This window comes from Streptomyces sp. NBC_00178 (assembly GCF_036206005.1).
Classification (GTDB): Bacteria; Actinomycetota; Actinomycetes; order Streptomycetales; family Streptomycetaceae; genus Streptomyces.
Genome location: NZ_CP108143.1, coordinates 5,873,252 through 5,930,121 on the forward strand (window position 1 = coordinate 5,873,252; position 56,870 = coordinate 5,930,121).

The window sequence follows — 56,870 nt, forward strand, 5'->3', positions numbered from 1 at the left end:
CCACGACTCGGCGTTCCTCAAGGCGTGCCGTCGCGAGCCGGTGCCCCACACGCCGGTCTGGTTCATGCGTCAGGCGGGGCGGTCGCTGCCCGAGTACCTGAAGGTCCGCGAGGGCATCGCGATGCTCGACTCCTGCATGATGCCGGAGCTCGTCACCGAGATCACCCTCCAGCCCGTGCGCCGCCACAAGGTCGACGCCGCGATCTACTTCAGCGACATCGTCGTGCCGCTCAAGGCCATCGGCATCGACCTCGACATCAAGCCCGGCGTCGGCCCGGTGATCGCCGAGCCGATCCGCACCCGCGCCGACCTGGCCCGGCTGCGCGACCTCACCCCCGAGGACGTCCCGTACGTCACCGAGGCCATCGGCATGCTCACCGCCGAACTCGGCGCGACGCCGCTCATCGGCTTCGCCGGTGCGCCGTTCACGCTGGCCAGCTACCTCGTGGAGGGCGGCCCGTCCCGCAACCACGAGCGCACCAAGGCGATGATGTACGGCGAGCCCGAGCTCTGGGCGGAGCTGCTCGACCGCCTCGCGGAGATCACCGGCGCGTTCCTGAAGGTGCAGATCGAGGCCGGCGCCTCCGCGGTCCAGCTCTTCGACTCCTGGGTCGGCGCCCTCGCTCCGGCCGACTACCGCGGCTCGGTCATGCCGGCCTCGGCGAAGGTCTTCGACGCCGTCGCGTCGTACGGTGTCCCGCGCATCCACTTCGGTGTGGGCACCGGCGAACTGCTCGGCCTGATGGGCGAGGCCGGTGCGGACGTCGTGGGCGTCGACTGGCGCGTCCCGATGGACGAGGGCGCCCGCCGGGTCGGCCCCGGCAAGGCGCTCCAGGGCAACCTCGACCCCGCCGTGCTGTTCGCCCCGACCGAGGCGGTGGAGGCGAAGACCCGCGACGTGCTCGCCGCCGCCGCGGGTCTGGAGGGCCACATCTTCAACCTCGGCCACGGCGTCATGCCGACGACCGACCCCGACGCGCTGACCCGGCTCGTGGAGTACGTCCACGAGCGGACGGCGCGCTGAGACCCGGCCCCTCAGCCCTCGTCCCGCAGGGCCGCCCGCACCGCCGCGACGGTCTTGCGGGCGGCCACCAGGACCGGGTCCCAGACCGGTGAGAACGGCGGGGCGTAGCCGAGGTCGAGCGCGGTCATGCCCTCCACGGTCATGCCCGCGGTCAGGGCGACCGCGGCGACGTCCACCCGCTTCGCCGACCCCTCACGGCCCACGATCTGCACGCCCAGCAGCCTTCCCGTGCGGTACTCGGCGATCATCTTCACCGTCATGGGCTGCGCTCCGGGGTAGTAGCCCGCGCGGCCCGTCGACTCGATCGTCGCCGTGACGTAGCGCAGGCCGACGGCGCGCGCGTCCTTCTCACGCAGCCCGGTCCTCGCGATCTCCAGGTCGCAGACCTTGCTCACCGCCGTACCGACGACACCGGGGAAGGTGCCGTAGCCGCCGCCCACGTTGGCGCCGATGATCTGGCCGTGCTTGTTGGCGTGGGTGCCGAGCGCGATGTGGCGGGTGCGGTGCGCGACGAGGTCGAGCACCTCGACGCAGTCCCCGCCCGCCCAGATGTCGTCGTGCCCCACGACCCGCATCGAGAGGTCCGTCAGAAGTCCGCCGTGCGGGCCCAGCGGCAGACCGGCCGCAGCCGCCAGAGTGGTCTCCGGCTCCACGCCGATGCCGAGCACGACGACGTCCGCCGGATACGTCGCCGCGTCCGTGGTCACCGCGGTCACCCGGCCGTCCTCGCCGGTCAGGACCCCGGTGACCGAGGCGTTGTCGACCGTGGTGATGCCCAGACCGTCCATGGCCTCGTGGACGAGCCGCCCCATGTCCGGATCGAGGGTGGCCATGGGCTGGGCGCCGCGGTTGAGCACCGTCACCTCGAAGCCGCGCTTGAGCATCGCCTCGGCCATCTCGACGCCGATGTACCCGGCGCCGACGACGACGGCCCGGCGCTCCCCGGCGCGGTCCAGCGAGTCCAGGAGCGCCTGGCCGTCGCCCAGGGTCTGCACCCCGTGGACGCCCGGCGCGTCGATGCCCGGCAGGTCCGGGCGGACCGGCCGGGCACCCGTCGCGATCACGAGCTTGTCGTAGTCCGTCCAGTACGACTCACCCCGGGCGAGGTCCCGGGCGCGGACCCTCCGGCCCGCCACGTCGATCTCCGTCACCTCGGTGCGGGTACGCAGATCGATGGAACGGTCCCGGTGCTCCTCGGGGCTGCGGGCGATGAGTTCGTCGCGGGAGCCGACGTCACCGCTCACCCAGTACGGGATGCCGCAGGCCGAGTACGAGGTGAACTCCCCGCGCTCGAAGGCGACGATGCTCAGCTCGTCCGGCCCCTTGAGCCTGCGGGCCTGCGACGCGGCGGACATGCCCGCCGCGTCGCCCCCGACGACCACCAGTCGTTCCGCCGCCATTGCAGGGTCCCTTCGCCGCCGTGTGCAGGTCCGGGGCCCACGCTACGGCGCTTACGGGGCGGAGGGGTCCTGCGGGGCCGTCGTGGGCTCCTGAGGTGTCGTGCGGCGCCGCGGCAGCCGTCCCCGCACGAGCCGCCACAGCACCAGCAGGACCACCGCCGCGGCGAGGAAGGGAGCCGCGGCGCCGATCGCCACCGCGATCCACCGCAGCATCGTCACGAACGCGTCCCAGCCGCCCGCCAGCGCGTCCAGGAACCCGGTGTCCTCGTCCTCAGGGTCCGTGGCGTCGTCGTAGGGCTCGTCGAGCTCCAGCGTGACGGTTGCCAGCGACGTGCGGTCCTTGAGCGACGCCTGCTGGGCGAGGAGCGACTCGAGGTCGGCCTGGCGGCTGCTCAGTTCGCCCTCCAGCGCCACGACGTCCGTGAGCTTCTCCGCCTTGTCCATCAGATCGCGGACCCGCGCGACGCTCGCCCGCTGCGTGGCGATCCTGCTGTCGACGTCGACGACCTGACCGGTGACGTCCTTCGCGTTCGACGTGCGTGACCGCAGCTTCCCGGAGCCCGCCAGCCGGCTCAGCACCTCGTCGTACCGGTCCTGCGGCACCCGCAGGACCAGGTGCGAGGTGTCGTACATGTCGTCGATCCGTTCCGTGGTCTCCTCCGCGACGAGGCCACCGGCCCCCTCTGCCACGGCCCGGGCCGCCGCGACCGCCTTCGGTACGCTCTTCACCTCGATGGAGAGCGTGGCCGTGCGGATGACGTGCTGGGCCACCGCGCGTCCCGGCTTCGGCGCGGAGGGTGTGCCGGCGGCGGGCTTCCCCCCGGCGTCCGCGCCGGCGCCCTCCGCCCGTGGTGCGGCCGCCCCCTGGTCGGACGCGGCCTTCAGCGACTCCCCGCCGCCGGACGAGGAACACCCGGCGGTGGCCAGGACGACGGCGAGCAGTCCGGCGGCGGCCAGCGCGTGCGGGCGGCGCCGCGCGGCGCGGATGGTGCTGACGGGTGGATGACTGTCCGTGTGACGGTCGATGTGCATGACGTGTCCCCCCAGGGCCGTTGCAGTTGGTGCCGGTTCGACGTGACGTCCCAGGTCCGGGTTTCCTTCCGGTGGTTTCGAAGCGGTCACGTTCGGGACTCGGAAGAGGTTTGAGAGAGTGGACCCATGCAGCGTTCTCTTCAGCGCGACACCACGCGTACGGGCCACGCCGTCGTCATCGGCGGCGGCATCGCCGGACTCGCCGCCGCCCACCGGCTGCTGGACTCCGGTCTCCGGGTCACCCTGCTGGAGGCGACCGCACGGGTCGGCGGCAAGCTGATGACCGGGGAGATCGCGGACACCCGGGTCGACCTCGGGGCGGAGTCGATGCTCGCCCGCCGCCCGGAGGCGGTCGGACTCGCCGTCGCGGCCGGACTCGGTGACCGCCTCCAGCCCCCCGCCACCGCCACCGCGTCGGTCTGGACCCGGGGGGCGCTGCGCCCGATGCCCAAGGGGCACGTCATGGGCGTCCCCGGTGACCCCGCCGCGCTCGGTGAACTGCTCTCGCCCGAAGGGATCGCCAGGATCGCCGAGGAGCGCGAGCTCACGCCGACGGCCGTCGGGGACGACGTCGCGGTCGGCTCGTACGTGGCCGACCGGCTCGGCCGGGAGGTCGTGGACCGGCTCGTCGAGCCGCTGCTGGGAGGGGTCTACGCGGGCGACGCCTACCGGATCTCGATGCGCGCGGCCGTGCCGCAGCTCTTCGAGGCCGTGAAGGAGGGCGGGCCGCTCCTCGACGGCGTGCGGCGCATCCAGGATCGCGCCGCCGCCCGGCAGCAGACCGGCCCCGTCTTCCAGGGCATCGCGGGAGGCGTCGGCACCCTGCCGGGCGCCGTCGCGGACGCCGTGCGGGCGGGGGGCGCGGAGATCCTCATGGACACCCCGGTGCTCGGCCTGACCCGGACCGCGGACGGGTGGGACGTGCGCACGGACAGCGGGGTGATCGCCGCCGACGCCGTCGTCCTGGCCACCCCCGCCTGGTCCGCCTCCACCCTGCTCGCCGCCGAGTGCCCGGCCGCCTCCGTCGAGCTGGCCGCGGTCGAGTACGCCTCGATGGCCCTGGTCACCCTGGCATACCGGCGCTCCGACGTCGCCGGGACCGAGGCGCTGCACGGGCGCTCGGGATTCCTCGTGCCGCCGGTCGACGGGCGCACGATCAAGGCCGCGACCTTCTCCAGCCAGAAGTGGCAGTGGGTCGCGGACTCCGCGCCCGGCCTCTTCGTGCTGCGCACGTCGGTGGGCCGTTACGGCGAGGAGGAGCACCTGCACCGTGAGGACTCCGAACTCGTCGGCCTGTCCCTGAACGATCTCGCCACGGCGACGGGGTTGTCGGCACGGCCCGTCGACACCCGGGTCACACGGTGGATCGGGGGACTGCCCCAGTACCCGGTGGGCCACCTGACCCGGGTCGCCCGCATCCGCGACGAGGTCGCGAAACTCCCCGGACTGCGGGTGTGCGGAGCGGCGTACGACGGCGTCGGCATCCCGGCCTGCGTCGCCGGTGGGCAGCGCGCGGCGGACGAGATCGCGGCGGACTTCACGGGAGGGAGCGCCGGGACCCCCACCCGGGTTCAGGGCACGCGGAGCGAGGCGGGACAATAGCCGTATGAGTGCGCCAGAGAAGCTTCCGAACGCGGGTAAGAAGGCCAAGGACCTCAACGAGGTCATCCGCTACACCCTGTGGTCCGTCTTCAGGCTGAAGGACGTCCTTCCCGTCGACCGCGCCGGTTACGCCGACGAGGTCCAGGAACTGTTCGACCAGCTCGCGGCCAAGGACATCACGGTCCGGGGCACCTACGACGTGTCCGGTCTGCGGGCCGACGCCGACCTGATGATCTGGTGGCACGCCGAGACCTCGGACGAACTCCAGGAGGCCTACAACCTCTTCCGGCGCACGAAGCTCGGCCGCTCCCTGGAGCCGGTCTGGTCGAACATGGCGCTGCACCGCCCCGCCGAGTTCAACAAGTCGCACGTGCCCGCCTTCCTGGCGGACGAGACCCCGCGCGACTACATCAGCGTGTACCCCTTCGTGCGCAGCTACGACTGGTACCTGCTGCCCGACGAGGACCGCCGCCGGATGCTCGCGGACCACGGCAAGATGGCCCGTGGCTACCCGGACGTGCGCGCCAACACGGTCGCCTCGTTCTCCCTGGGCGACTACGAGTGGGTCCTCGCCTTCGAGGCGGACGAGCTGTACCGCATCGTCGACCTCATGCGTCACCTGCGGGCCTCGGAGGCGCGGCTGCACGTCCGCGAGGAGGTCCCGTTCTACACGGGGCGCAGGAAGTCCGTCGCAGAATTGGTGACCGGGCTCGCATAGCCAGCGTTTCCGGCCACCCCGACCCGGAAGATCAGTTGGCGGGCAACGGCGCGTGTGACGCCGCCCGTCGTTCCAGCGACACCGGGTCCGGTACCGGGTACACACCGGCCGAAGGCCGGCGAACCGTCGTGGCCCGCGGGGGAGTGAGCCATACCTCCCCGCAGGCCACCGCTTCTCGCCGGGTCCGGCCGGTGTGTCCCGGACCGCATACGTGAATACGGCATGACGCAGGGCCGTCCCCGGCCGGGGACGGCCCTGCGTCATGCCGTATTCACGTACCGGGCCCGCGTGCCCGTCAGCTCAGCAGGGCCGCCCGCAACTGCGGGTCCTCGACCGCGCCCACACCCCGCACGGCCACCGCGGCGAGCAGATCGCGGTCCACGCCGTGCGCCGGCGCCGGCAGCGAGTCCAGCCACTGCTGGCCCGTCGGGGAGGCCCAAGGGCTGTACGGGTGGTTCTCCACCCGTGCGATGGCCAGGCACCCCAGGGTCAGCACGAGCGGCAGCGCGAACCACGCCGCCACCGGGCCCGCGTGGGACTCCTCCTGACCGGGAATCAGCAGGGCGGCGGCGGCCAGCGCCACCACGAGCACGGCTGCGCCGCGGACGGCCCGCACCGCGGATTCGAGGTCGGTCCGGGTGCCGTGCGGGACGGCGAGCCCCGCCACGACGAGCCGGTCGGCGAGGGCGCGTACGGCGTCGGCCGCCGCGGCGGCCGCCCTGATCGGCGCTATGCGGGACTGCCCGTCCGGCCCGATCGCACGGATCACGGTGCGCTCGACCTCGTCCCGCCCCTCCGGGTCGACGACCGTCGCCCAGCCGGTGTGGGCGAGCAGCAGCCGCCGCCGCAGGTGCATGGAGACCAGGGCCAGTTCGGCGACCCTGCGAGGTCCGCCCGCCAGGAACGCCGTCTCGTACAGGTTGAGTTCGGGGTGCACGCCCTCCCGCGTGGCGGGCGACGGCGGCTGGGCCGTGCTCGCGGTGATGAGGCACAGCCGGATGCAGGAGACGCCGGCGGCGCCCCATGCGACGAGAAGAAGTACGACCCAGAGCATGGCCGAGTTCTACGCGAAATCTACAGGGAAGCGCCATAGGTTGTTCACGATTTGGACGAAAAACGGGCACAGGTGGTCATCGGTGGCTGAAACCTGACGGAGGCATATCCGCGCGGCCCGGCCCGCGGCGGCGACACGGGCCGCCGCCCGGACCCCCGCCCGGCGTGCGTCAGGTCCCCGCGCGCGTCAGGAGCCGCCTCCGCCGCAGCTGGACCCGCCACCGCCACAGCTCGACCCGCTGCTGCAACTGGACCCGCCCCCGCAACTGGACCCGCCGCCCCCGCAGCTCGACCCCGAACTGCACGTGGAGCCCGTCCCCGAGTCCCCGCCTCCACCGGAGGAGCCCCCGCATCCGCCCCCGGGACCCGCACTCGCACACCACACCACGGGCACGAACGCCGTCGCGGCGGCGGGCGACGCGGAGGCCGACGACAGCGACGAGGTGCGCCCGGAAGAGCGTTGCCGGGCGGCGGCCGTCAACTGCCCCTGGAGCTCCGGGTCGGGGAGTGCGCCCAGGCCCCTCGTGGCCACCAGATGGGCCGGATCCGTCACATGGGCGTTGGCCGTCCGGTAGCTGTCGGCGGCCCGGCGCCCCGCCTTCGTGAGCCGCGACTTGGCCGCCGCCGCGGTGGACAGGCCGACCACGGCACCCGTCAGCAGCGCGGGCAGCACCTTCATGACGAAGGGGAAGGGGATGTCCCCGAACCCGTCGTGCAGGGCGTACTGCGCGACGGTCAGGGCGATGCCGAGCGGGAAGCCCACGACGCATCCGATGCCCAGGGCGAGCGCCCAGCCCCGGCGGGTCCGGCTCTCGCCCGGAGGGATGAGCAGGCCCCGCGCCGCCAGCCCGTCACCGATCTCCTGCACCGCGGGGTGCCGCATCACGGCCTCGCGCAGGGAGTGCAGGGCGCCGCTGGGCGCGGCGGCCAGCTCCTGGAGCACGGCGCGCTCCACCGGGTCACGGGCCTCGTTCCGCCGGAGCGTGACGATGCCCGGGCCGCCGACGGCCAGCCGCCCGTCGGCGTGCATGCGGGTGAGCGCCGTGTCCACCACCCTGGCGGGGCCACCGCTGAGGAACGCCACCTCGGACAGGTCGTGGACGTATGCGGCGCCGTCGCCGCCGCGCATGCCGGCGCGGCGTGTCGTCGCGATCAGGAGCACCGAGGCGACGGCGACGGTGAGGGTCAGCAGGAGAGCGAGCGTGTTCACGGCGGTCACCTTCCGAGAAGAGCGGTACGGGCGGCGTGGACCAGCCGGGCCGCGCGGCGGGGCGGGCGGGGGGCGGCGCGCCCCTCCCACCAGCGCGTCAGCCGCCGGCGGGCGGCCTCGTCCGCCGGGTGGCCCGCGACGAGCAGCTGTTCGGCGAACCCGAGGGCGTCCCGGCGGTAGCCGGCCGACATCGGCCGGTTGCGGGCGTACGCGAGGAACGCCCGCCGGTAGCCGTCACCGAGGATCTCCGGCAGTTCCGGGGCGACCTTCGCGACGACGTCGGCCCGCTTCGCGGCCAGGGCCCTGCTCTGCACCGCGAGGCGCCCGTGGTCGAAGCCGTCCGGCACCGGTGTGCCGGCCACCAGGGACGAGAGCAGCGCGGTCTGCGCCACGGCGGTACGGTCCCGGGCCCCGGCCGCCGGTGCGGCCGGCCCGGCCACCCGGGCGGGCCGCCGCCGGACGCGGCGGGGCTCCGAAGCCGCCGCGGCCAGCGTCTCCCGGATCGCCGCCAGTTCGGCCGCCAGCTCCGGGCCCGGCGGGAAGTCGTCGTCGCGCTCCAGCAGTACACCCGGCGGGTCGACGCGGGAGCGGAGTTCGCCCAGCACGTCCAGGACCGGCCGCGTCACGGGATGGGCGTGGGTGTCGTGCCAGACGCCGTCCTTCTCGACGCCGCCCGCCACATGGACGTACGCGATGGCCTCCACCGGCAGTTCGTCGAGAGCCCGCGCCGGGTCCTCGCCGCGGTTGACGTGGTTGGTGTGCAGGTTGGCGACGTCGATCAGGAGCCGGACGCCGGTGCGCTCGACCAGCTCCGCGAGGAACTGCCCCTCGGTCAGCTGCTCGCCGGGCCAGGAGACCAGTGCGGCGATGTTCTCCAGGGCCAGCGGGACGGGCAGGGAGTCCTGCGCGATCCGCACGTTCTCGCACAGCACCTCCAGCGCGTCCCAGGTCCGGGCCACGGGCAGCAGGTGACCCGCCTCCAGCACCGGTGACGCGGTCACCGTCCCCCCGGCCCGCACGAACGCGATGTGCTCGGTCACCAGCGGCGTCCCCAGCAGCTCGGCCTTCGCGGCCAGCGCGGCGAGCCGGCCGGGGTCCGGGCGGTCGGCACCGCCCAGACCCAGCGACACCCCGTGCGGGACGACCGTCACTCCGCGCTCGCGCAGGCGCACGAGCGAGGGCGGGAGATGGTCCGCGCAGATGTTCTCCGCGACCGCCTCGACCCAGTCGATCCCCGGCAGCGCCTCGACCGTCTCCGCGATCTCGGGCCGCCAGCCGATCCCCGTTCCCAGCTCCATGGTGTTCCCTCCCCGTTCCGTGCAGGGGTGATGGCCCCGCGGGGAGCCCGCGAACCCGAAAGGAGGGACGTTCAGAGGTGGATTTGAGGTTTCCGGACGCAGCCCCCCGCCACGCCCGACGGGGGCCGGATCACGGCTGCGGCAGCGGCGCCATGGTGGGCGGCACCGGGCGCGAGGTGAACGACTGGTCGCCGCTCGGGGTCACGGGGACCGGGACCTGCGGCACGCCACCGCCCGTGGACAGGGGCGGCCCCGACGGGCTGGACGTCGCGCCCGCGGCGGCGTCACGCGCCAGGCCGTCGAAGTCGACGAAACCGGTGCGCTCCAGCATGGTGATGTGGTCGAGCACCGTCTGGTTGGCGTCCGAGGCCAGCTGCCGGATCAGCGAGTTGCGTGTCGTGTGCCTGACCTGGGCGATCAGGGCGAACACCTTGCCGTGCGCGGCCCGCAGGAGATTCGCGAACTTCTGCTCGTACTCCTGTCCGCTCGCCGCCGTGAGCTCGTCGAGCCAGCCCTGCTGCTGCTCCGACGGCTGGTTCGGCAGCTCCACGCCGAGCTTGGAGGCCACGTCGCGGGCCCGCCGGTCCAGGTCCGTGTGCCCCACCACCAGATGGTCCCCGGCCTGCTTCACGCCCTCGCTCGGGGCCCGCTCGATGGCCTGCTGCCCCGCCGGCAGCTCCCACAGCCCGGCGAGGCGCACCTTGACCAGGAAGTCCCGGTCGGTGGCGGAGAGCGGACCCCACTGGGTGGCGACGCTGGACGCGTTCAGATTGGCCTCGCCCGTGCCCGAACGGTCCGCGTAGGACCAGACGGGAAAGGCGAGCGCGCCGAGCGTGGCGACCAGCGCGGCGATGATGAGGGCCGTTCCGTTGATGCGTCGCAACAAGATGTTCTCCCGGGCCGGTACGTGACAGCGTCGAATCAACCGCCAACTGAAGCGTCGATCAACCTACTTGGCGGTAATGCCGTTGCGGCAGTACGGGGAGATACGTAGTCGGGCGCACGGATGTTCAACAGGACCGCGAAAGATCCGGTACGGGCCGGCCCGGCCCGCAGGTCAGCGGCGCAGCGCCGGGTGATCCGCGACGACCGTGCAGGAGCCGGGAGCGATCTCGGTGAACCCGGCGTCGCGCACCACCGGCAGTCCGCTCTCCGTGAGCGCACGCCAGCGGGCGGCGTCCGGCGTCGCGACCGAGAGCGGGAACCCCGCCTCGCGCCACGCCTTCCGCTCCGTGCCGGACAGCTCCCACCAGGCGAGCTGGGCTCCGTGTCCGGCCTGCGCCATCGCCTTGCCCGCGGACATGCCGACCTCGGGGTTCATCCACAGCACGGGACCCGCGGGATCGGGTGCGGCCGGGGGCTCCGGGTCGTCCAGATCGGTGCCCGACACCTGCAGCTTGGCGAGCTCCTTGGGCCAGCCGTCCAGCGGCACCGGCGGGAAGACCCGCACCTCGGCGTGCTCGCCGGTGACCGTGATCCCCGGAAGCGCGGACGCCTTGCGCCACTCCGCTCCACGAGCCCGCCGGACCACCTTGCGGATCCGGGCGTCCTGCCAGTCACGCATGGCGCGCGCCCACTCGCCCTCACCGTCGTCGCCGGCCCCGCCCTCCGCGAGCGACCGGGCGTCGGAGAGGATCGTGAGCACGGCGCGGGCCGCGGTCACCAGGGCGTCGTTGCGCGCCGGGGGATCCGTCTTCTCGATGTGCACCACCAGCGGCAGGACGAACTGCGGGGCCTCGTCGCGGGACGTCGGCTCCGTGCGGAACGGGCTGTCGGCGGGGGCGGAGGGCTCCGCGGGAAGGGGTTCGAAAACGCTGTCGCTGCTCACGCCACCAGTCTGCCAGGCGCGATACGGCGTCTCGGTTCTTGGCGGAACACCAGGCTCCGGGTGAGGATGCACGGCATGAAGAGCGACCTCTTTTCCAGCGAGCACATGGCGCAGCAGGCGACCGTCCCGGGCATGACGCTGCAGAACGCCAAATCGATCAAGTACGCCGTCAACGGTGAGATGCACGCGCGTCAGGGGTCGATGATCGCCTTCCGGGGCAGCCTCCAGTTCGAGCGCAAGGGCCAGGGGATAGGCGGCATGCTCAAGCGCGCCGTCACCGGGGAGGGCCTGCCGCTCATGGCGGTCTCCGGCCAGGGCGAGGCGTGGTTCGCCCACGAGGCGGCGAACTGCTTCATCGTGGACATGGAGCAGGGCGACGTCCTGACGGTCAACGGCCGCAACGTCCTCTGTTTCGACGCCACCCTCGCCTACGAGATCAAGACCGTGAAGGGCGCCGGAATGACCGGTGGCGGCCTCTTCAACAGCGTGTTCAGCGGCTACGGCAAGCTCGGCCTGATCTGCGACGGCACCCCCATCGTGATTCCCGTCACCCCGCAGCAGCCCGTCTACGTCGACACGGACGCCGTGGTGGGCTGGAGCGCCCGGCTCTCCACCTCGCTGCACCGCTCGCAGAGCTTCGGCTCGATGGTGCGCGGCGGCTCCGGCGAGGCGGTCCAGCTGATGCTCCAGGGCGAGGGCTTCGTGATCGTCCGCCCCAGCGAGCTCAAGCCGGAGAAGGCTTCGGCCCACTGATCCCGCCCGACGGTCCGCCGCTCCCCGCGCCCCGGCTGCCAGGCCCCCGTGCCGCGCGACTGAGTACCCTGGTGGGTATGGACGATGCGTACTGCGAGACGCCCGTACAAACCCCCGCGCCCCCGGACGCGGGCCCGCCGTACGCCGAATGCGTGCTGTGCCGGAAGCCGACCGAGTACCCGGAGTCGACGAAGGGCAGCACCCTCTGCCCGGTCTGCGCCTGGCAGGAGGCCGGACGCTCCGCCTGCTCCGGGTGAACCGGGCGGGCGGGTGCCGTGCGGGGCGGCCTCAGCCGCGCATCAGCTCCGAGACCTTCACGAAGCGGTAGCCGCGCTCGCGCAGCTCCGGCACGATCCGCCGCACGGCGGCATCGGTGACGGGGGCCGCGCTGCGGGTGCAGTGCATGACCACCAGCGATCCCGGCTTCACCCCGGCCAGCACCTGCTCGGCCACGGCGTCCGCGTCCGTCGCGAAGGCGTCCCCGCTCACCACGTCCCACTGCACGGCGGTCACCCCGGTGGGGGCCAGGGCCTTCAGCGAGGCGTCGTCGTAGCAGCCGCCGGGGAAGCGGAAGTACGGCACGACGTTGCGCGCGCCCGTCTTCCGGATGGCGGTGAAAGCCCTCTCCACGTCGCGTCGCATGTCCTTCGCCGCCACGGCCGGCAGCCCGTAGCAGGGGGAGGAGAAGGCGTAGTGGCTGTAGGAGTGGTTGGCGATCTCGAACAGTGGATCGCCGCCGATCGCGCGGGCCTGCGACGGGTACTCCTGAGCCCACCTCCCCGTCATGAAGACCGTCGACGGCACCGCGAGCCTGCGCAGCGACGCGATGAGCCCGGGATTGTCGAAGTGTTCGCCCGCCGCCGCACGTGGTCCCTGGTCCGCCGTCATGTCGGCGTCGAAGGTGAGGGCCACGACCTTGCCGGACCCGCGGCCGGCCCCGGGGGGCGACCCGTCCCCCCTGCGCTCGAAGACGGGGGTGAGGCCGCCGGGACCCGGGGCGAGCACGGGAGGCCCGCTGCTCCTGGCGGCCTTCGGAGCCCGCGACGGCGTGGCGGACGCCTCCGCGGACTCCTCGCCGGAATCCTGACCGGACTTCCTGCCGGATTCCCGCACCGGGGACGGAGCGGCGGCCGCAGAAGCGGCCGTCGTCCCGGTGCGGGTGTCCTCAGGGCCTCCGCACCCGGCGAGCGCCGCACTCAGTACGGCACAAGCGGTCAGTGCGCGAACAGATCTGATCATCCAAGGAAGCTAACTGTTGGATAATCAGATTATTCGGAGGCGCTCCGGCCTGGCCCGGACGGCCCACGCCCGGACCCCGCGGGCGGCAGCGGGTGATCAGCGCCAGGGTCCCGTCACGGCGAACGTCGTCCCCGGCGTGTAGCAGTTCACGAACATCGTCCGGCCGTCCGGCGAGAACGTCACCCCGGCGAACTCCCCCCACTCCGGCTCCTCGGGCGTCCCGATGTTCTGGCGCCCGCGCGCCATCGCGTAGACCTCGCCGCGCCGCGTCACCCCGAGTACATGCTGGGCGCCGCCGCCGTCCTCGCACACCATCAGGCCGCCCCCCGCCGCGAGGCAGATGTTGTCCGGCGACTCGCCCGGCAGCTGCACGTCGGTGTCCGGGCCGAAGACGATGACGAGCGTGAGCCGGCGCCGCTTCGGTTCGTAGCGCCACACCTGGCCGAAGTGGTCGGCCGCCGAGCCCTCCGCGCTGTGCGCGAAGCTGGAGACGAAGTACACCGACGACCCGCCCCAGTAGCAGCCCTCCAGCTTCTGGGCGTGGGTGATGCCCTTGGGGCCGAAGTCCTGGAGCCGGATCGGCGTGACGGCGGCCTGCGGATCCGGCACGGGGACCCATTCGATCCGGTCGAAGGTCGCGCCGGTCTCCTGGACCGCGGAGAGGTCGGGCACCCCGGGCACCCGCATGGCCTCCAGCGTGCCGCCCGCGCGCAGCGAGCCGGTCCCGCCGAGCGGCTTGTCCGGCAGGAAGCGGTAGAAGAGACCGAACGGCCTCTCGAACGCGTCCTCGGTCTCGTAGACGATGCCGTTGCCCGGGTCGACGGCGATCGCCTCGTGCTGGAAGCGGCCCATCGCGGTCAGGGGGACGGCCCCGGTGCGACGGGGATCGGCTCCGTCCACCTCGAAGATGAAGCCGTGGTCCTTCGTGTACCCGTTGGTGCCTGCCTTGTCCTCGGTCTCCTCGCAGGTCAGCCAGGTGTTCCAGGGGGTGGGGCCGCCGGCGCAGTTGACGGCCGTACCCGCGATGGCGACGCGCTCGCCGCGTACGGCGCCGTCCGCGTCGAGCTCGATGGACGTACAGCCGCCCTTGCCCATCGGGTCGTAGGTGAGGCCGTCGACCGTGGGGACACCGATCCTGCCGGTGACCCGGTTCTCGTGGTTGCGCACGAGATGGACCCGGCCGTGGCGGCCGGCGAAGGCCGCCATCCCGTCGTGGTTGCTGGGGACCAGGCCCTCGCCGGAGCGGAGCGGATCGCCCTCACGGGAGAGGACGCGGTAGCGGAAACCTTTCGGCAGGTCCAGCAGCCCGTGCGGGTCCGGCAGGAGGGGGCCGTAACCACTGTGGCCCCGGGCTTCGGCGGTGCCGGCGAAGAGTTCGGTGAAGGCCCCGGTGAAGGCCACGGAGGCCGCGGTCGCGGCGCTGCCGGCCAGGATCTGTCGTCGTGTCGCGAGTCGTCGAGGTGCGGATGACATGAGGCAACTCCCTGTTGGCGGACAGGTGAAGTGACCCGCATGTGTGTACCACGCGTCGGGGCGCGCGGGAACCACGCGTGCCACTGAGGCCCCCTGTGTCCCAGGGGCGTAAGTGGCCCCTGGGACGGGAGTGACGTCAGGCCAGCGACGCGGTGAGCGTGATCGTGGTGCCCGTGAGCGCCTGGCTGACCGGGCAGTTCGCCTTGGCGTCCTCGGCGGCCTTCACGAAGCCCGCCTCGTCGATGCCGGGGACCTCCCCCTCCACGGTGAGGTGGATGCCGGTGATACCGGTGCCCGGCTGCAGCGTGACCTCCGCCTGCGTGTTCAGCCGGGTCGGCGGCGTGCCCGCCGTCGTCAGACCGTTGGACAGGGCCATCGAGAAGCAGCTGGAGTGCGCGGCGGCGATGAGCTCCTCCGGGCTGGTCTTGCCGTTCGCCTTCTCCGCGCGGGAGGGCCACGAGACGGCGAACTCCCCGACGCCGGAGGAGTCGAGGGTGACGACACCCTTGCCCTCGAGCAGGTTGCCTTCCCAGACCGTGTGCGCCTGACGCGTGGTAGCCATGCTGGATCCCTTCGAACGGTGTACGCGGTTACGCGGGTGCGGACACGGCCTGAGGCGGCGTCACACCCGTCGTCCCCGAACCTACTGCGCCACAAGACCCTTTGCGTCACGCGCCAGCGCCGTCAGCCGCGAGATGGCGCGGAAGTACTTCTTCCGGTACCCGCCGTTCAGCATCTCGTCGCTGAACAGCCGGTCGAAGGGCAGACCGGAGGCGAGCACCGGGACCTCGCGGTCGTACAGCCGGTCGGCGAGCACCACCAGGCGCAGCGCGGTGGACTGGTCGGGCACCGGGCCCACGTCGGTGAGGCAGACCGCCGCGATCCCGTCCGTCAGCGCGCCGTAACGGCTCGGGTGCACCCGGGCCAGGTGGTCGAGCAGGGCCGGGAAGTCGTCCAGCGAGGCACCCGCGGTGGCGTACGCGGCCCTGGTCACCTGGTCGTCGGAGTACGGCGGCGGGGCCTCGGGCAGCCCGCGGTGGCGGTAGTCCTCGCCGTCGATCCGCAGGGGCCGGAAGTGCGCGGACAGCCCCTGGATCTCGCGGAGGAAGTCGGCCGCGGCGAAGCGGCCCTCGCCCAGCTTGCCCGGGAGTGTGTTCGAGGTGGCGGCCAGGGCGACGCCCTGCTCGACGAGCCTGCTGAGCAGGGAGGACACCAGGACGGTGTCGCCCGGGTCGTCCAATTCGAATTCGTCGATGCAGAGCAGCCGGTGCCCGCCCAGCGTCTGCACGGTCTGCTGGAAGCCGAGCGCGCCGACCAGGTTCGTCAGCTCGACGAAGGTGCCGAACGCCTTGAGCGAGGGATCGGCAGGAGTGGCGTGCCACAGCGAGGCGAGCAGGTGCGTCTTGCCGACGCCGTACCCGCCGTCGAGATAGACGCCGCGGGGCCCGTCGGATGCCGCCTGCTTCCTCCCGAACCACTTGCGCTTGCCCGACCCCGTCGCGTGCGCACCGCCCAGCCCGGCCGCGAAGGAGCTGAGCACGCCGACCGCCTCGGTCTGGCTCGGCCGGCCCGGGTCCGGCACGTAGGTATCGAAGCGCACCGAGTCGAAGCGCGGCGGCGGCACCATCTCCGCGACCAGCCGGTCGGCGGGGACGCGCGGCTCGAGGGCGCACAGGGACTGCGGGGCCGTTTCGGCTATGGGGCTCTGCCCCGGCACGGCTGTGGAGGACGACACAACTCTCCACCTTAAGGCCTCTCCCGGAAGGCCCCCGGCGCCATGCCAGACTGCCGGACATGCGACGCCTGCTCCCTGTGACGGACCCCACCACCCCAGCCCCCGCCGCCGACCGCGAGTGGACGCTCGAAGAACTGGCCGGCGCCTACGCCTATCCGGAGGGCGACGGCCCCTGGCTCCGGGCCAACATGGTCTCCACCCTCGACGGGGCCGCCCAGCACGACGGCCGGTCCCAGGGCATCTCGTGCGCCGCCGACATGCGGATCTTCGGGACGCTGCGGGGGCTCGCCGACGCCGTGGTCGTCGGGGCGGAGACGGTGCGCCTGGAGGGTTACCGGCCCGCCCGCGCCCGCGAGGCGTTCGCCGCCCGGCGGGCCGCGGCGGGCCAGGGCCCGGCCCCGGCCGTCGCCGTCGTCAGTGCGGGCCTCGACCTGGACTTCTCCCTCCCGCTGTTCGTCTCGCCCCTGGTCCCGACCCTCGTGATCACCGGGACGGCCGCGCCCGGGGACCGGGTCCGCGCGGCGAGGGAGGCGGGGGCCGAGGTCCTGTTCGCCGGGGACGGCGCCGCCGTGGAGCCCGCCCGCGCGGTGGCCGAACTGGCGGCCCGTGGTCACACCCGGCTCCTCACCGAGGGCGGGCCGCGGCTGCTCGGGCAGTTCGTGGCGGCCGGTGTACTGGACGAGCTCTGCCTGACCCTGTCGCCGCTGCTCACGGCCGGAGCCGCGCAGCGCATCGCCGGCGGACCGGCGGTCGTCGTGCCGGAACGTTTCTCCCTCGTCTCGCTGCTGGAGGAATCAGGGTTCCTCTTCACCCGGTACGGGAAGATCGGACATTGAGCGGAATATCCCGTTCCGGTTAACTCCAGGTGGGCACACTAAGTCCTGCTACCCCGTGCAATTGCGGGGAAGGATGGTTTCAGCAGAAGCGGCCGCCCCGGCGGCCGACCGGATGAAGCGGAAGGGCGCCTGCCGTGTTCACGAGCGTTTTGATGATCGAGAAGCCCCTCACTCCCGAGGACGTGGAGTTCGTCACCACCCTCCACGGCGAGGAGCGGATCTCGTTCGTCGTCCTGATGCAGCCGCGCAGCGACCAGGCCGACGTACTGCTGAGGGCGATCGACGACGTCGCGATCGGCGAGCTGCGCGAGGCCGTACGGGAGGGCGAGCAGCCGGAGGGCAAGGAGGCCCGCGAGCCCGCGGAGATGGCACTGGAGTACTCGCTCAGGGAACTGCGCGAGGCCGGTTCGGAAGCCGTCGGCCAGGTGGTCGAGGACCACCCCCTGGACAAGCTGAAGACCGTCGTCGACGACTCCGGCGCCGACGAGGTCATCGTCCTGACGGCACCTCACTACGTCGAGGAGTTCTTCCACCGGGACTGGGCGTCCCGGGCCCGTCACAAGGTCGGCGTACCGGTGCTCAAGCTCTTCGCGCACAGCGAATAGGCTGGGGGCGGACCCCTACCCAGTCAGTCACACCTCGGGAGACTCACGCATGGCACCCGGTATTCCTGCCGCCCTGGAACGGCCGCACTTCATCGGCATCGGCGGAGCCGGAATGTCGGGCATCGCGAAGATCCTCGCCCAGCGCGGAGCGAAGGTGGCGGGCAGCGACGCCAAGGACTCCCCGACCGCCGAGGCGCTGCGCACACTGGGTGCGACGGTCCACATCGGCCACGCGGCCGGTCACCTGGCCGACGACGCGACCTCGGTGGTCGTCTCCAGCGCCATCCGCGCCGACAACCCCGAGCTGGTCCGCGCCGCCGAGCTGGGCATCCCCGTCGTGCACCGCTCCGACGCGCTCGCCTCCCTGATGGACGGGCTGCGCGCCATCGCGGTCGCCGGCACGCACGGCAAGACGACCACCACGTCCATGCTCGCCGTCGCCCTGTCCGAGCTGGCGCTGGACCCGTCGTACGCCATCGGCGGCGACCTGGAGGGCCCCGGCACCAACGCCACGCACGGCGGCGGCGACATCTTCGTCGCCGAGGCCGACGAGAGCGACCGCAGCTTCCAGAAGTACGACCCCCAGGTCGCGATCGTCCTCAACGTCGAGCTGGACCACCACGCGAACTACGCGTCGATGGACGAGATCCACGAGTCGTTCGAGACCTTCGTCGGCAAGGTCGTCCCCGGCGGCACCCTCGTCGTCGCGGCCGACCAGGCCGGGGCCGTCGAGCTGACCGAGCGGGTCCGCGGCAGGTCCTCCCTGGACGTGGTCACCTACGGCGAGTCCGAGACGGCCGACGTACGGGTCCACAAGATCACCCCGCGCGGCCTGACCAGCGAGGTCACGGTCGTGCTCAACGGCAAGTACCTCACCTTCACCGTCTCCGTGCCGGGCCGCCACTACGCCCTCAACGCGGTCGCCGCACTCGCCGCGGGCGTCGCGCTCGGCATTCCCGCGCACAACCTGGCCTCCGCCATCGGCAAGTACACCGGGGTCAAGCGCCGCCTCCAGCTCAAGGGCGAGGCCGCCGGAGTCCAGGTCATCGACTCCTACGCGCACCACCCCACCGAGATGACCGCGGACCTGGAGGCCATGCGCGGCGCCGCCTCCGACGCCCGCCTCCTCGTGGTCTTCCAGCCCCACCTCTTCTCCCGTACCAAGGAACTCGGCACCGAGATGGGCCAGGCCCTCGCGCTCGCCGACGCCTCCCTGGTCCTCGACATCTACCCGGCCAGGGAGGACCCGCTCCCGGGCGTCACGAGCGAGTTGATCATCGCCGCCGCCGAGGCCGCGGGAGCCGAGGTCACGGCCGTCCACGACAAGGCCGCGGTCCCCGCCGCGGTCGCGGGAATGGCGAAGCCGGGCGACGTGGTTCTCACCATGGGAGCGGGCGACGTCACGGACCTCGGCCCGCAGATCCTGGACCACCTGTCGAGCTGAGGAGCCACCGTGCCGTACGACGTCGAGAAGCCTGACGAGCAGTGGCGGGAAGAGCTGACCCCCGCCGAGTACGCGGTGCTGCGCAAGGCCGGCACCGAGCCCGCCTTCGTGGGTGAGTACACCGACACCAAGACGGCAGGTCTCTACTCCTGCCGTGCCTGCGGTGCGGAGCTGTTCCGCTCCGACACCAAATTCGAGTCGCACTGCGGCTGGCCGTCCTTCTACGACCCGAAGGACACCGACGCCGTCGAGCTGCTCCGCGACGACAGTCTCGGCATGGCACGCACCGAGGTGCGCTGTGCCCGCTGTGGTTCACACCTCGGGCACGTGTTCGAGGGTGAGGGCTACCCGACGCCGACGGACCAGCGGTACTGCATCAACTCCATCTCGCTGACGCTCGCGCCCGACGAGGCCTGAGAGACGCGGGAGGCCCCGGTGGCGTATGCCGGCCGGGGCCACAGCACCTCGCCGCCCGCCAGGAGACATGCTCCTGGCGGGCGGCGGTACGTCCGGTCACGGAGGCGTGCGGCCCGCGTGACCTCCGGTCGGCCGGCGGTGACGGCTCACACCTTGGTGAGCTCCGCCGCCTGCCGCTGCACCGGGATCTCCTGCTGCAGCCGCTCGCCCTCGATGTCGAGGTCCGGCAGGATCCGGTCCACCGGACGGGGCAGCCACCAGGCGGCACGGCCCAGCAGGTGCATGACCGCCGGCACGAGGGTCATGCGGACCACGAAGGCGTCGACGAGCACGCCGACGGCCAGGGCGAAGCCGATCGACTTGATGATCGGGTCGTGCATCAGCACGAAGCCGCCGAAGACGGCCGTCATGATGATCGCCGCCGCCGACACCACCCGCGCGTTGTGGCCGACGCCGCTGACGACCGACTCGCGGGCGTCGCTGCCGTGGACGAAGTCCTCCCGCATCCGCGAGACGAGGAAGACCTCGTAGTCCATGGCCAGCCCGAACAGGATGCCGATCAGAAGGATCGGCAGGAAGCTGACCAGTGGGCCGGGGGTGTCGAGTCCGACCAGGTCGGCCAGATGCCCCTGCTGGAAGATGGCGACGGTGATGCCGAACGTGGCGCCGATGGTCAGCAGGAAGCCCAGCGCGGCCTTGACGGGCACCAGGATCGAGCGGAAGACCAGCATGAGCAGCAGCACCGACAGCCCGACCACGAGCAGCAGGTAGACCGGCAGGGCGTGGGCGAGCTTCTCGGAGACGTCGATGCCGACGGCCGTGGCCCCCGTCAGCGCCACCGACGCCCCGCGCACGCTCTCCACCCGGTCGCGGATCGCGTTGACCGTGTCCTCCGTCGCGGCGTCGGTCGGACCCGTTTCGGGGATCACGGCCAGCAGCGCGGTGGTGCCGCGCTCGTTCGTCTGCGGCGGGGCGACGGCGAGCACCCCGTCGGTCTCCGCGATCAGTCCGGCCGTCTCCTTGGCCGCGGCGGCGGTCGCCCCGGGGGTGTCACCGGAGACGACGGCGATCAGCCGTCCGTTGAAGCCCTCCCCGAATCCCCGGGTGGTCAGGTCGTACGCCTCGCGGTTGGGGGAGCCCTCGGCCTCGGTGCTCGCGTCGGGCAGCGCGAGGCGCATGTCCTGCACGGGCAGGGCGAGCGCGCCCAGGCCGATCACGCCGACGAGCAGCAGGGGGACGCGCAGCCGCGCCACGACACGGCCCCAGCGGAAGCCGAAGCCGCTGCCCGCACCGGGACCGCCGTGCGCCTCGGCGGAGGCGACGGAGGAGGTCCTGTCCAGGTTCCGCTGCTTGCGGGGCAGTACCCGTACTCCCGCGAAGCCGAGGACGGCCGGGAGGAGGGTGAGGGACACCAGCACCGCGAGCGCGACCGTGGCCGCCGCCGCGAGACCCATCACGGTGAGGAAGGGCACCCCGGCCACGGAGAGCCCCGCGAGTGCGATGACGACGGTGGCTCCCGCGAAGACCACGGCGGAACCTGCCGTACCGGCCGCCCGGCCCGCCGCCTCCTCGCCGTCCATGCCGTCCGCGACGTACGTGCGGTAGCGGGAGGTGATGAAGAGGGCGTAGTCGATGCCCACGGCCAGGCCCAGCATGAGCGCCAGGATCGGCGCGGTGCTGGTCAGCTCCACGGTGCTGCTGAGCGCGAAGAGCCCCGCCATGCCGGCCGCCACCCCGACCAGCGCGTTCAGGAGCGTCATGCCGGCTGCCACCAGGGAACCGAAGGTCAGGATCAGGACCAGGGCGGCGACCCCGACTCCGATGACCTCGGTCGAGCCGACCTCGGGTACGCCCCGCATGATCTCGCCGCCGTGTTCCACGCGCAGATCCGCGACGGACGCGCCCGCCTTCGAGAACGCCTCGCGCTGGGCGTCGGTGATGCCGTCGACCCCGGTGGCGAACTGCACCTGGACCAGTGCGTAGCGGCCGTCCCGCGAGACGGCCTTGGACACGAAGGGGTCGACGGCGGCGACGACACCGGGCACCTTCGCGGCCGCGCCGGTCACCGGAGCGACGGCCTCCGGCGTCAGCTTCCCGCCCTCCGGTGCGGCGATGACTATGGTCCCGGTGGCGCCGCCCGCCTGCGGGAACTCCCGGGTCAGGGCGTCCAGGGCCTTCTGGGACTCCGTGCCCGGAATCGAGAACTTGCTGGTCGTGGGCCCGCTGAAGGCCGCGGCTCCTCCTCCGAGGAGCGCGAGGAGCAGGAGCCACAGCGCGAGGACGCGCCCTCGGCGGCGGAAGGAGAGCCGGCCGAGCCGGTAGAGCAGGATAGCCATGCGATGGAGGCGTCTTTCTCTTCGAACGGGACGACTTCTGTCAGCTGACGGGATGACCGAGGGTTCTCAGCGCTCCCTGTTCCAGGGCGGCGCGCATCGCGTCCGGGGCCACGTCCACGTCGGCGGCGACCGTCACCGCCACACCGCCGATCACCATCTGGGCCGACACGCGCGCCGCCGGCTCACGCGAGCGACCGGCCAGCGCGTCCGCGAGCTGGTCGACTGCCTCGGGGATGACGGCCAGGACCGGGTGGCCGAGCATGTCGGGCAGCTCGGCGAAGATGATCTTCACCTCCTGGCGGAAGCGCATCGCCAGGCCCACGTAGACGGCCACCGCCGCACGCACGGCCCGGTCGCCCTCCAGCGCCGCCAGGTCGTCCCTCATGGCGGTGAGGCTCTCCGCCGGAGGAGTCAGCACCTCCGTGAGGATCGCGTCCTTGCCCGCGAAGTGGTAGAGCAGGGACGCCTTGGAGCAGCCCGCCTCGACGGCGATGTCGTGGAGCGAGGTCCCTTTGAAACCGCGCTCGGCGAACAGGCGCACCGCAGAGTCGAGAATCTGACGGCGCATGGGGGAGGGCGGACGTGGCATGGGGACACGCTAGCTGACCGATCGGTCAGAACTGGCCGATCGGTCAGGTTCCCGCCGTGAGCCGCGCCACTATCGGGTGATCGCGGTGGCGGGAGGACCTCGGCTGCCGGCTCACGCTCCGGGCGGGGGACGACGAAGGCCCCCCAGCGGAACCGGGGGGCCTACGTGTGGTGGGTCGGGCGCGCGGACGGCTCTGCGGCTGCCGAGGGGCGGAGCCGGTGCCGGCGGCCCTACTCCTCGCCGGAGCCGGAGCCGGAGCCGGACTCCGCGGCCGCCTCGGCCCGCAGCAGCGGGTGCGCGACCCCCGGGAACACCCGGGCCTGTACGACCTCCTCGGCCGCCCCGCCCCGCACCACGGTCTCCGCGACCCCCCACGGGCGGCCCGTGAGGTGGACGGTCAGCGTGTACGAGGACGAGCAGCCCATGCACTCGTACCGGTCCGCCCAGACCTCGACCTCGGTCAGGCTGCCCGGATAGCGCCGCACGTGCCGATGCCGGGCATGGCAGCGGTCACAGGTCTCGCCCGGCTCGCACGTGCCCCCGCAGGGACAGGGCACGTCCAGCGAGTCCGCGGGCTGCCAGCGCTGGACGAGCACCGCGTCACGCGTGGCGCTCGTGTCCTTCATCGCCTTGAGGTTCCGCGCGGCGACGTTGTACGACTCGCCGGTCGCGGCCATCCGGTCCCGGATCACGTCCTTGCGTCCGCGGTTCGTCGTCATCCTGCTGCTCCTCCTGGGGTGTCACGCAGCCCGCCAGGAGGCACACGAGATCAGAGCCTCCAACGGTACCCGCCCCAGGGGGACCGGCCTACCCGCACCGGAATCACTGAGGTCCGCGGCCCGGTCAGCGGCACTTCAGTTCCTTCTCCGCGAAGGCGACGAACTGCTTCAGGAGGACGGGGAGGACACGGCGGGCCCGCTTCTCCTGCTCGCGATCGCCCTGCGAACGGAACGTACTGAGGTGCAGATCGATGTACCTCCCTGGAGAGGACGAGGCGACGGAGGGTTCACAGACGATGTACGAGGCGGCCCCGTCGTACCAGAGAATGCCTTTCTCGCCGATGGCAAGTGGTTCGGGATCGGCCTTCTCCCACGGGCTCCAGTCGATATCTTTTTCGTAGTCAAGGCGAGTCGCTGAAGCCTGGAATTTTGTCGTGCCATCGATGTCCAAGGTGCACGAGGCGAGGTCCGCACTCTCCGGGAGGGCGAAGGGGTGCATGGCTGCGGCGCCAAACGTGGCCTTCTGTCCGGACGGCAGGAGAGGTGACACCTCTTTCGCGGCGAAAGCACCCCAACAGATTCGTGCAGGGAGTTCGGGGACCGCTTCGGCCTTTTCGGAGCACCCGGCCAGAGAAGCGATCAGTATCGCCGGCATCGAGGCTGCCATCGTGGTCTGCGTGAGTCGCCGCATGCCTACTTCCCTTTGGGGTGAGAACTGTCGACCAGGTCGCGTCCGGTCGAATGTGCACTGGCGGTTTCGGTGGAGGCTGAGCCCTTGTAGTCGTTGTATTGATCGGGTGAGAGGCCAGCCGCTTTGGCGCCTGTTTCGACGGCCGACACGGCGGCATTCTTCGCCGCGAGTTCCGCGTCAGCGTAACCGGTCAGTGAATCGCGTCGGCCTTCGCCCGAAACGTCTCTCTCCGCGTGCTTGACGACGGATTCCGTAATGTCTTCCTGAATCCAACCCACAACGTCACCACCAACCGGAATCATTTCGACATATTTGGCACCGGCGGCCGTGAGGATCCGATTCGTCCACTTGGCGTTGTCGCTCACTCCTTCGCTGTACTCCGTGTTCTCGTGAGCTTTGGCTTCGTGAATCGCATATGCTCTCGCTTCGGTCATCATCCCCGCGATCTCACCTCCGGGGTGGACGGCGTTCCGCACGGCCTCTCCCGTGTCCGGGTGGCTCTCGGGGTGACGGAAAACATCACTGACCAGCGCCGTCGTATAGGCCTGCTGCGCGTTGGTGATCGCGCCGTAGGCCTGCGGGTCCTGGGCCACCGCGCCCAGGAACGCTGCCATCCGACCCTTGTCGAATTGCGCCGCGTGTCCGAACGGCTTTATCTGGCCGGCCCCGTTCTCCGCCGCGGCCTGCAGGTCCGGCATGTACTCCGCCGCCATGTTGCCGAACTGCCGGGACAGTCCGCTGAGGGGTGCCGCAGGGTCGCCGGCCTTCGCGGCCACGAGTTCGGGGTTCGTCCCCGTCTTCTCCACGACCTGCTCCATCACGTCGGCCATGGCCTTGCTGTGGGAGACGGGGGGTGCGTCGTCGTCGCCCGGAATCCGTCCGGTGACCGCTGCTTCCAGCGCGTTGCCCATCGCGGTCTGGCCCGGGGCGGCCTCCCCGCCCTCCGTCGTGTCGTACCAGTCGGCCGTCGGCTTCTTGTCGAGCATGTAGTCGACCACGCCTTGGGCGTCCTTGCCCTTGATCTCGGCGTCGGACAGCGTGACGATGCCGTCCTTGTCGGAATCCTCGCGGATCCCCTCGTGGAAGAAGGCGGTGGAGGCGTCGGGGTTCCTGCTCATCGCCTCCATGAGACCGGTGAGGGGGTTGAAGCCCTTTCCGCCCTCCGTGTCGAGGTTGATCGCCATTTTCTGGTCGTAGGGCAGGTTGGTCGACCAGATGTCCGGGTTCTTCTTGTCCATCGCGACCATGTCCCGGCCGACAGCTGTGAGGAAGTCCTTGTCGTACGTCCCCTCGCGAAGCAGAGCGCCGAGCGCCTGGTAGCCGTAGACCTTGGTGCCGACGCCCGCGAAGCCCGACACGTCGACTTCCTTGCGCCCGGCCTTCATGAGCTGGGTGGTCCACGTCGCGTCGAGATGGTTCGGCGTCGAGGTCTGGGTGGCGAGGCCGAGCATCGCGCCCATGTCGTTCTGCATGGCGCGGACCTGAGCCGCCCGGTCCTGACCGAGAGGGCCGAGCGATGTCGCGTCCAGCGACATCCTGGTGTAGGCCTCGAGCGTCCCCTCCGCGCCGATCTTCCGGTAGAACCCCGTCGCGAACTCGGGATCGTCACGGTTGTCGTCGATGAGGTCCGCGAGTTGTCCGAGGGCCTTTGCGTTGCGGGCGGTGCCACCCTCGCCCGTGACCGTCTTCAGCAGGCCTGCGGCGCGGTCGACCTGCTCGGCGTCGAGGCTGGTGAACTTCGGGGCGCTGAAATCCTTGTCACCCGACACATTGGCCATGAGCGCGCGTTTCAGGGAGTCGTCGGCGTCGGAGAAGTCCTCGACGAGCCGGTCGATCCGCTTCTGCCAGGCGACCACGGCGGCCTTCTGCTTGCGCAGGGCCGCGGGATAGTCGGGATCGTGCCGCGCCCCGGGATCGTCCTCCAGGTCGTACCTGGCCGTCACGTGTCCGGCCGGGCTGATCACGATCCCGGCCTTGTCGGCTTCCTCGTCCCGGATCCTGACGAGCCCGTCCTTCGCGGTCTTGAAAGCAGTGTGTGCGTCCGCGAGCAGCAGTCCGATGCCTTTGGCCTCGGCTGCCGCGTCCTCGAACTCCTCGGCGGTCTTCGCGATGAACGGTCTGGTGACGCTTGCGTTGACACCCTGCCAGTCGGCCTTGTCCGCCTTCACCTTCATCCCGGTGCGGGCGTCGTCGGCCAGTGATGCCAGCTTGGTGACCATCTCCGCCCACGCGTGGGCGGCTTCGCCGAGCTTGCCCACCGGGGCGCTCACGATGTCCTCGAACTGCAACTTTCTTCCCCCGTACGCCGCCCGGTGACCGGACGGGCCCGTCCGACGCCGCGTGACAGCCTAAGGGCTGTCCCGTGATCCCCGGCGGGCGCGCGACGACAGCCACGGCGCCTCGCCGCGTCGTCGGAACGCCCGAATACGCCCAGTATGCGGATGTCCCTCCGCCTTGCGATGCACGGCATCCGACGTCGCGCGCTGATCCACCAGGGATGACGGGACAGCCCTTGGCCTCGGCGCCGTTCGCGAAGATACGCACCTGCGAACAGGCACCCGGAGGTCAGCCCCGGCGCACCCGGCCCGCGATGCGTTTGCCGAGGCGGCCCAGGGAGCGGGGCGGACGGTTCCAGGTGCGGAAGGCTTCCAGCGTGCGGCTGCTGCCCCCGGCCTCCACCGCCTGCTCCGCCGCCGCCAGTGCCTCCGCCGGCAGCGCGCGGACCGCGGGGCGCAGTACCTCGTCGAGCAGGCCGGTACGGGTCCGGGTCCAGGTGGTGCCCGCGTGGGGATGCGCGTTCCACACGGTGAAGCAGTCGGCGACGTACGCGGGGTCGGCCGCCAGCAGGGCCCGGACCTCGTCGCCGCGGGCTGCCGTGCCGTAGGCCGCGATCAGGTCCTCGTCCCCGCTGTGCACGAAGGCGTACAGCTCGGCCTCGGGCCGGTCCGGGGCCAGCAGTCGTTCGGCCAGGGCTCCGTAGGCGTGCGCGAGGGCCGAGGGCTCCACGGGTTCGGCGCGGCTCCGCAGCGCCCTCGCGTGGTCGGCCCAGCCCGGTTTTGCCGATCCTGAGCGCATGTCGCGCGCGAAGTCCAGGAGCATGAGGCAGGCGCGCACCCGGGCGTCGAGCTGCTGGGGGAAGCCCCGCAGCAGATCGTGGGCCAGTTCGGCGGCGTCCACGTCGCCCGCCGGGGCCGCGAGGGCGGCGTCGACCATGCGGGTCCAGGTGCCGGCCGCCCGGTGGGCGTCCGACGTCGTCCCGTCGAGCAGTGCCCTCGCCTCGTCCGCCGTCGGGGTGTCCTCGCCCCAGACGAGGCCCACCGCGGTCCGCAGCACCAGCGGTTCGGCGAAGGGCGACATGCCCGCGGCGCGCAGCACCGTGTGCAGGAAGGCGGGCCGGCCGGCGCCCCTCGTGCGGGCGGCGGGTGCCTCGGCGCACATGCGCAGATGGGGCAGCGCCTGCGTCCCGGTGAACGGCAGCGTCACCCGGGACAGCAGGTCCTCCGTGGCCGCGGGGTGGTCGGGGGCCAGCCGGTCCAGCTCACCCAGCAGCGCCGTACGCACGTCGAACTGCTCGTCCAGGAGTTCCAGCAGCGCGGGACACGCCTCGGCCCCGCCGTCGTCCAGCAGGGCGCGGGCCATGCGGCGCACGGCCCCGGGGAGCAGGTCCGCGGAGTCGAGGCCCAGCAGGCGTACCAGCCGCAGCACCTGCACGGTCCGCGCGACACCGCGGGGCGGGGCGGAGAGTTCGGCCAGGAGCTCGCCGCCCAGCTCGTCGACCAGAGCGCCGAGCGCGCGCTCCCCGTCGGGGCCGTCGAACACCGAACGCGAGGGAGGCTCCAGGGCCACGTCGTCGCCCCGTACCGCCTCGGTCACCAGGAGGGCGGCCAGCGGGGCGGTCACGGAGGCGGGGCAGCGGCCGTCCAGCGCCGTCAGCAGCCGGAGCGCCGCTGCGCACTCCGCCGCCGTCCGGTCGTCGGCGGGCGCGGTGAGCGCGTCGGTCAGCTGCCGGGTCCGCTTCTCGTCGAGGGCGTACGGCCGCTCGGCGGCCCAGTCGGCCGCCGCCGCACGCTCGTTGGAGCCCAGTGCGATGCCCGCGCCGAGCGCCGTCACCGCGAGCGGACCCGCGGCGAACGGCTCGCCCGGCAGCTCCGCCGCCTCGCGGAACAGCTCGGGGGCCCTGCTGCGCCAGATGCGGGCGGCGGTCCCGGCCCAGGCGTCGTCCACCACCGCGGCCGGCCGCGGTCCGGAAGCGGCGTGCACCCGGAAGCGGGGGTCGCTGACGTCGGGCGCGTCCTCCGGCAGGACGCCGACGACGTGGTGGGCGGTGCGCCCGGGACGGCGGGTGTACGTGGTGAAGCTCAGCCGTTCGGCGTGCTCCCGGGGGAGTGCGGCGGTGGCGAGCGCGACCCATCGGGCCACGTCGGCGCTCTGCCGCTCCACGAGGACGACCCGCGGCGCCGACAGGTCCTCGCTCGCGCGGCGCAGGTCGGCGAGGACGGCCGCGAGCCACGGGCTGCGGGACACCGCGAAGTCGCCGAGGCCCTCCCTGGACAGCCCGTGCGAGGGGCCGTGCGCGGTGGACAGCGCGGTCAGCGGGTCGGGCGGGGTGCGGTCCGGTGCCGCGGAGAGCCAGCCGGCCGCGCCCCACGCGGCGACGGGGAGTGCCCGGCCCGGTATCGGCGTACCGGGCGTCAGGTGCACGGCGTGGGCATGGAAGCCGGCCGGACCCGTGGCGACCGCACGGCTGATCAGATGGCTGCCGTCGGAGAGTGCGACGTAACCGAAGGCCACTGGAAGGGAACGGAGTTGGGCATCGGAGAGCCGGTCGGGGGTGCCTGCCGGAGCTTCGTAGGACAGAAGGGGAGCGGCTTCGGCGCGGACCGGCCCCGGTATCGCGGGGTCGGTGGCGGTGAACCGGCCACCGGTCTCCCCGTCGCCCGGCGCGACGGAGGTGTAGTGCAACTGCGGGAGGCTCATGCGTAGGCCCTCATCGTCCCTGCCACGTGCGTCCCCGTGCCACGCACCGGCCACCGCTCGCCGCCCTGTTGGGGCGGCCCGGCCCGGCGGAGCGACGACCCCGGCGGGGAGCCTTCCGTAGTCGTGCGGGCGACGCTATCAAGGCCTGACGCCCCGTTGGGCCGCGCGCGGCAGGACGGTGCCCGAAGGGCCGTCCCGCGTTCCCCGGCGGGCGCGTGACGACAGCCGGGGCACGTCGCCGCGTCGCCCGGACGCCCGCGCGCCCGACGGCATACGGACGCCCGCTCGCCTCGCGCCGCACCAGGTCCGACGCCGCGCGCTGCTCCATGGCGGATCATGCCGCGTGCTGCTCCGCGGCGGGGCATGCCGCCCGCCGTTCCACCGCCTGCGCCTCCCTGCCGAGGGAGTACGCCCTCCCGTCGACGGACGCCGGCGTACCGGGGCCGCGCCGGGACGGAGCGTGTGTCTCCGGGCGGGTACGAGGGCTCCGGCGGGCGTGCGGGGCGCCCCCGGCAGGGTGGTATATCTGCAGTTGAGAGCCCCCGGAGCGTCGTGAAGGCGGTCGAGAGAAGGACCATGGACAAGCCCACGCACCTGATCGAGTTCGAGACCATGCTGCTCGGGCGGCACCTTCAGCCGAGCGCTCCCCGGTCACGGCGGGGCGGCGGACACCTCGACCGCAGCGCGTACACGCTGCTCAGCCGGATCCGCATGGAGGGCCCGATGTCCATCGGGCAGCTCAGCGAGGCCTTCGGGCTCGACGCGTCCACCCTGAACCGGCAGACCGCCGCGATGCTGCGGGGCGGCCTCGTCGAGCGCATCCCGGACCCCGACGGTGGCATCGCCCGCAAGTTCCGCATCACCGATGAGGGTGAACGGAACCTGGAGGCCGAGCGGACCGAGAACATCCGCGGTCTCGATCGGGTGATGGCGGAGTGGACCCCGGACGAGGTCGCCGGCTTCGCCGCCTACCTCAAGCGCCTCAACAGTGACATCGAGAACCTCGACGGACGGCCCTGGCCCCGTCCGTGAAAAGAGGGCCCTACGGCGCCCGGCCTGGGGCGATCCGCTGCGACGGCGCCCTTCGCCCGGGCGGTCCGTGGGCGCCCTCCCGGCCGGGGCCTGAAGCTGATCTACGGCCGCGCTTAAGAAATCCTCGATGGACCTGAGGCGCCGGTTGCGGCACATTTCTTGGTGACGGCGGAGAGACCGGTGACAGGCGTGCCCCGTGCTGTCCCGTCCGCCGTATCCCCCGCCACCCCGGGCCCGAAGGCCGCAGCCGGCATGTCCGCGCCCGGGAACGCCACGCACCAGGACAGGGAGCCGCACCCGTGAAGGCACTCGTGAAGCACAAGGCCGAACCCGGACTCTGGCTGATGGACGTGCCGGAGCCCGAGACCGGGCCCGGAGACGTGCTGATCAAGGTCCTCCGCACCGGGATCTGCGGCACCGACCTGCACATCCGCGACTACGACGGCTGGGCCCAGCAGGCCGTGCGCACCCCGCTGATCCTCGGGCACGAGTTCGTCGGCGAGGTCGCCGGGATCGGCGCGGACGTCGTCGACATCAAGGTCGGCGACCTGGTCAGCGGTGAGGGCCACCTGGTGTGCGGGAAGTGCCGCAACTGCCTCGCCGGCCGCCGCCACCTGTGCCGCTCCACCCTCGGGCTCGGCGTCGGCCGGGACGGAGCGTTCGCCGAGTACCTCGCGCTGCCCGCCTCGAACGTCTGGGTGCACCGGGACAAGGTCGACCTCGACATCGCCGCGATCTTCGACCCGTTCGGCAACGCCGTGCACACGGCGCTGTCCTTCCCCCTCGTCGGGGAGGACGTGCTGATCACCGGCGCCGGCCCGATCGGCATCATGGCCGCCGCCGTCGCCCGCCACGCCGGCGCCCGCAACGTCGTCATCACCGACGTCAGCGAGGCGCGGCTGGAGCTCGCCAGGAAGGTCGGGGTGGACCTCGCCCTCAACGTCGGCACCGAGACCATCGCCGACGGCCAGCGCCACCTCAGCCTGCGCGAGGGCTTCGACATCGGCCTGGAGATGTCCGGGCGCCCCGAGGCCATGCGGGACATGATCGCGAACATGACGCACGGCGGCCGGATCGCGATGCTCGGCCTGCCCGCGGCCGAGTTCCCCGTCGACTGGTCCCGCGTCGTGACCTCGATGCTCACGATCAAGGGCATCTACGGCCGTGAGATGTACGAGACCTGGTACGCCATGTCCGTGCTCCTGGAGGGCGGGCTCGACCTCGCCCCGGTGATCACCGGACGCTACGGGTACCGCGACTTCGAAGCGGCGTTCGACGACGCCGCGAGCGGTCTCGGTGGCAAGGTACTGCTCGACTGGGCCTCCTGAAGCTCCTCGTACGCACCCCCGTAATCACCTGGGAGACATCCTCAATGTTCGATTCCGTACGCGACGACCTGCGCACGACCCTCGACGAGATCCGCGAAGCGGGGCTCCAGAAGCCCGAGCGGGTCATCGGCACCCCGCAGTCGGCCACCGTCGCCGTCACCTCCGGCGGCCTCGCCGGTGAGGTCCTCAACTTCTGCGCCAACAACTACCTGGGCCTCGCCGACCACCCCGAGGTCGTCGCCGCGGCCCACGAGGCCCTGGACCGCTGGGGCTACGGCCTGGCGTCCGTGCGCTTCATCTGCGGCACCCAGGAGGTCCACAAGGAGCTGGAGCAGCGGCTCTCGGCCTTCCTCGGCCAGGAGGACACGATCCTCTACTCCTCCTGCTTCGACGCCAACGGCGGAGTCTTCGAGACGCTGCTCGGCCCCGAGGACGCGGTCATCTCCGACGCCCTCAACCACGCCTCCATCATCGACGGCATCCGCCTCTCCAAGGCCAAGCGCTATCGCTACGCCAACCGCGACATGGCCGACCTCGAGCAGCAGCTCAAGGAGGCGTCCGGGGCGCGGCGCCGCCTCGTCGTCACCGACGGCGTCTTCTCCATGGACGGGTACGTCGCCCCGCTCGCCGAGATCTGCGACCTCGCCGACCGCTACGGCGCCATGGTCATGGTCGACGACTCGCACGCCGTCGGATTCGTCGGACCCGGCGGCCGGGGCACCCCCGAGCTGCACGGCGTCATGGACCGCGTCGACATCATCACCGGCACGCTCGGCAAGGCCCTGGGCGGCGCGTCGGGCGGCTACGTCGCGGCACGCGCCGAGATCGTCGCCCTGCTGCGCCAGCGCTCGCGCCCGTACCTCTTCTCCAACTCGCTCGCCCCGGTCATCGCCGCCGCCTCCCTCAAGGTCATCGACCTGCTGGAGTCCGCGGGCGACCTGCGCGAGCGGCTCAACGCCAACACCGCGCTCTTCCGCTCCCGGATGACCGAGGAGGGCTTCGACATCCTGCCCGGCGACCACGCCATCGCCCCCGTGATGATCGGGGACGCGGCGAAGGCGGGCCGGATGGCGGAGCTGCTCCTGGAGCGGGGTGTCTACGTGATCGGGTTCTCCTACCCCGTCGTCCCGCAGGGAGCGGCGCGCATCCGCGTCCAGCTCTCCGCCGCCCACTCCACCGACGACGTCAACCGCGCCGTCGACGCGTTCGTCGACGCGCGGAAGGCGCTGGAGGCGTAACAACTCCCGCGACCAGGGACAATGGGCGCATGATCGATGCACGGCGGCTGCGCATCCTCCGTGCGGTGGCCGACCACCGTACGGTGACCGCGGCAGCCGCCGCGCTCTACCTCACGCCCTCGGCGGTCTCCCAGCAGCTCGCCGCCCTGGAGCAGGAGACGGGCCACCGGCTCGTCGAGCGCGGTGCGCGCGGCGCCCGGCTGACGGCGGCGGGCGACATCCTGCTGACCCACGCCAACGCGGTGCTCGCGCAGCTGGAGCGCGCCGAGGCGGAGCTCGCCGACTACGGCGCAGGGGTGGCGGGCACCGTCACCGTCGCCGCGTTCGCGACCGGCATCGGTCTCGTCCTCGCCCCGGCGATCGCCGAGCTGTCGCGCACCGCACCCGGCATCCGGGTGCGGGTGCAGGACGCCGAGGGCGACGCCAGCGTGCCGATGGTGCTGGACCGGCAGGTCGATGTGGCGGTCGCCGTGGAATACCGCGGTGCCCCCGCCGAGGACGACCGGCGGCTCACCCGGGTGCCCCTGTACTCGGAGCCCTTCGACGCGGTGCTCCCGGCCGCCCACCCTCTCGCGGGCCGGGAGCACGTGGCGGTCGCGGACCTCGCCGAGGACGCCTGGATCGGCCCCTATCCCGGCAATCCCTGCCACGACGTGGTGGTCCTGGCCTGCGAACTCGCCGGATTCGCACCCCGGCTCGAACACTCCTCGGACGACTTCCACGCGGTGGTCGCGCTGGCCGGGGCGGGCGCCGGGGTGGCGCTGGTGCCCCGTTCGGCGCTGCGCGGCACCGAACCGGCCGAAGCGGTGGTCCGGCCGGTCGAGGGTGTCGTCCCGACCCGCAGGGTCTTCGCGGCGGTGCGCCAGGGGGCGGAAGGACATCCGCTGATCAAGCCGGTCCTCGACGCACTCATCGCGGCGGCCCGGCCGGGCGGCGCCTCCGGGGTCCGGGCCGCGTGAGGGCCGCCGGCCCCCTCGTCCGCTCCGGCGCCGGGCCGAGCCCGGTTCACGCGGGCTGCAACAGGTCCCAGCGGTTGCCGTAGAGGTCCTCGAAGACCGCGACGGAGCCGTACGTCTCGTGCCTGGGCTCCTCCAGGAAGCGGACTCCGGCCGCCACCATGCGGCTGTGGTCACCGGCGAAGTCCTCGGTGTGCAGGAAGAAGCCGACCCGGCCGCCGGTCTGCGCCCCGACGGCCGCCAGCTGCGCGTCGTCCCTGGCCCTGGCCAGCAGCAGCCCCGTGCCCGTCGTGCCACGCGGCCGTACGACCACCCAGCGGGTGCCGCCGCCCCGGTCCGTGTCCTCGACCAGCTCGAAACCGAGGGCGCCGGTGTAGAAGGACAGGGCTTCGTCGTAGTCGCGGACGACCAGCGTGACCAGGGCGATGTGGGACATGGAATTCCTCGTCCTCGGGATGGGGGAAGAAGGTAGTTATACGTAACACTAACGCGCCTCCGGCCCGCCGGTGGACAATGCGCGCCATGGACACGAACGACCTCCCCGCCCTGGTGGCCCGGGCCCGCGGGCTCGCCGCCCCGGGCGGGCGCCGCATCCTCGGCATCGCGGGCCCGCCCGGAGCGGGCAAGTCCACACTGGCGGCCGGGATCGTCGACGCGCTGCCGGGCCGCGCCGTGCTCGTCCCGATGGACGGATTCCACCTGGCCGGGGCGGAACTCGACCGTCTGGGACTGGCCGGCCGCAAGGGCGCCCCCGACACCTTCGACGCCGCCGGCTACACGGCCCTCCTCACGCGCCTGAGGGATCCGGCCGAACCCGGGCCGGTCTACGCGCCCGCCTTCGACCGGGCGCTGGAGGAGCCGGTCGCCGGTTCCGTGCGCGTCTCCGCAGACGTTCCGCTCGTCGTGACCGAGGGGAACTACCTGCTCCTGGACGAGGGCCCCTGGGCCGCCGTCCGCGGGCTGCTCGACGAGGTGTGGTTCCTCGACGCCGACCCGCGCGAGCGCGTGAGCGGCCTGGTCGAGCGGCACGTGCGGTTCGGCAAGTCCCGGGCGCACGCCGAGCGGTGGGTCACCGGATCCGACGAGCGCAACGCCCGGCTGGTCGAGCGGTACCGCGACCGTGCCGATCTCGTCGTCCGACGCCCCTGAACCGCGTGCCGTGCCCGGTCCCGTCCACGCTCGCGCCGGCCGGGCCGGACGGGCAGGATGCTGTCTGCCGCGTCGCCCCGCCAGGAGGTCCCATGTCCAGCCCCGACCAGCCCGCGCCCTTCACCGCCGAGGACTACCGCGCCCGGATGGCCCGTGCGGCATCCGCCGCCGACGCCGCCGGCCTGGCGGGCGTCCTGGTGGCCCCCGGCCCCGACATGGTCCACCTCACCGGCTACCGGCTGCCCGCCGAGACCGAACGCCTCACCCTGCTCGTACTGCGCGCGGGCCACGACCCCGTCCTCGTCGTCCCGGCACTGGAGGCGGCTGACGCGGAGCGCGCCCCGGGTGCGCCCGCCCTCACCGTGCGCGAGTGGACCGACGCCGCCGACCCGTACGCCCTGACGGCCGCGCTGCTGGACCGCAAGGGCCGGTTCGGGATCAGCGACAACGCCTGGGCGCTCCACCTCCTGGCGCTGGGCAAGGACCTCCCCGACGCCTCCTACACCTCGCTCACCGACGCCCTGCCGATGCTCCGCGCCGTCAAGGACGCGGCGGAGCTGGAACGCCTCGCCGCTGCCGGGGCGGCCGCCGACGCCACGTACGAGGAGATCCTGAGGGTCCGGTTCTCGGGGCGCCGGGAGAGCGACGTGGCCGCCGACCTCGCGGCCCTGCTCACGCGGTACGGCCACACGCAGGTCGACTTCACCGTGGTCGGCTCCGGGCCGAACGGCGCGAACCCCCACCACGAAGCCGGCGACCGGACCATCGAAGCGGGCGACATGGTCGTCCTGGACTTCGGCGGGCTGAAGCACGGCTACGGCTCCGACACCTCCCGTACGGTCCACGTCGGCGAACCCACCGCCGAGGAGCGACGCGTCCACGACGTCGTACGGGAGGCGCAGGAGGCGGGCTGCCGCGCCGTCAGGCCCGGTGCGGCCTGCCAGGAGATCGACCGGGCGGCCCGCGCTGTCATCAACGAGTCCGGCTACGGCGAGCGGTTCATCCACCGCACGGGCCACGGCATCGGCGTCACCACCCACGAACCGCCCTACATGATCGAGGGCGAGGAGCAGCCGCTCGTGCCCGGCATGTGCTTCTCCGTCGAGCCCGGCATCTACCTCCCGGGCCGGTTCGGCGTCCGCATCGAGGACATCGTCACCGTCACGCAGGACGGGGGCCGGCGGCTCAACACCACCTCGCGCGAGATGGCGATCGTGGAGTAGCGGACCGGCCCGCCGGTCTCAGTCCCGGGGCTCGCGGTGACGGAAGCGGCGCAGCACGTCGTACGGGTAGGGCAGCGGGCGTTCGCTCGCCGCGTCCAGCCGCCCCGCCTGCTGCGCCGTCAGCTCCCATCCGGCGGCGCCGAGGCTGTCGGCCAGCTGCTCCGCCGTGCGCGCCCCGACGATCGGTGCCGTGACACCGGGGCGGCCGAGGAGCCAGCGCAGCGCCACCTGCGCCGGCGTCCGCCCGGCCTCCCCGGCGACGGCGACGACGGCGTCGACGACCCGCCAGGTCTCGTCGTTGTCCCGCTCCCGCCAGGCTTCACGGCCGAGCTCCTGCTGGAAGCGGGCCTCGCGGGTGCCGGGATCCACGGCCGTCATGCCGCGGCGGTACTTCCCGGTCAGCCAGCCGCCCTGGAGCGGACTCCAGGGGATGATGCCGACGCCTTCCGCGAGGCTCACGGGGACGAGTTCCCACTCGACCTCGCGCGCCAGCAGGTTGTAGAGCGGCTGGAGGCTGACGTAGGGCTCCCAGCCGTTGCGGTGCGCCAGGTCCTGGGCCCGCTGGAGCTGGGAGGCGGAGACGTTGCTCGCGCCGAGATAGCGCACCTTGCCGGCCTTCACCAGGGTGTCCAGCGTGGAGAGCGTCTCCTCCAGCGGTGTCGTCGCGTCCCAGACGTGCGTCTGGTAGAGGTCGATGTAGTCGGTCCCCAGCCGTCGCAGGCTCGCCTCCACGGCCCGCACGATGTGCTTGCGGCTGAGGCCGCCCGCGTTGGGTGCCTCGCCCATCGTGCCGAACACCTTCGTCGCGACGACGAGCCCGTCGCGGTCGCGGTTCTTCAGCCACCGGCCGACGATCTCCTCGGACACGCCCCGCTGGTACACGTCCGCCGTGTCGATGAACGTGCCGCCCGCCTCCGTGAAGGTGTCGAGGACGCGGTGCGCCTCGGTCTCGTCGGTGTCCTGGCCGAACGTCATGGTGCCGAGGCAGAGCTCGCTGACGCGAAGCCCCGAACGGCCCAGAAGACGCTGCTCCATGAATTCCCCCTCCTGCAGTCTGCAGGTCCCGACCATATGAGTTGAAGTGCCCTTCAAGGCAAGGGAGTTGTCTCAGTCGTCGGACAGCACCACGCAGGACTCCGGCGCCAGGTGCAGCAGTCCGTCCGCGCCCGGAGCCCCGGCCGGCTCCCACGCGGCCAGCACCCGGCCACCGCCCCGGCGCCGGCCGGCGCCGAGCGGGATCGTGGCGGGCCTGCCCGACAGGTTCACCGCGATCCGCAGGTCCCCCCGGCGGCAGACGAGCCAGCGCGCCTCCTCGTCGAACGCCACCCGCACCGACGCGAGATCGGGGTCGGAGAGGTCGGGCAGGGAGTGGCGGAGGGCGATCAGCTCGCGATACCAGGCCAGGAGCCTGGCGTGCGGCTCGCGCTCCGCTTCGCTCCAGTCGAGGCAGGACCGGTCCCGGGTGTCCGGGTCCTGCGGGTCCGGGATCTCCTCCTCGGCCCAGCCGTGCTGCGCGAACTCCCGCCGCCTGCCGTCCCGCACGGCGCGGGCCAGTTCCGGATCGGTGTGGTCCGTGAAGAACTGCCACGGGGTCCGGGCGCCCCACTCCTCGCCCATGAACAGCATCGGGACGAACGGCCCCGTGAGCACCAGCGCCGCCGCACACGCCTGGAGCCCGGCCGGGAGCGTGGCGGCGAGCCGGTCGCCGAGGGCGCGGTTGCCGATCTGGTCGTGCGTCTGGGCGTAGCCCACGAACCGGTGGGCGGGTGCCCGGGTGACGTCGACGCGGCGGCCGTGCGTGCGCCCCCGGAAGCTGGAGTACGTGCCGTTGTGGAAGAACGCGCTGGTCAGCGTCTTGGCCAGGGCCGCGAGCGGAGCGGTCGCGAAGTCGGCGTAGTAGCCCTGGGACTCGCCGGTGAGGGCCGTGTGCAGCGCGTGGTGGAAGTCGTCGTTCCACTGGGCGTGCAGGCCGATGCCGCCCTCGCCGCGGGGTGTCGTCGTCCGCGGGTCGCAGAGGTCGGACTCCGCGATCAGCGCGAGCGGCCGCCCCAGCTCCGAAGCGAGCGCGTCGACGGCGGTGGACAGCTCCTCCAGGAAGGTCAGCGCACGGCCGTCCGCCAGGGCGTGCACGGCGTCCAGGCGCAGTCCGTCCAGCCGGTAGTCGCGCAGCCAGGCGAGCGCGCTGCCCAGCAGGTACGCCCTGACCTCGTCCGAGCCCGGTGCGTCCAGGTTGACGGCCGAGCCCCAGGGCGTGTGGTGTGTGTCCGTGAAGTACGGGCCGAAGGCCGGGAGGTGGTTGCCCGAGGGGCCCAGATGGTTGTGGACGACGTCCAGCACGACGGCGAGGCCGAGACCGTGCGCCGTGTCGACAAAGCGCTTCAGGGCGTCCGGGCCTCCGTACGGCTCGTGCACCGCCCACAGCGACACCCCCTCGTACCCCCACCCGTGGGTTCCCGGGAAGGGGCAGACGGGCATGACGGACACATGGGTGATGCCGAGGTCCACGAGACGGCCGAGCCGCGCGGCGGCGGCGTCGAAGGTGCCCGCGTCCGTGAAGGTGCCGACATGCAGCTCGTACAGGACGGCGCCGGGCAGGCCCCGCCCCGCCCACGTGGTCCGCCAGACGTGGGCGTCCTGGTCGACGACCGCGCTCTCGCCGTCCGGCCCGTCCGGCTGCCTCCGCGAACGCGGATCGGGCAGCACGGGGCCGTCGTCCAGCGAGAAGCCGTACCGGTCGCCGTCCCCGGCCTCCGCCCCGGCGGTCCACCAGCCCGCCCGCAGGGGGTCGCGCGCCATCGGGACGCGCCCGTCCGCCGTGCAGAGCGCCACGGACCCGGCCTCGGGAGCCCACACCTCGAACTGCATTCACCACTCCTCGTCCATGAACCGGATGCCTCACCGGAGGCCCCATGATCGGCGGAATTCGCGCGCACGGCCCCCGGGACACTGGAGCGGGGCCGCACCTGACGATTAGGGTCTGGTCCTGATCATTGCCCTGCCGGGTTCCGCTCATTCGCGGCGAGCCCGGGCAGTACTACAAGGTCCCCCTTACGGCTGCTGGAGGCCGAGATGACCGTGCCGACGTTCCCGCCCGGATTCCTGTGGGGCGCCTCCGCCTCCGCTTTCCAGACGGAGGGGGCCTTCGACGCCGACGGCAAGGGACTGTCCGGCTGGGACGCCTTCGCCGCTCAGCCCGGCCGCATCAAGGACGGCACCGACACCACCCGGGGCACCGGCTTCCACGAGCACTACCGCGAGGACGTCGCCCTGCTCGCGGGACTGGGCGCGGACGCCTTCCGCTTCTCCATCAGCTGGCCCCGGGTCGTTCCCGGCGGCAGCGGCTCGCTCAACCCCGCCGGACTGGACTTCTACGACCGGCTCGTCGACGAACTCTGCGCGCACGGCATCACCCCCGCCCCCACGCTCTACCACTGGGACACCCCGCTCCCGCTCGACGAGGCGGGCGGCTGGCTCAACCGGGACACCGCCTACCGCTTCGCCGAGTACGCGGGCATCGTCGCCGAGCGCCTCGCCGACCGCGTCCCCATGTGGATCACCATCAACGAACCGGCCGAGGTCACCATGCTCGGCTACGCGCTCGGCGAGCACGCCCCCGGCCGCACCCTCCTCTTCGACGCCCTGCCGGCCGCCCACCACCAGCTCCTCGCCCACGGCCTCGCCGTGCGGGCGCTGCGCGCCGCCGGCGCGGACAACATCGGCATCGCGCTCTCCCACTCGCCCGTCTGGACGGCGGGCGACTCGGACGAGGACCGCATGGGCGCGGAGCTCTACGACACCCTCACCAACTGGCTGTTCGCCGACCCGGTCCTCACCGGCCGCTACCCCGACGAGGGCTTCGCCGCCCTGATGCCCGGCCCGGTCGAGGACGACCTCAAGGTCATCTCCGCCCCCCTCGACTGGTACGGCGTCAACTACTACAACCCGACCCTCGTGGGCGCCCCGCGGCCCGAGGCGCTCGACTCCTTCTCGGGGTACTCCATGCCCGAGGGGCTGCCGTTCGGCATCCGGGAGATCGAGGGGTACGACACCACCGACTTCGGCTGGCCCGTCGTCCCCGAAGGGCTCTCCGAGACGCTCGGCCAGCTGCGCGACCGCTTCGGCGACAGGCTGCCGCCCGTCTACATCACGGAGAACGGCTGCGCCGTCGACGAGCCCGTCGCCGACGGCCGCCGCATCGCCTTCCTGGAGGGACACCTGGAGGCCCTGCGCACGGCCATCGACGCGGGTGTCGACGTACGCGGCTACTTCACCTGGTCCCTGACCGACAACGTCGAATGGACCGAGGGGGCGAGCAAGCGGTTCGGCCTCGTCCACATCGACTACGAGACGCTGCGGCGCACCCCCAAGGAGTCGTACGCCTGGTACCGCGACGTGATCAGCGCGCAGCGCACCGGGAGCGCGCGGGAGGCGACCCTCACACCAGGTGGACCCGCTCCTGCGTGATGCGGTGACCGGCCCGGGCGAACGCGGCGGCCATCGGGACGTTGCCCCGGTCGGTCGCCCCGGCGACGACCGTCGCACCCTCACCGGCGAGGAGGTGCGTGCTCTCGACGAGCAGGTCGTAGCCGTAGCCGTGACCGCGCGCCTCGGGCACGACTCCGATGAAGCCGATGCACGGTCCGCCCGGGTTGCGGGCGGGCACGTGGATACCGGCGAGCTCGCCGTCCGGTGTGTACGCGAGCTGCCACCAGGACCGGGGGGAGGGGCACCAGTTGAAGAAGTCGAGCTCCTCCCGGGCGGCCTGTTCCAGACCGCCCGGCCCCGCGATGGTCCGCAGCGCGTGGGCGTCCAGCGTGACCGAGTGCACGCGGCGCAGGACGTCGAGGATCACCGCGTCGTCGGGCTCCTCGCGGAACACCAGCCTGCCGGGCCGCTCGGGCAGCCCGTCGGCGGGCGTCCACTCGTAGCGGTAGCGCTCGACCAGCGGCTTCATGCCGGCCGCCTCCGCCGCCGCGATGCGCGCCGAGGCCGCGGCCCGCACCCGGGGCAGGTCACGCCAGCCCGGCGGCACGATCAGCTCGTACTCGACGGACCACGGGGCACGGCGCAGCAGTTCGGTGGCCGCGGCCTCCTCGCCCTCGGCGAAGTCGAAGCAGTTGAGCAGGACGGGCTCGGTGTCCTGCGGCCCGCCCCACCAGGCCGCCCTGGCGACGACGACGCCGTCGCGCAGGGCCACCCGGATCCACTCGGGGCGGTACTCCCCGCCGTCGGCCACGGTCGCGTAGCGGTGACCGAACGCGGACCGGCCGACGAGGGCGGGGTCGTGGAACGAATCGAAGAGATGGGCGTCGCTCCGGGTGAGCGCACGGATGACCGGACCTGTCATGGGATGTCCTCCGGGACGAGGTGACGTGAAGCGTGGCGCTCCCGGTCAGACCGAGTCCGACACCGCCCGGCGGGCGGGACGGGAGCGAGTGGACGACGTGGCACGTGCGGTGGACCCGCTGCGCATCGTGGACCGCCTCCTCCCGTGTTCGCCTGGACGTCGCGGCGGCCGACGTTACGGCGGCCGGGCGCCCGCGTCCACCGGTTTCCCCGCGCGGCCCGGGCGTGCCCGCGCGCTCCAACCCGGTTGCGCACGGCGGGATGTGACGACTCCGACGCAGGTCAGGAGCATCGATCCCGGGGTTCTTCTGGACACCTCCGGCCTGTCGGCCCGACAATCGGCAGTGTGACGTCCTCCTTCGAGTCCCACACGTACCCCGCGCGGTTGTCCGACGCCCAGCGCGACCGTGTCCTCGGTGTGCTCAGGGACGGCGCGGCCCAGGGCAAGCTCTCCCACGACACCTTCCTGCGGCGCATGGAACTCGCCCTCGTCGCCCGGCGCCCCGAGGACCTCGCGGCGCTCACCTCCGACCTGGAGTCCGGCGGGCGCTGGACCCGCGGGATCTTCCGCGCGGTGGGGGGCCTCTCCGCCTTCCCCGCCCGGGTGCGCAGGGCCTGGCAGTCGGAGCGGCTGCCCAGACTGATGCTGCCGGTGCCCGGCCCGCACCCCCTGCTCATCGGCCGGGACCCGGGCAACGGGCTCCGGCTCAGCCACGAGACCGTGTCACGGCTGCACGCCGAACTGACCGTGCACGGCAGCCGGTGGATCCTGCGCGACCTGGGCTCGACGAACGGCACCTGCGTCAACGGGCAGCGGGTCGTCGGATCGGTCGCGGTGCGCGACGGGGACCAGGTGAGCTTCGGCCGGATGACCTTCCGGCTCACCGCCTCGCTCCCGGTCCCCCCGGCCTGACGGCGCGCGGGCCCCCGCAGGCAGCTCCCGGCGCCGTACGAGGCCCGCGGCCGTACCCGTACGAGCCCGGGGGCGCCGGTCGCGCGGTCCCCGGTGCCCCCGGCCGGCTCAGCCGCGTCCGGCCGCGCCGCCACCGCCCGTCCGGACGAGAAGCGCCACCGGGCGCTGCGCGAAGAGTTCCGCCACCGGCACCTCGGGGCCGGTGAACTCCCCGCCCGGCGCGAGGAGGTCGGTCCACGGACCCTCGCCGGGCAGCGTCAGCACCGTGTCCCGCCAGCCGCCCTCCTCGTCGAGCCGCAGGGACAGCCGCGTCACCGCGGTGACCACCTCGCCCGACCGGCAGAACGCCAGGCAGTGCGACGCCGCAGGACCCCGCGCGGCCACCGGGGCGTAGGTGCCCGACTCGCCGAACAGGCCCGGGCGCTCCCGCCGCAGGCCCAGCGCGGCCGCGGTGAGCGCCGTCTTCTCGTCGCCGCCCTCCGCGGGCCTGCTGAACGGCCGCCGGTTGTCGGGGTCGACCAGCGCGATGTACTCCCGCTCCGTGCCCTGGTACAGATCGGGGACGCCCGGCATCGTCAGGTGCACCAGGGCCGCGCCCAGGACGTTGGCCCGCACGAAGGGCGCGAGTTCCCGTGCGAACCGGGCCATCAGCACCCGGGCCTCGCCGGCGTCGGCGCCCGGACCCGCCGCCACGAAGTCGGTCACCGCCCTCTCGTACGCCGGATCCGGTTCGGTCCAGCTCGTGAACAGTCCGGCCTCGCGCACCGCCTTCAGGAGCGCCGGCTCCAGCCTCCCCGCCATCTCGTCCGCAGGCAGTCCCGCGCAGCCGTACGCCGACTGCCACGCCTGCCAGGCCAGCTGCGGGTCGGGTGCCGGTACGGGTGTCGCCCTGGCCAGCTGCTCCACCAGGGCGGACCACCTCTCCGGGCACTCCGAAAGGACCGCGATCCGGGCCCGTACGTCCCCGCTGCGCTTGGTGTCGTGCGTGGTCAGCACCGTGCCGGTGCCGGGCCAGTCACGGCTGAGACGGGTGCCGAAGGCGTGGAACTCCTCCGGGCTCACCGCCGGCTGCCCCGGGTCGCCGCCCACCTCGGTCGCCGAGATCAGCGGGACGTACCGGTAGAAGGCCGTGTCCTCCACGGACTTGGCGTGCAGGGCGGAGGCCGTCTGGGCGAACCGCGCGCAGAACGACGCGTGCTCCGGCCCGTCGCCCAGCCTCCCCAGCGCCAGGTCCCGCACCACGTCGACCGCGTCCGCCTCCTGCGCCACGGAGAACGCGGCCCTGGCGTCCCGCACCGCCTCGGCCGGCAGCGTCGACTCCGCGATCTCCGTGAGCGGCCCGCCGGCCGTGACGTACGGCCGGTAGACGGGCACCCGCACCAGCAGTTCGCGGACCGCCGTGTGCAGCGCCCACGGGGCGTGGTCGCGCGTGGCGGGATCCCCGGCGCAGACCTGGACGGCGAGACGCGTCAGCCACTCCGTCTCGGCGGCCAGCTCGTGGGTGACCACGCGGTACGCGGCCCTGCGGACGGTGGCGGTCCAGTAGCCGCCGCGATCTCCCTGGGGACCCGCGAAGTCCCGGTAGCGGCCGAGCAGATCCGCCGCGCCCATCGGGTCGGTGAACAGGCCGTCGATCCGGTGCAGGGCGTCGTACCCGGTGGTCCCCGCGACCGCCCAGGCCGGGGGCAGGGCCTCGGCACCGGTCAGGATCTTCTCGACCACCGTCCAGCGTCCGCCGGTGGCCTCGCCCAGCTCCCCGAGATACGCCCCCGGGTCCGCCAGTCCGTCCGGATGGTCGATGCGCAGGCCGTCGATCACCCCGTCGCGGACCAGTTCGAGGATCTTGCCGTGGGTGGCCGCGAACACCTCGGGATGCTCCACCCGCACCCCGATCAGGTCGGAGATGGTGAAGAAGCGCCGGTAGTTCAGCTCGGTCCTGGCCAGCCGCCACCAGGCGAGGCGGTAGTGCTGGGCGGCCAGCAGCTCGGGCAGCGGGAGGTCCGCCGTGCCGTCGCGCAGCGGGAACTCCAGACCGGCGTGACGGAGGACGGGCGTCCCGTCGTCCCGGGCGGCCCGCTCGAATCCGGCGCTCTCCTCGCCGACGCGCCCCGCGAGCACCGGCAGCAGGACCTTCCCGCCGCCTGCCTCCCAGTCGATGTCGAACCAGCGGGCGTACGGCGAGTCCGGACCCTCGCGCAGCACCTCCCACAGAGGGAGGTTGTGGCGGGGGGCTGCGGCCATGTGGTTCGGCACGATGTCCACGACCAGCCCGAGACCGTGGGCCCGCGCCGTGGCGGCCAGCGCGCGCAGCCCCTCCTCACCGCCGAACTCGGCACGCACCCTGCCGTGGTCCACGACGTCGTAACCGTGCCCGGAGCCGGGCACGGCCTCCAGGACGGGCGACAGGTGCAGATGGGAGACGCCGAGCTCGGCGAGATACGGCACGGCGTCCGCGGCGGCGGCGAACGGGAAGTCCGGTTGGAGCTGCAGCCGGTACGTGGCGGTGGGCGTCATGGACTCGTACGTACCCAGCCGGGCGGCACTCTCCCCACCTTCCCGGCCACCCGCCACCGACCGGGGGCCGCCATCGCGCCCCCGGCACCCCATCGGCCTACGCCGGACGTTTGAGCACGCTCAGACTCCGGCCGACGAGAGTGACCCGCTCGCCCGCGGACACCTTGGGCCCCGCGCCCGGCGGCACCCCGTCCGGCACGGCCGTGTCCACGACGACCTGCCACTGCTTGCCGTGGTTCATCGGCACGGCGAACTCCAGGGTCTCGGCGCCCGCGTTGAACATCAGCAGGAACGAGTCGTCGGAGATCCGCTCGCCCCGGGGCCCGGGCTCGGAGATCGCGTGACCGTTCAGGAAGACCGTCATCGCCTTGGCGTGGGCGGCCTGCCAGTCGCGCTGGGTCATCTCCTCACCCCGGGGGGTGAACCACGCGATGTCGGACAGCTCGTCGTGCGTGCCCTCCACGGGACGGCCGTGGAAGAAGCGCCTGCGCCGGAAGACCGGGTGGTCGCGCCGCAGCCAGACCATCGCCCGGGTGAACTCCAGCAGGCTGGTGTCCGTGCCGGCGGCGGCGCCGTCGTCCTCCGCGTCCTCGGCGCGGGCCGCTGCGGCCGGGTCGGGCCAGTGGACCCAGGAGAGCTCGTTGTCCTGGCAGTAGCCGTTGTTGTTGCCCCGCTGGGTCCGCGCGAACTCGTCGCCGTGGCTCAGCATCGGCACGCCCTGGGACAGCATCAGGGTGGCGATGAAGTTGCGCATCTGACGGCTGCGCAGCTCCAGCACCTCCTTGTCCTCGGTCTCGCCCTCCGCCCCGCAGTTCCAGGAGCGGTTGTGGCTCTCGCCGTCCCGGTTGCCCTCGCCGTTGGCCTCGTTGCGCTTGTCGTTGTACGAGACCAGGTCGTGCAGCGTGAAGCCGTCGTGGCAGGTCGCGAAGTTGATCGAGGCGAGCGGGCGCCGGCCGTCGTCCTGGTAGAGGTCGGACGAGCCCGTGAGGCGGCCCGCGAACTCGGCGAGCGTGCGGGGCTCGCCCCGCCACAGGTCGCGGACGGTGTCCCGGTACTTGCCGTTCCACTCGGTCCACAGCGGCGGGAAGTTGCCGACCTGGTAACCGCCCTCGCCCACGTCCCACGGCTCGGCGATCAGCTTCACCTGGCTGACGACCGGGTCCTGCTGCACCAGGTCGAAGAACGACGACAGCCGGTCCACCTCGTGGAACTGGCGCGCGAGCGTGGCCGCCAGGTCGAAGCGGAAACCGTCGACGTGCATCTCGGTCACCCAGTACCGCAGCGAGTCCATGATCAGCTGGAGCACGTGCGGGGACCGCATGAGCAGGGAGTTCCCGGTGCCCGTGGTGTCCATGTAGTACTTCTGGTCGTCGGCCAGGCGGTAGTACGAGGCGTTGTCGAGCCCCCGGAAGGAGAGCGTCGGGCCGAGGTGGTTGCCCTCCGCCGTGTGGTTGTAGACCACGTCGAGGATCACCTCGATGCCCGCCTGGTGCAGGGCCTTGACCGCCTGCTTGAACTCCAGCACCTGCTCGCCCCGGTCGCCCCACGAGGCGTAGGCGTTGTGCGGAGCGAAGAAGCCGATGGTGTTGTAGCCCCAGTAGTTCGCGAGGCCCGCGTCGGCCAGCCGGTGGTCCTGGACGAACTGGTGGACCGGCATCAGTTCGATCGCCGTCACGCCCAGCTCGGTCAGGTGGGCGATGATCTCCGGGTGCGCGAGCCCCGCGTACGTGCCGCGCAGTTCCTCGGGGAGGCCCGGGTGGAGCATGGTCAGGCCCTTCACATGGGCCTCGTAGATCACCGTGCGGTGGTAGTCCGTACGGGGGCGGCGGTCATCGCCCCAGTCGAAGTAGGGGTTGACCACGACCGAGCTCATCGTGTGCGGCGCCGAGTCGAGGTCGTTGCGCTCGTCCGGCTTGCCGAACGGATAGCCGTACACCGCCTCGCCCCACTCGATCTTCCCGGAGATCGCACGCGCGTACGGGTCGAGGAGCAGCTTCGCGGAGTTGCAGCGCCGCCCGTGCTGCGGCTCGTACGGGCCGTGCACCCGGAAGCCGTAACGCTGGCCCGGCATCACCCCGGGCAGATAGGCGTGGCGGACGAAGGCGTCGGTCTCGCGGAGCTCCACCGCCGTTTCCGAACCGTCGTCGTGCAGCAGGCACAACTCGATCCGGTCGGCGGCCTCCGAGAAGACCGCGAAGTTGGTTCCGGCGCCGTCGTAGGTGGCGCCGAGGGGATAGGCGTGTCCCGGCCAGACCTGCATAGATAGGACTCTTCCACTTCTGATCCGGGTGCTGGGGGTTTTCGCCCCGATACTCCCCGAAAGACGGTCCTGTACCTAGTACGTCGGCCGGTGCGGCCGGGTCCCGTCGACGCGATCCCACCGGGCCGGTCAACCTGGGACACCTCCGTGTCGCCCGGACAGGGGTCACGGGCCGCCCGACAGCTCCTCCGTCCGGTATGCGGCATGCGAGAGGGTGCGCAATCACTATGAACCATCTCACTCCACCCGATCTCGTCGCAAGGAACAGGCCGGATCCATAGGGGAGTTGAGTGAGGAGCATGTGCATCCTGCTGCACCGGCTCCCGCTTGCGGAGTACCCTTCCTTGATCGTTGGTGGGGGAGTGGAAGGCGGTACGCGGGTGAGCTCGGGAGGATTCGAGCTGCCCCCAGGTGACGCAGGTCACGAGGGGGAATCGACCGATGCCCAGCCGGGGGCGGTCTCCCTCGCACAGCCCATGGAGATCGGCGCCGAGCTGGACTGGGGCGCGGACGCCTGGAACGAGGTGCGCACGCGCGCCCAGCGGGCGGGGCGTGCGTACATCTGGCTGAATCTGGTGGAACAGCGGCTGCGCGCCGTGGTCTCCGCGGTGATCCGGCCGATCTACGAACCGGTGCACGGCGAGGAATGGGTCGTCGCCGCCGCGGGGCCCGCGGGGCAGGAGTGGGTGCAGCGGGCCGTGGCGGTCCGCGAGGTCTCCCGCCGCAAGGGCTATCTGCTCGACCCGGCCGACGACAACGTCCTCAGCTTCCTCACGCTCCCGCAGCTGCGGGAGCTGATGGTCCAGCACTGGCCCTGCTTCGAGCCGTACTTCGACGACCGCCGCGAGGTGGAGCTCGCGCTGGACGAGCTGGAGGTGGCGCGCAACGTCGTCTCCCGCAACCGCGCGCTGAACGAGGCGGTCCTCGCGCAGGCCGAGCGCGCCTCCGCCCGGCTCCTGGAGATCCTCGGCAGCGGGGCCGCGGTCCCGTCCGCCGACCGGCTGCCCGTCGACGCGGTGGAGGAGCTGGTCGGCGACCGCTACGCCGACGTCGTGTCCGTCCACCCCGACCGGGTGCGGCTGCAGCGCCAGCTGCCCGCCGAGGACCTGTTCGGCGGCGCCCGCAGGCTGGACGCGATCGGCATCGGGCTCAACCTCCTCACACAGAACTTCTCCGGCCGCCGGCTGGTCCGCCTCGCCGAGTCCGGCTGCCGGGTCAGGCTGCTCTTCATCAACCCGGCGAGCAGTGCGGTCAAGCGCAGGGAGCGCGAACTCGGCCTCAAGAAGGCCGAGCTGAGCCGCTCGGTGGAGATGAACATCCTGCACATGCGCAGGGTCCGCTCCAAGCTCCGCGACCCCGACGCCTTCCAGATCCACGTCTTCGACGAGACGCCCCGCTTCACCGCCTACCTGGTGGACGGCGACGGGCCCGACGCCGTCGGGGTCGTCCAGCCCTATCTCCGGCGCGCACGCGGGATGGAGGCGCCCGTGCTGGTGCTGCGCGGCGGCGGACGCGCGGTGGTGCGGGCAGGACAGGACAGCGAGCACGGCCTCTTCGAGACCTACCGCGAGGAGTTCGAGTCGGTCTGGACGGACTCCAGGCCCGTCTCCTGACGCCCCCTCCTCCCGTTGTCAGTGGGGCGTGCGAGGGTTGGTCATCACTCGGGGGAACGCACCACAGGAGGAGGCAGGGGATGAGCTGGCACCAGGAGCGCCTGGTCGGTTTCGACCTGGAGACGACCGGCACGGACCCGTCGGAGGCCCGGATCGTCACCGCCGCGGTCGTCGCGGTGGACGGCAGGCACGCCGAGCCGGTCCGCAGTGGCACCTGGCTGGCGGACCCCGGCATACGGATCCCCGAGCAGGCTTCCGCGATCCACGGCATCAGCAGCGAGCGGGCGGCGGCGGAGGGCCGCCCGGTCCGCGAGGTGGCGGACGAGATCGCCGGGACGCTCGTGGAGTACTGGCGCGAGGGCGTGCCCGTGGTGGCCTACAACGCGGCGTTCGACCTGACGCTGCTCTCCGCCGAGCTGCGGCGGCACGGCCTGCCGTCCCTGGGCGACCGGCTGGGCGGCCGGGAGGTCGGGCCCGTCATCGACCCGTACACCATCGACCGCGCCGTCGACCGCTACCGCAAGGGCAAGCGCACGCTGGAAGCGGTCTGCGTGGAGTACGGCGTGGTGCACGGCGGGGCGCACGACGCGGCCGCCGACGCGCTGGCGGCGGTGCGGGTCGCCTACGCGATAGCGGAGCGGCACGGCTCGGTCGCCGCCCTGCCCACCGCCGAGCTGCACGAGCGTCAGATCGAGTGGTATGCCGACTGGGCCGCCGACTTCCAGAGGTTCCTGCGCCGCAAGGGCACCGCCGACGCGGTGATCGACGGCCGCTGGCCGCTGCGGGAGCCGGCCGCGGTGACGGCCTCCTGAGCCCGCCCGCTCAGAAGGGGTACCAGCGCACCTCGGGGTCGTCCTCGCGCAGCGACGCCACCCTGCGGCGGAACTCCGTCAGCGCCTTGGGGTTCACCGCGGCGTGCTGGGAGACCCAGGCGCAGCTCGCCGTCTCACGGGCGCCGCGCAGCACGGCGCACCCCTCCCAGGCGCGCACGTCCCAGCCGTAGGCCTCGGTGAAGTCGTCGTAGGCGTCGGCGGGCAGACCGTACCGGTCGCGGGAGAGCGCCAGGACCACCAGATCGTGCTCGCGCAGATCGGAGGAGAAGGTCTCCAGGTCGACCAGGACCGGCCCGTCGGGGCCGATGTGGACGTTCCGGGGGAGGGCGTCGCCGTGGATGGGGCCCGGCGCCAGGTGGGGGGCGAGGGCGGCCGCGGCCTTCGCGAAACCGTCGCGCCTGCCCCGCAGGTAGTCCGCGTCGGCGGGGTCGATCGCGTCCCCCGCGAGTCGCAGCCAGCGCTCGACCCCGCCCAGCAGCTCGCGGCGCGGGAGCGTGAAGTCCACGGGGGCGGTCAGGGCGTGCACCTGCGTGAGCAGCGGCGCCAGATCGCGTGGCAGCGGCGGGCGCACGGCGTCCGGGAGCCGGTGCCAGAGCGTCACGGGGTGCCCCTCCACCACCCGGGCGTCCGGTTCGGCGGCCCGCACGGCGGGCACGCCCGAATCGGCCAGCCAGCGGGCCACGGCCACTTCACGCGCGGCCCGCTCGTGCAGCTCGGGGTGGTGGGTCGCGTCCCGGCCGACCTTGACCACCAGGTCGCCGTCGGCGAACACCGCGTTCTCGCCCAGCGCGAGGAGCCCGGCGCCACCCGGCAGCCCGGCGGCGGTCAGAACCTCGCGTGCGCGCATCTCGTCCATGGCCGGATTTTCTCATCCTCGCAGGCCACCTTGACGAACGGGCGGCCCGTCAGCACGATGACGGAGGCCGCCCAGGCAGCCATACGGGTATGAAACCGATCCAATCGGATAAAGGGGTCGAATTCATGGCACTGGCGACCGCAACGACGCGGTCCGGGCGCAAGGTACCCCCGGAGAGGCCGCGTGTGCGCCGGGGGCGGGACGCGGCGACGTGGTTCCTCGTCCTGCCCGCGCTGATCCCGATCCTGATCCTCAGCGTCGGCCCCCTGCTGTACGGCGTCGCTCTGGCCTTCACGGACGCGCAGTCGGGACGCACCCGCTCCACACAGTTCGTCGGCGTCCTCAACTTCCAGGACCTGCTGCACGACGGCCTGTTCTGGGAGTCGTTCCGGATCGGGCTGCTGTGGGCGGCCGGGGTCACGGTCCCGCAGTTCGTCCTCGCTCTCGGCCTCGCACTGCTGCTCGACGCGAACCTCCGGATGCGCTGGCTCGCCAGGGCACTGGCGATCATTCCCTGGGCCATGCCCGAGGTGGTCGTCGGCATCATGTGGCGCCTCGTCTACAACCCCGACGCGGGCATCCTGAACGAGACGATCCGCGACCTCGGGTTCGGGGACGGCCGTGACTGGCTGACCGGTCTCGCCACCGCCCTGCCCGCCGTGATCGTCGTCGGTGTCTGGGCCGGCATGCCCCAGACGACCGTCGCGCTCCTCGCGGGACTCCAGAACACCCCGCACGAACTCCACGAGGCGGCCGCCCTGGACGGTGCCGGAGCCTGGCGCCGCTTCCGGACCGTCACCTGGCCCGCCCTCAGGCCGGTGGCACTGGCCATCAGCGCCCTCAACCTGATCTGGAACTTCAACTCCTTCGCCCTGGTCTACGTCCTGACCAGCGGCGGTCCCGGCGGCCGCACCCGGCTGCCGATGCTCTTCGCGTACGAAGAGGCATTCCGCTACGGGCAGTTCGGCTACGCCGCCGCGATGGGCTGCGTGATGGTGGCCGTCATCTCGGTGCTCCTCGCGGTCCACCTCGCCGGCCGTCTCAGGGGAGGCGAGGACGCATGAGTCTGCGTACGGGCAGAACCGCGCGCGCCGGGCAGTACGCCGCGCTGCTGTGCTACCTCGTCTTCCTGGCCTTCCCCTTCCTGTGGCTGATCTCCACCGCCTTCAAACCGGCTCGCGAGCTGGGGTCGCTGCACCCGACCTGGATCCCCCGGGACCCGACCCTGGACAACTTCCGGCAGGCCTTCGACGAGCAGCCGCTGCTCAGGGCCGCGGCCAACTCGCTCACCGCCGCGCTCTGCGCGGCACTGATCGCCGTGGTCATCGCCACGCCCATGGCCTACGTGATGGCGCGTCACCGGGGGCGGATGGCCACGGCCGCCACCGGGTGGGTCGTGATCAGCCAGGCGTTCCCCTTCGTCCTGGTGATCATTCCGCTCTTCCTCGTCCTGAAGAACCTGCACCTGATCAACTCGTTGTGGGGGCTGATCCTGGTGTACGTCGTCTGGTCGCTGCCCTTCGCGCTGTGGATGCTGGCCGGTTACGTCCGTGCCGTGCCGCCCGAACTCGAGGAGGCGGCGGCGGTCGACGGGGCCGGAAAGGCGCGCACCCTCCTCTTCGTCACCGCGCCGCTGCTGGCCCCCGGGATCGTCGCCACGGCACTGTTCGCGTTCATCACCGCCTGGAACGAGTTCTTCTTCGCCCTCGTCCTCCTCAAGACCCCGGAGAAGCAGACCTTGCCGGTCGTACTCACCCACTTCCTCGGCGCGGAAGGGGTGGCCGACCTCGGCCCGCTCGCCGCCGCCGCGTTCCTCGCCACCCTGCCCTCCCTCGTCCTCTTCGCGGTCATCCAGAAGCGGATCACGGGCGGTCTGGCCGCCGGGGCGGTGAAGCACTGATGCGGCTCCCCGCGACGGCCGCGGTGCTCGCCACCGCCCTCGCCCTCCTGCTCTCGGGCTGCTCCGGCGACGACGGAGGCGGCACGGACGCCGACGGCACGATCCGGCTCAGCTTCCAGTCGCTCGCCTGGCAGAAGGAGTCGGTGGACGCCAACAGGCGACTCGTGCGGGAGTGGAACGCCGGACACCCCGACGTCCAGGTCGACTACGTCCAGGGCAGCTGGGACAACGTCCACGACCAACTGCTCACCTCCTTCGAGGGCGGCGAGGCGCCGGACATCATCCACGACGCCTCCGACGACCTCGCGGACTTCGCGTACGGCGGCTACCTCGCCGACCTGCGCACCCTCCTGCCCCGCAGGCTGACGGAGGACATCCCGGAGCGGTCCTGGGCTACCACCACCTTCGGCGACGGCGTCTACGGGGTCCCGTTCCTCCAGGAACCGAAGGTCCTGATCGCGAACAAGAAGATCCTCGACGCCTCGGGCGTACGGATTCCGACTGCGCAGGAGCCGTGGACCTGGGACGAGTTCCGGGAGGTGACCGCCGAGCTGAGCGGGAAGGGGCGGTACGGCGTCGCCTGGCCGCTCAAGGAGCCGGTCTCCGTCACCCTCAACCTCGGACTGTCGGCCGGCGGGCAGCTCTTCCACCGCGGCGCCGACGGCAAGGTGGAGATCCGCTTCGACGAGGGTGACGGGGTCATGCCCCGTACGGTCCGCGACCAGGTCGGTTCCGACGGCAGCGCGGCCCGGACGGCGTTGGGCATGGGAGGTTCGGACACACTCCCCGGCTTCTTCGGGGGCAGGTACGCCATGGTCCCGCTGGGCTTCTCCTACCGCCAGCAGGTCGTCGAGCAGGCGCCCGAGGGCTTCGAGTGGACGGTGCTCCCCACGCCGTCGGGCAGCGATGGCATCGCCCAGGGTGTCAGCCCGCAGACCCTCTCGGTCGCGCAGGACAGCCCGCACAAGAGGGAAGCCGCGCAGTTCATCGACTTCATGCTGCGCCCGGCGAACATGGTGCGTCTGGCCAGGGGCGACTGGATGCTGCCGACCGGCACCCGGGCGCTGGCGGACCCGGCCCTGCACGTGGCGGAGAACGGCTGGGCGACCGGGACGGCCCTGGCCCGCGCGCTGCGCCCGGCCCCCGCGCAGGCGGTGCGCGGCTACCCCGAGTGGAAGGACAAGGTGGCCACCCCCGCGCTCCAGGAGTACTACAGCGGGGCCATCGGCACCGAGGAGCTGAAGAAGCGCCTGGTCGAGGACGGCAACCGGGTGCTCGACCGCTACCAGCGCTGATCCGGCGCCCAGGGCTGCCAGTGGCGGTCCAGGGGTGATCGGTGCCCGACGGCTGACGGTGACCGCCGCCCGATCGGTGCCCGACGGCTGACGGTGACCGCCGCCCGTGCTGACCCGGCCGGGTGCCGCCGTGCCGGAAACCAACTAGACGAGACGTGCCGTCTCGTTTATCGTCGACACCATGACCCCGACTCCGCGTGCCCACATCGCCATGTTCTCCATCGCCGCCCACGGGCATGTGAACCCGAGTCTCGAGGTGATCCGGGAGCTCGTCGCCCGTGGGCACCGTGTCAGCTACGCCATCCCCGCCTCCTTCGCGGACACGATCGCGGCCACCGGGGCGGAGCCGGTGATCTACACCTCCGTACTGCCCACCACGCCCGAGGGCTGGGGCACGGAACTCATCGACCACCTGGAGCCGTTCCTCGCCGACGCCGTCCAGGCCCTTCCGCACCTGGCCGAGGCGTTCGACGGCGACGAGCCGGATCTCGTCCTGCACGACATCACCGCTTACCCGGCCCGGGTGCTCGCCCACCGGTGGGGCGTGCCCGCCGTCCAGCTGTGGCCCAACCTCGTCCCCTGGGAGGGCTACGCCGAGGAGGTGGGGGAGCCGGCCACCGCCGGACTGAAGCAGACGGAACGGGGCCGCGCCTACTACGCACGTTTCGCGGACTGGCTCGCCGCGAACGGCCTCGGCGACCTCTCGTCCGACGACTTCGTGGCCCGGCCGCGCCGAGGTCTGGTGCTGATCCCGGAAGCGCTCCAGCCGAACGCCGACCGTGTGGACCACGACAGGTTCACCTTCGTCGGGGCCTGCCAGGGTGACCGCGCCGGCCAGGGGGAGTGGGAGCGGCCGGCCGGCGCCGGGAAGGTCCTGCTCGTCTCGCTCGGTTCGTCGTTCACGGGCGAGCCGGAGTTCTACCGCGCGTGCGTCGAGGCATTCGGCGACCTGCCCGGCTGGCACGTCGTGCTGCAGATCGGTGCCCACGTCGACCCCGCCGAACTCGGGCACGTACCGGCGAACATCGAAGTACACCCCTGGGTACCGCAGTTGTCCGTGCTGAAGCAGGCGGACGCCTTCGTCACCCATGCGGGTGCGGGTGGCAGCCAGGAGGGACTCGCCACCGGTACGCCGATGGTGGCGGTGCCGCAGGCCGTCGATCAGTTCGGCAACGCGGACATGCTCCAGTCCCTTGGGGTCGCCAGGCATCTGCCGAAGAAGGAGGCCGACGCGGCGGCCCTGCGGGCTGCCGTCCTCGACCTGGTGGACGATTCCGAGGTGGCGGCGAGGCTCGCACGGATCGGGGAGCGGATGCGGGGCGAGGGGGGCACGCGGCGGGCGGCCGACCTCGTCGAGGCCGAGCTCTCGGCCCGATAGGGCCACGTCCTGCCCCGCGCGGCTCCATCGTGCGCTACGACCGCGGACCCCGCCGGCGGACGTGTGACACGCCGTGGAAGAGATCGCTCGCGGGTGGGCCGCCCCGGGCGCACCCTCGGCGCGCGGGCCCCAGCGGGCACCAAAAGGGCAGGCATCCGCGCGGGGCGTGCGGAAACACGCATCGCCCGCCGGGGCCGGCGGGCGATGCGTGGGCGGCCGCGAACGACTCAAAGTTCTTCGGAATCACTCGATCTGACGATGTGACGGATCGCGGAGATCCCGGACCGGGCGGCCCTCGTCACCCGTCACTGTCCGGAGCACCCAGGAGTCACGTCCGGCCGCTGCGACACTAGACGCCGAAGGAACCCGAGCAGCTCCAGTACGACGTCGACTTGTTCCGCTCGCAGATCGAGAAGCTGGCGACGTCGCTGTCGTAGTCCGCGCTGGCAGAGGACCCGGCCGCCGTCGTCAGCTGGGGATAGGTGTTGTTCGCCAGGTGGAGCTGGATCTTGGCCGCGTCAACCGCACCGTCGTAGGGGCGGCTGATCCAGGCCCAGCTGGCCCTGCCGCTGCCCGGGCAGTTGTCCACCTGGACCTGCGTCTTGCCGTAGCTGTAGAACTTGGTGCAGCCCTGCGTGGTCGGCGATCCGTCGGCGACGGCCGGCGAAGCCGCGGCGGCCGTCAGCGCCCCCACGGTGAGGACCATGGCGGTACCGAACTTGAACAGCTTGCTGGGGCGACGCTCAGTCATTTTCTTCCTCGGGTGTATCAAGGGGATCTCGGCGCTTCCACGGGCAAGCCGTGCGCACGTCCCGGTCTTCAGCCAGTCGGGTCGCGAACGGGGCGACAGCATCGATGCGCACCTGCCGTTCCTGCGGCCAGTCGTGCAACCGGCACGATTGGCGAGTGACTTGTCAAACGTGTGCTTGACCAGGCAATTGTATGTTTGAGGTGATAGGCCGTCAATTTATTGAGGCAGGGCTTGTTTTGGGGTGCTTCGTTCGGCGCTCCGGCGGTCGGGCGAGTGTGGGGCGGGAGACATCCGCGGCCAAGGGGCTTGACGTCACTGACGGATGCTCGACTGAGGCCCCGGGGTGACTGCCGGCGCCGCCGTTCCATGGTCGAACGCGGCCCGCCCTCCTCGTGTGGCAGCGCCGAGGGGGTCGGCCGGATGCCGCCGCAGGTGCGATACGTGACTGCCGGCGGTGGGTCGTCGGGCGTGGCTCATGTGCCGCATGGGCTGCATTCCGTTCACACGTGTGAGTGCCGGGGTGTGAGGTGTGTCGTCAGCCCGACGCGCGGAACGAAGCCCGCCGTTCCTGTCGCCGGTCGCTCGGTGGGGAGTGGGGCTGTCGGCCGCCGGCCGGGCTTGTCCGGCGGGCTCACGTCTCAGTCGGGCTGCGCCGGGGTGGCTGAAACGGGCCGCGATGCCTGGAATGGCCCTGCCTGTGCGGGTTTTGTGTGGCGAAAGCTTGCCGACTGCGTGACGGCTGCATGAAGGTCTTGATCTGCGCGCGTCAATCGAGCAGTGTTTCGACCCAACCCCCGGAGATCTTCCGGCCGGGGGTCAATCCCCCCACAAAGAATGACGAGGAGACCCCTCTTCATGGCAACTCACAAGCGCGCTCGCTCGCTCAAGCTCACCGCGTCGATAACCGCAGTCGCGGCCGCCGCCGGTGTCACCCTCTTCACCACCCAGTTCGCGGGGGCCGCTCCCGCTCCCGCGATGGGCACCGTCTACGGCGCCGACGCGGCCTCCGCCGTCTCCGGCAGTTACATCGTGATGCTGGACAAGAAGGCCGACAAGGCCGATCTCGCCCAGGAGTACGGCGGCAAGCTGAAGCGCACCTACAGCTCCGCCATCAACGGGTTCTCCGCCAGCGGCCTTTCGGACACCGAGGCCAAGCGGCTCGCCGCGGACCCGGCCGTGGCCAAGGTCGTCCAGAACAAGAAGTTCCACATCGACGCCACGCAGGACAACCCGCCGTCCTGGGGTCTGGACCGGATCGACCAGGCCGAGACCGCCGGGGACGGCGCCTACACCTACCCGGACGCCG

The 56,870-nt window shown here is 72.3% G+C and carries 48 protein-coding genes and 1 pseudogene (2 of these 49 running past the window's edge); 24 read left to right on the forward strand and 25 right to left on the reverse strand.

The window, feature by feature from the left end:
• Nucleotides 1-1,024 carry the 3' portion of a uroporphyrinogen decarboxylase gene (hemE, locus tag OHT61_RS25620; protein WP_443049531.1) on the forward strand. It extends 86 nt beyond the left edge of the window, so 1,024 of the gene's 1,110 nt are visible here — the last part of the coding sequence; its start codon lies beyond the left edge, outside the window; the stop codon is at nt 1,022-1,024.
• Between the two features lie 11 nt (nt 1,025-1,035).
• Here the strand turns inward: hemE and OHT61_RS25625 are convergent, their stop codons facing one another.
• Both OHT61_RS25625 and OHT61_RS25630 read right to left on the reverse strand, forming a co-directional pair.
• Nucleotides 1,036-2,424 (reverse strand): FAD-dependent oxidoreductase, encoded by a 1,389-nt coding sequence (locus OHT61_RS25625; RefSeq protein ID WP_329041446.1) that lies wholly within the window; start codon nt 2,422-2,424, stop codon nt 1,036-1,038.
• 51 nt (nt 2,425-2,475) lie between these two features.
• Nucleotides 2,476-3,456, reverse strand: a complete 981-nt coding sequence (locus OHT61_RS25630) for a DUF4349 domain-containing protein (protein WP_329041447.1) — start codon at nt 3,454-3,456, stop codon at nt 2,476-2,478.
• A 126-nt stretch (nt 3,457-3,582) separates the two neighbouring features.
• Between OHT61_RS25630 and hemG the strand changes: the two genes are divergently transcribed.
• Together hemG and hemQ are read left to right on the forward strand one after the other, a co-directional pair.
• Entirely contained in the window at nt 3,583-5,058 is a 1,476-nt protein-coding gene (gene hemG, locus OHT61_RS25635; protein ID WP_329041448.1) for a protoporphyrinogen oxidase, read from the forward strand.
• A gap of 4 nt (nt 5,059-5,062) precedes the next feature.
• Entirely contained in the window at nt 5,063-5,776 is a 714-nt protein-coding gene (gene hemQ / locus OHT61_RS25640; RefSeq protein WP_327113257.1) for a hydrogen peroxide-dependent heme synthase, read from the forward strand.
• A 295-nt stretch (nt 5,777-6,071) separates the two neighbouring features.
• Here the strand turns inward: hemQ and OHT61_RS25645 are convergent, their stop codons facing one another.
• From OHT61_RS25645 to OHT61_RS25665, 5 genes are all read right to left on the reverse strand, one after another.
• Complete coding sequence (locus tag OHT61_RS25645) at nt 6,072-6,830, reverse strand: TIGR04222 domain-containing membrane protein (protein WP_329041449.1); 759 nt, start codon at nt 6,828-6,830, stop codon at nt 6,072-6,074.
• A gap of 186 nt (nt 6,831-7,016) precedes the next feature.
• A complete protein-coding gene (locus tag OHT61_RS25650) occupies nt 7,017-8,039 on the reverse strand; it encodes a TIGR04222 domain-containing membrane protein (RefSeq protein WP_329041450.1) in 1,023 nt (340 codons plus the stop codon).
• 5 nt (nt 8,040-8,044) lie between these two features.
• A complete protein-coding gene (locus tag OHT61_RS25655) occupies nt 8,045-9,337 on the reverse strand; it encodes a DUF692 domain-containing protein (protein ID WP_329041451.1) in 1,293 nt (430 codons plus the stop codon).
• 130 nt (nt 9,338-9,467) lie between these two features.
• Nucleotides 9,468-10,220 (reverse strand): DUF4142 domain-containing protein, encoded by a 753-nt coding sequence (locus OHT61_RS25660; RefSeq protein WP_329043390.1) that lies wholly within the window; start codon nt 10,218-10,220, stop codon nt 9,468-9,470.
• Nucleotides 10,221-10,394: 174 nt separating this feature from the next.
• A complete protein-coding gene (locus OHT61_RS25665) occupies nt 10,395-11,165 on the reverse strand; it encodes an aminoacyl-tRNA hydrolase (RefSeq protein WP_329041452.1) in 771 nt (256 codons plus the stop codon).
• 75 nt (nt 11,166-11,240) lie between these two features.
• Between OHT61_RS25665 and OHT61_RS25670 the strand changes: the two genes are divergently transcribed.
• Nucleotides 11,241-11,918, forward strand: coding sequence for an AIM24 family protein (locus OHT61_RS25670; RefSeq protein WP_329041453.1), 678 nt, complete (start codon nt 11,241-11,243; stop codon nt 11,916-11,918).
• Between the two features lie 77 nt (nt 11,919-11,995).
• Nucleotides 11,996-12,175, forward strand: coding sequence for a hypothetical protein (locus OHT61_RS25675; RefSeq protein ID WP_329041454.1), 180 nt, complete (start codon nt 11,996-11,998; stop codon nt 12,173-12,175).
• A gap of 31 nt (nt 12,176-12,206) precedes the next feature.
• Here the strand turns inward: OHT61_RS25675 and OHT61_RS25680 are convergent, their stop codons facing one another.
• From OHT61_RS25680 to zapE, 4 genes are all read right to left on the reverse strand, one after another.
• A complete protein-coding gene (locus tag OHT61_RS25680) occupies nt 12,207-13,157 on the reverse strand; it encodes a polysaccharide deacetylase family protein (RefSeq protein ID WP_329041455.1) in 951 nt (316 codons plus the stop codon).
• Nucleotides 13,158-13,253: 96 nt separating this feature from the next.
• Nucleotides 13,254-14,630 carry an alkaline phosphatase PhoX gene (locus tag OHT61_RS25685; protein WP_329041456.1) on the reverse strand — a complete coding sequence of 459 codons (1,377 nt, stop codon included), beginning with the start codon at nt 14,628-14,630 and terminating at the stop codon, nt 13,254-13,256.
• A gap of 136 nt (nt 14,631-14,766) precedes the next feature.
• The gene (locus tag OHT61_RS25690; protein ID WP_329041457.1) at nt 14,767-15,192 is read right to left on the reverse strand and encodes an OsmC family protein; all 426 of its coding nucleotides are present in this window, start codon (nt 15,190-15,192) and stop codon (nt 14,767-14,769) included.
• An 81-nt stretch (nt 15,193-15,273) separates the two neighbouring features.
• Nucleotides 15,274-16,365: a cell division protein ZapE gene (zapE, locus tag OHT61_RS25695; RefSeq protein ID WP_329041458.1), complete on the reverse strand. Its 1,092-nt coding sequence runs from the start codon at nt 16,363-16,365 to the stop codon at nt 15,274-15,276.
• A 59-nt stretch (nt 16,366-16,424) separates the two neighbouring features.
• Between zapE and OHT61_RS25700 the strand changes: the two genes are divergently transcribed.
• From OHT61_RS25700 to msrB, 4 genes are all read left to right on the forward strand, one after another.
• Nucleotides 16,425-17,201 carry a pyrimidine reductase family protein gene (locus OHT61_RS25700; protein ID WP_329041459.1) on the forward strand — a complete coding sequence of 259 codons (777 nt, stop codon included), beginning with the start codon at nt 16,425-16,427 and terminating at the stop codon, nt 17,199-17,201.
• A 152-nt stretch (nt 17,202-17,353) separates the two neighbouring features.
• Nucleotides 17,354-17,806, forward strand: a complete 453-nt coding sequence (locus tag OHT61_RS25705; protein ID WP_327113235.1) for an indole-3-glycerol phosphate synthase — start codon at nt 17,354-17,356, stop codon at nt 17,804-17,806.
• Nucleotides 17,807-17,855: 49 nt separating this feature from the next.
• Nucleotides 17,856-19,250, forward strand: coding sequence for a UDP-N-acetylmuramate--L-alanine ligase (gene murC / locus OHT61_RS25710; RefSeq protein WP_329041460.1), 1,395 nt, complete (start codon nt 17,856-17,858; stop codon nt 19,248-19,250).
• Nucleotides 19,251-19,259: 9 nt separating this feature from the next.
• Nucleotides 19,260-19,667 (forward strand): peptide-methionine (R)-S-oxide reductase MsrB, encoded by a 408-nt coding sequence (gene msrB / locus OHT61_RS25715; RefSeq protein ID WP_329041461.1) that lies wholly within the window; start codon nt 19,260-19,262, stop codon nt 19,665-19,667.
• A gap of 146 nt (nt 19,668-19,813) precedes the next feature.
• Here the strand turns inward: msrB and OHT61_RS25720 are convergent, their stop codons facing one another.
• The 6 genes from OHT61_RS25720 to OHT61_RS25745 all read right to left on the reverse strand — a co-directional run bounded on the left by OHT61_RS25720 (nt 19,814) and on the right by OHT61_RS25745 (nt 28,979).
• Nucleotides 19,814-22,003 (reverse strand): MMPL family transporter, encoded by a 2,190-nt coding sequence (locus tag OHT61_RS25720; RefSeq protein WP_329041462.1) that lies wholly within the window; start codon nt 22,001-22,003, stop codon nt 19,814-19,816.
• A gap of 40 nt (nt 22,004-22,043) precedes the next feature.
• Nucleotides 22,044-22,592: a TetR/AcrR family transcriptional regulator gene (locus tag OHT61_RS25725; RefSeq protein ID WP_329041463.1), complete on the reverse strand. Its 549-nt coding sequence runs from the start codon at nt 22,590-22,592 to the stop codon at nt 22,044-22,046.
• A gap of 230 nt (nt 22,593-22,822) precedes the next feature.
• Entirely contained in the window at nt 22,823-23,311 is a 489-nt protein-coding gene (locus tag OHT61_RS25730) for a hypothetical protein (RefSeq protein ID WP_329041465.1), read from the reverse strand.
• Between the two features lie 124 nt (nt 23,312-23,435).
• Entirely contained in the window at nt 23,436-24,002 is a 567-nt protein-coding gene (locus OHT61_RS25735; protein WP_329041466.1) for a hypothetical protein, read from the reverse strand.
• A 2-nt stretch (nt 24,003-24,004) separates the two neighbouring features.
• Nucleotides 24,005-26,260, reverse strand: a complete 2,256-nt coding sequence (locus tag OHT61_RS25740) for a DUF6571 family protein (RefSeq protein WP_329041468.1) — start codon at nt 26,258-26,260, stop codon at nt 24,005-24,007.
• 307 nt (nt 26,261-26,567) lie between these two features.
• Entirely contained in the window at nt 26,568-28,979 is a 2,412-nt protein-coding gene (locus OHT61_RS25745) for a GTPase-associated protein 1-related protein (RefSeq protein ID WP_329041469.1), read from the reverse strand.
• 576 nt (nt 28,980-29,555) lie between these two features.
• Between OHT61_RS25745 and OHT61_RS25750 the strand changes: the two genes are divergently transcribed.
• The 4 genes from OHT61_RS25750 to OHT61_RS25765 all read left to right on the forward strand — a co-directional run bounded on the left by OHT61_RS25750 (nt 29,556) and on the right by OHT61_RS25765 (nt 33,536).
• Entirely contained in the window at nt 29,556-30,011 is a 456-nt protein-coding gene (locus OHT61_RS25750; RefSeq protein WP_329041471.1) for a MarR family winged helix-turn-helix transcriptional regulator, read from the forward strand.
• Between the two features lie 299 nt (nt 30,012-30,310).
• The gene (gene tdh / locus OHT61_RS25755) at nt 30,311-31,339 is read left to right on the forward strand and encodes an L-threonine 3-dehydrogenase (RefSeq protein ID WP_329041472.1); all 1,029 of its coding nucleotides are present in this window, start codon (nt 30,311-30,313) and stop codon (nt 31,337-31,339) included.
• Between the two features lie 44 nt (nt 31,340-31,383).
• A complete protein-coding gene (locus OHT61_RS25760) occupies nt 31,384-32,577 on the forward strand; it encodes a glycine C-acetyltransferase (protein WP_329041473.1) in 1,194 nt (397 codons plus the stop codon).
• Between the two features lie 29 nt (nt 32,578-32,606).
• Nucleotides 32,607-33,536 carry a LysR family transcriptional regulator gene (locus OHT61_RS25765; protein ID WP_329041475.1) on the forward strand — a complete coding sequence of 310 codons (930 nt, stop codon included), beginning with the start codon at nt 32,607-32,609 and terminating at the stop codon, nt 33,534-33,536.
• Between the two features lie 46 nt (nt 33,537-33,582).
• Here the strand turns inward: OHT61_RS25765 and OHT61_RS25770 are convergent, their stop codons facing one another.
• A complete protein-coding gene (locus OHT61_RS25770; RefSeq protein WP_329041476.1) occupies nt 33,583-33,969 on the reverse strand; it encodes a VOC family protein in 387 nt (128 codons plus the stop codon).
• Nucleotides 33,970-34,055: 86 nt separating this feature from the next.
• On the opposite strand from OHT61_RS25770, the gene OHT61_RS25775 reads away from it, so the two are divergent.
• Both OHT61_RS25775 and OHT61_RS25780 read left to right on the forward strand, forming a co-directional pair.
• Nucleotides 34,056-34,682: a nucleoside/nucleotide kinase family protein gene (locus OHT61_RS25775; protein WP_329041477.1), complete on the forward strand. Its 627-nt coding sequence runs from the start codon at nt 34,056-34,058 to the stop codon at nt 34,680-34,682.
• Nucleotides 34,683-34,774: 92 nt separating this feature from the next.
• Entirely contained in the window at nt 34,775-35,905 is a 1,131-nt protein-coding gene (locus tag OHT61_RS25780) for an aminopeptidase P family protein (protein ID WP_329041478.1), read from the forward strand.
• 18 nt (nt 35,906-35,923) lie between these two features.
• Here the strand turns inward: OHT61_RS25780 and OHT61_RS25785 are convergent, their stop codons facing one another.
• Together OHT61_RS25785 and treZ are read right to left on the reverse strand one after the other, a co-directional pair.
• Nucleotides 35,924-36,940, reverse strand: a complete 1,017-nt coding sequence (locus OHT61_RS25785; protein WP_329041479.1) for an aldo/keto reductase — start codon at nt 36,938-36,940, stop codon at nt 35,924-35,926.
• Nucleotides 36,941-37,012: 72 nt separating this feature from the next.
• On the reverse strand, nt 37,013-38,770 hold the full coding sequence (treZ, locus tag OHT61_RS25790) for a malto-oligosyltrehalose trehalohydrolase (RefSeq protein WP_329041481.1): 1,758 nt from the start codon (nt 38,768-38,770) through the stop codon (nt 37,013-37,015).
• Nucleotides 38,771-38,974: 204 nt separating this feature from the next.
• On the opposite strand from treZ, the gene OHT61_RS25795 reads away from it, so the two are divergent.
• Nucleotides 38,975-40,369, forward strand: coding sequence for a GH1 family beta-glucosidase (locus tag OHT61_RS25795; protein ID WP_329041483.1), 1,395 nt, complete (start codon nt 38,975-38,977; stop codon nt 40,367-40,369).
• Here OHT61_RS25795 and OHT61_RS25800 read toward each other — a convergent pair.
• Nucleotides 40,341-41,252 (reverse strand): GNAT family N-acetyltransferase, encoded by a 912-nt coding sequence (locus OHT61_RS25800; protein WP_329041485.1) that lies wholly within the window; start codon nt 41,250-41,252, stop codon nt 40,341-40,343. The two genes, OHT61_RS25795 and OHT61_RS25800, sit on opposite strands and share 29 nt — an antisense overlap.
• A 345-nt stretch (nt 41,253-41,597) precedes the next feature.
• On the opposite strand from OHT61_RS25800, the gene OHT61_RS25805 reads away from it, so the two are divergent.
• Nucleotides 41,598-42,164, forward strand: a complete 567-nt coding sequence (locus OHT61_RS25805) for a DUF1707 and FHA domain-containing protein (protein ID WP_329041486.1) — start codon at nt 41,598-41,600, stop codon at nt 42,162-42,164.
• Nucleotides 42,165-42,272: 108 nt separating this feature from the next.
• On the opposite strand, the gene treY is transcribed toward OHT61_RS25805, so the two are convergent.
• Both treY and glgX read right to left on the reverse strand, forming a co-directional pair.
• The gene (gene treY / locus OHT61_RS25810) at nt 42,273-44,678 is read right to left on the reverse strand and encodes a malto-oligosyltrehalose synthase (protein WP_329041488.1); all 2,406 of its coding nucleotides are present in this window, start codon (nt 44,676-44,678) and stop codon (nt 42,273-42,275) included.
• 97 nt (nt 44,679-44,775) lie between these two features.
• Nucleotides 44,776-46,938 carry a glycogen debranching protein GlgX gene (glgX, locus tag OHT61_RS25815; RefSeq protein WP_329041489.1) on the reverse strand — a complete coding sequence of 721 codons (2,163 nt, stop codon included), beginning with the start codon at nt 46,936-46,938 and terminating at the stop codon, nt 44,776-44,778.
• 380 nt (nt 46,939-47,318) lie between these two features.
• Between glgX and OHT61_RS25820 the strand changes: the two genes are divergently transcribed.
• Together OHT61_RS25820 and OHT61_RS25825 are read left to right on the forward strand one after the other, a co-directional pair.
• On the forward strand, nt 47,319-48,551 hold the full coding sequence (locus OHT61_RS25820) for an SAV2148 family HEPN domain-containing protein (protein ID WP_329041490.1): 1,233 nt from the start codon (nt 47,319-47,321) through the stop codon (nt 48,549-48,551).
• Between the two features lie 80 nt (nt 48,552-48,631).
• A complete protein-coding gene (locus OHT61_RS25825) occupies nt 48,632-49,363 on the forward strand; it encodes a 3'-5' exonuclease (RefSeq protein WP_329041491.1) in 732 nt (243 codons plus the stop codon).
• 10 nt (nt 49,364-49,373) lie between these two features.
• Here OHT61_RS25825 and OHT61_RS25830 read toward each other — a convergent pair whose 3' ends face one another.
• On the reverse strand, nt 49,374-50,240 hold the full coding sequence (locus tag OHT61_RS25830) for an aminoglycoside phosphotransferase family protein (RefSeq protein ID WP_329041492.1): 867 nt from the start codon (nt 50,238-50,240) through the stop codon (nt 49,374-49,376).
• A gap of 125 nt (nt 50,241-50,365) precedes the next feature.
• Here OHT61_RS25830 and OHT61_RS25835 point away from each other — a divergent pair, with 125 nt between their 5' ends.
• The 4 genes and pseudogenes from OHT61_RS25835 (at nt 50,366) to mgt (ending at nt 54,813) form a co-directional block, all read left to right on the forward strand.
• The gene (locus OHT61_RS25835) at nt 50,366-51,304 is read left to right on the forward strand and encodes a carbohydrate ABC transporter permease (RefSeq protein WP_329041493.1); all 939 of its coding nucleotides are present in this window, start codon (nt 50,366-50,368) and stop codon (nt 51,302-51,304) included.
• Entirely contained in the window at nt 51,301-52,140 is an 840-nt protein-coding gene (locus OHT61_RS25840; protein ID WP_329041494.1) for a carbohydrate ABC transporter permease, read from the forward strand. Before OHT61_RS25835 ends, OHT61_RS25840 begins: the two co-directional genes overlap by 4 nt.
• The gene (locus tag OHT61_RS25845) at nt 52,140-53,435 is read left to right on the forward strand and encodes an ABC transporter substrate-binding protein (RefSeq protein WP_329041496.1); all 1,296 of its coding nucleotides are present in this window, start codon (nt 52,140-52,142) and stop codon (nt 53,433-53,435) included. The genes OHT61_RS25840 and OHT61_RS25845 overlap by 1 nt, the downstream gene beginning before the upstream one ends.
• 93 nt (nt 53,436-53,528) lie before the next feature.
• Nucleotides 53,529-54,813, forward strand: a pseudogene (gene mgt / locus OHT61_RS25850) (macrolide-inactivating glycosyltransferase).
• Between the two features lie 349 nt (nt 54,814-55,162).
• Here mgt and OHT61_RS25855 read toward each other — a convergent pair.
• Complete coding sequence (locus OHT61_RS25855) at nt 55,163-55,564, reverse strand: hypothetical protein (protein WP_329041498.1); 402 nt, start codon at nt 55,562-55,564, stop codon at nt 55,163-55,165.
• Between the two features lie 855 nt (nt 55,565-56,419).
• Here OHT61_RS25855 and OHT61_RS25860 point away from each other — a divergent pair.
• Nucleotides 56,420-56,870, forward strand: partial view of a S8 family peptidase gene (locus OHT61_RS25860; protein ID WP_329041499.1) — the 5' portion only. 752 nt of this gene lie beyond the right edge of the window; 451 of the gene's 1,203 nt are visible here — the first part of the coding sequence; its start codon is at nt 56,420-56,422; the stop codon falls past the right edge of the window.

Excerpts from the sequence above, each read along its gene's own strand:
- OHT61_RS25685 (WP_329041456.1), bottom strand. The coding sequence starts at position 14,630 with ATGTCATCCGCACCTCGACGACTCGCGACACGACGACAGATCCTGGCC.
- OHT61_RS25680 (WP_329041455.1), bottom strand. The coding sequence starts at position 13,157 with ATGATCAGATCTGTTCGCGCACTGACCGCTTGTGCCGTACTGAGTGCG.
- OHT61_RS25760 (WP_329041473.1), top strand. The coding sequence starts at position 31,384 with ATGTTCGATTCCGTACGCGACGACCTGCGCACGACCCTCGACGAGATC.
- OHT61_RS25730 (WP_329041465.1), bottom strand. The coding sequence starts at position 23,311 with ATGACGACGAACCGCGGACGCAAGGACGTGATCCGGGACCGGATGGCC.
- OHT61_RS25770 (WP_329041476.1), bottom strand. The coding sequence starts at position 33,969 with ATGTCCCACATCGCCCTGGTCACGCTGGTCGTCCGCGACTACGACGAA.
- OHT61_RS25795 (WP_329041483.1), top strand. The coding sequence starts at position 38,975 with ATGACCGTGCCGACGTTCCCGCCCGGATTCCTGTGGGGCGCCTCCGCC.
- OHT61_RS25835 (WP_329041493.1), top strand. The coding sequence starts at position 50,366 with ATGGCACTGGCGACCGCAACGACGCGGTCCGGGCGCAAGGTACCCCCG.
- murC (WP_329041460.1), top strand. The coding sequence starts at position 17,856 with ATGGCACCCGGTATTCCTGCCGCCCTGGAACGGCCGCACTTCATCGGC.
- OHT61_RS25655 (WP_329041451.1), bottom strand. The coding sequence starts at position 9,337 with ATGGAGCTGGGAACGGGGATCGGCTGGCGGCCCGAGATCGCGGAGACG.
- OHT61_RS25785 (WP_329041479.1), bottom strand. The coding sequence starts at position 36,940 with ATGGAGCAGCGTCTTCTGGGCCGTTCGGGGCTTCGCGTCAGCGAGCTC.
- treZ (WP_329041481.1), bottom strand. The coding sequence starts at position 38,770 with ATGCAGTTCGAGGTGTGGGCTCCCGAGGCCGGGTCCGTGGCGCTCTGC.
- OHT61_RS25735 (WP_329041466.1), bottom strand. The coding sequence starts at position 24,002 with ATGCGGCGACTCACGCAGACCACGATGGCAGCCTCGATGCCGGCGATA.
- OHT61_RS25630 (WP_329041447.1), bottom strand. The coding sequence starts at position 3,456 with ATGCACATCGACCGTCACACGGACAGTCATCCACCCGTCAGCACCATC.
- OHT61_RS25745 (WP_329041469.1), bottom strand. The coding sequence starts at position 28,979 with ATGAGCCTCCCGCAGTTGCACTACACCTCCGTCGCGCCGGGCGACGGG.
- OHT61_RS25825 (WP_329041491.1), top strand. The coding sequence starts at position 48,632 with ATGAGCTGGCACCAGGAGCGCCTGGTCGGTTTCGACCTGGAGACGACC.
- hemQ (WP_327113257.1), top strand. The coding sequence starts at position 5,063 with ATGAGTGCGCCAGAGAAGCTTCCGAACGCGGGTAAGAAGGCCAAGGAC.
- OHT61_RS25690 (WP_329041457.1), bottom strand. The coding sequence starts at position 15,192 with ATGGCTACCACGCGTCAGGCGCACACGGTCTGGGAAGGCAACCTGCTC.
- OHT61_RS25625 (WP_329041446.1), bottom strand. The coding sequence starts at position 2,424 with ATGGCGGCGGAACGACTGGTGGTCGTCGGGGGCGACGCGGCGGGCATG.
- OHT61_RS25725 (WP_329041463.1), bottom strand. The coding sequence starts at position 22,592 with ATGCCACGTCCGCCCTCCCCCATGCGCCGTCAGATTCTCGACTCTGCG.
- OHT61_RS25780 (WP_329041478.1), top strand. The coding sequence starts at position 34,775 with ATGTCCAGCCCCGACCAGCCCGCGCCCTTCACCGCCGAGGACTACCGC.
- hemG (WP_329041448.1), top strand. The coding sequence starts at position 3,583 with ATGCAGCGTTCTCTTCAGCGCGACACCACGCGTACGGGCCACGCCGTC.
- OHT61_RS25720 (WP_329041462.1), bottom strand. The coding sequence starts at position 22,003 with ATGGCTATCCTGCTCTACCGGCTCGGCCGGCTCTCCTTCCGCCGCCGA.
- OHT61_RS25675 (WP_329041454.1), top strand. The coding sequence starts at position 11,996 with ATGGACGATGCGTACTGCGAGACGCCCGTACAAACCCCCGCGCCCCCG.
- treY (WP_329041488.1), bottom strand. The coding sequence starts at position 44,678 with ATGACGCCCACCGCCACGTACCGGCTGCAGCTCCAACCGGACTTCCCG.
- OHT61_RS25645 (WP_329041449.1), bottom strand. The coding sequence starts at position 6,830 with ATGCTCTGGGTCGTACTTCTTCTCGTCGCATGGGGCGCCGCCGGCGTC.
- OHT61_RS25705 (WP_327113235.1), top strand. The coding sequence starts at position 17,354 with ATGATCGAGAAGCCCCTCACTCCCGAGGACGTGGAGTTCGTCACCACC.
- OHT61_RS25830 (WP_329041492.1), bottom strand. The coding sequence starts at position 50,240 with ATGGACGAGATGCGCGCACGCGAGGTTCTGACCGCCGCCGGGCTGCCG.
- OHT61_RS25700 (WP_329041459.1), top strand. The coding sequence starts at position 16,425 with ATGCGACGCCTGCTCCCTGTGACGGACCCCACCACCCCAGCCCCCGCC.
- OHT61_RS25840 (WP_329041494.1), top strand. The coding sequence starts at position 51,301 with ATGAGTCTGCGTACGGGCAGAACCGCGCGCGCCGGGCAGTACGCCGCG.
- OHT61_RS25775 (WP_329041477.1), top strand. The coding sequence starts at position 34,056 with ATGGACACGAACGACCTCCCCGCCCTGGTGGCCCGGGCCCGCGGGCTC.
- OHT61_RS25765 (WP_329041475.1), top strand. The coding sequence starts at position 32,607 with ATGATCGATGCACGGCGGCTGCGCATCCTCCGTGCGGTGGCCGACCAC.
- glgX (WP_329041489.1), bottom strand. The coding sequence starts at position 46,938 with ATGCAGGTCTGGCCGGGACACGCCTATCCCCTCGGCGCCACCTACGAC.
- OHT61_RS25750 (WP_329041471.1), top strand. The coding sequence starts at position 29,556 with ATGGACAAGCCCACGCACCTGATCGAGTTCGAGACCATGCTGCTCGGG.
- OHT61_RS25855 (WP_329041498.1), bottom strand. The coding sequence starts at position 55,564 with ATGACTGAGCGTCGCCCCAGCAAGCTGTTCAAGTTCGGTACCGCCATG.
- OHT61_RS25670 (WP_329041453.1), top strand. The coding sequence starts at position 11,241 with ATGAAGAGCGACCTCTTTTCCAGCGAGCACATGGCGCAGCAGGCGACC.
- OHT61_RS25800 (WP_329041485.1), bottom strand. The coding sequence starts at position 41,252 with ATGACAGGTCCGGTCATCCGTGCGCTCACCCGGAGCGACGCCCATCTC.
- OHT61_RS25845 (WP_329041496.1), top strand. The coding sequence starts at position 52,140 with ATGCGGCTCCCCGCGACGGCCGCGGTGCTCGCCACCGCCCTCGCCCTC.